The sequence below is a fragment of the Rugamonas aquatica genome, from assembly GCF_009380215.1.
GTDB lineage: Bacteria > Pseudomonadota > Gammaproteobacteria > Burkholderiales > Burkholderiaceae_D > Rugamonas > Rugamonas aquatica_B.
In genome coordinates, this window is record NZ_WHUG01000010.1 from 173,015 (window position 1) to 228,757 (window position 55,743).

At 64.9% G+C, this 55,743-nt stretch carries 50 protein-coding genes (1 of these 50 running past the window's edge); 21 read left to right on the forward strand and 29 right to left on the reverse strand.

Annotation, left to right across the window (positions count from 1 at the left end; genetic code table 11):
* Positions 1-3: 3 nt before the first annotated feature.
* A complete protein-coding gene (locus GEV02_RS22580; protein WP_152840204.1) occupies positions 4-579 on the forward strand; it encodes an NnrU family protein in 576 nt (191 codons plus the stop codon).
* Between the two features lie 4 nt (positions 580-583).
* Here GEV02_RS22580 and GEV02_RS22585 read toward each other — a convergent pair whose 3' ends face one another.
* Positions 584-991, reverse strand: coding sequence for a hypothetical protein (locus GEV02_RS22585; protein WP_152840205.1), 408 nt, complete (start codon positions 989-991; stop codon positions 584-586).
* A 97-nt stretch (positions 992-1,088) separates the two neighbouring features.
* Here GEV02_RS22585 and GEV02_RS22590 point away from each other — a divergent pair, with 97 nt between their 5' ends.
* Positions 1,089-2,624, forward strand: coding sequence for a class I SAM-dependent methyltransferase (locus GEV02_RS22590; protein ID WP_152840206.1), 1,536 nt, complete (start codon positions 1,089-1,091; stop codon positions 2,622-2,624).
* Here the strand turns inward: GEV02_RS22590 and GEV02_RS22595 are convergent.
* From GEV02_RS22595 to GEV02_RS22620, 6 genes are all read right to left on the reverse strand, one after another.
* Entirely contained in the window at positions 2,601-3,647 is a 1,047-nt protein-coding gene (locus tag GEV02_RS22595) for a GGDEF domain-containing protein (protein WP_152840207.1), read from the reverse strand. The two genes, GEV02_RS22590 and GEV02_RS22595, sit on opposite strands and share 24 nt — an antisense overlap.
* A gap of 11 nt (positions 3,648-3,658) precedes the next feature.
* Positions 3,659-6,751, reverse strand: a complete 3,093-nt coding sequence (locus GEV02_RS22600) for an efflux RND transporter permease subunit (RefSeq protein WP_152840208.1) — start codon at positions 6,749-6,751, stop codon at positions 3,659-3,661.
* Between the two features lie 13 nt (positions 6,752-6,764).
* Positions 6,765-7,910: an efflux RND transporter periplasmic adaptor subunit gene (locus GEV02_RS22605; protein WP_152840209.1), complete on the reverse strand. Its 1,146-nt coding sequence runs from the start codon at positions 7,908-7,910 to the stop codon at positions 6,765-6,767.
* 42 nt (positions 7,911-7,952) lie between these two features.
* Complete coding sequence (locus tag GEV02_RS22610) at positions 7,953-9,515, reverse strand: efflux transporter outer membrane subunit (protein ID WP_152840210.1); 1,563 nt, start codon at positions 9,513-9,515, stop codon at positions 7,953-7,955.
* 159 nt (positions 9,516-9,674) lie between these two features.
* Entirely contained in the window at positions 9,675-10,283 is a 609-nt protein-coding gene (locus tag GEV02_RS22615) for an EF-hand domain-containing protein (protein ID WP_152840211.1), read from the reverse strand.
* A 169-nt stretch (positions 10,284-10,452) separates the two neighbouring features.
* Complete coding sequence (locus GEV02_RS22620; protein ID WP_235922885.1) at positions 10,453-12,024, reverse strand: S53 family peptidase; 1,572 nt, start codon at positions 12,022-12,024, stop codon at positions 10,453-10,455.
* 139 nt (positions 12,025-12,163) lie between these two features.
* Here GEV02_RS22620 and GEV02_RS22625 point away from each other — a divergent pair, with 139 nt between their 5' ends.
* The 5 genes from GEV02_RS22625 (at position 12,164) to GEV02_RS22645 (ending at position 16,953) form a co-directional block, all read left to right on the forward strand.
* The gene (locus tag GEV02_RS22625; RefSeq protein ID WP_152840213.1) at positions 12,164-12,724 is read left to right on the forward strand and encodes a helix-turn-helix domain-containing protein; all 561 of its coding nucleotides are present in this window, start codon (positions 12,164-12,166) and stop codon (positions 12,722-12,724) included.
* Positions 12,712-13,230 (forward strand): GNAT family N-acetyltransferase, encoded by a 519-nt coding sequence (locus tag GEV02_RS22630; RefSeq protein ID WP_152840214.1) that lies wholly within the window; start codon positions 12,712-12,714, stop codon positions 13,228-13,230. Before GEV02_RS22625 ends, GEV02_RS22630 begins: the two co-directional genes overlap by 13 nt.
* Positions 13,231-13,480: 250 nt before the next feature.
* Positions 13,481-14,359, forward strand: a complete 879-nt coding sequence (locus tag GEV02_RS22635) for an acyltransferase family protein (protein WP_152840215.1) — start codon at positions 13,481-13,483, stop codon at positions 14,357-14,359.
* 115 nt (positions 14,360-14,474) lie between these two features.
* Positions 14,475-16,145, forward strand: coding sequence for an alkaline phosphatase family protein (locus GEV02_RS22640; protein ID WP_152840216.1), 1,671 nt, complete (start codon positions 14,475-14,477; stop codon positions 16,143-16,145).
* 91 nt (positions 16,146-16,236) lie between these two features.
* Complete coding sequence (locus tag GEV02_RS22645) at positions 16,237-16,953, forward strand: PEP-CTERM sorting domain-containing protein (protein ID WP_235922886.1); 717 nt, start codon at positions 16,237-16,239, stop codon at positions 16,951-16,953.
* A gap of 24 nt (positions 16,954-16,977) precedes the next feature.
* Here the strand turns inward: GEV02_RS22645 and GEV02_RS33720 are convergent, their stop codons facing one another.
* Entirely contained in the window at positions 16,978-17,604 is a 627-nt protein-coding gene (locus GEV02_RS33720; protein WP_174999283.1) for a response regulator, read from the reverse strand.
* Between GEV02_RS33720 and GEV02_RS22655 the strand changes: the two genes are divergently transcribed.
* The 4 genes from GEV02_RS22655 to GEV02_RS22670 all read left to right on the forward strand — a co-directional run bounded on the left by GEV02_RS22655 (position 17,540) and on the right by GEV02_RS22670 (position 24,048).
* The gene (locus tag GEV02_RS22655) at positions 17,540-19,060 is read left to right on the forward strand and encodes a carboxylesterase/lipase family protein (protein WP_152840219.1); all 1,521 of its coding nucleotides are present in this window, start codon (positions 17,540-17,542) and stop codon (positions 19,058-19,060) included. The genes GEV02_RS33720 and GEV02_RS22655 overlap by 65 nt on opposite strands.
* Before the next feature lie 113 nt (positions 19,061-19,173).
* Complete coding sequence (locus GEV02_RS22660) at positions 19,174-21,543, forward strand: M1 family metallopeptidase (RefSeq protein WP_152840220.1); 2,370 nt, start codon at positions 19,174-19,176, stop codon at positions 21,541-21,543.
* 77 nt (positions 21,544-21,620) lie between these two features.
* Positions 21,621-22,034, forward strand: coding sequence for a DUF6702 family protein (locus GEV02_RS22665; RefSeq protein WP_235922887.1), 414 nt, complete (start codon positions 21,621-21,623; stop codon positions 22,032-22,034).
* Positions 21,976-24,048, forward strand: coding sequence for a TonB-dependent receptor (locus tag GEV02_RS22670; RefSeq protein WP_152840222.1), 2,073 nt, complete (start codon positions 21,976-21,978; stop codon positions 24,046-24,048). Before GEV02_RS22665 ends, GEV02_RS22670 begins: the two co-directional genes overlap by 59 nt.
* Here the strand turns inward: GEV02_RS22670 and GEV02_RS22675 are convergent.
* The 4 genes from GEV02_RS22675 to GEV02_RS22690 all read right to left on the reverse strand — a co-directional run bounded on the left by GEV02_RS22675 (position 24,045) and on the right by GEV02_RS22690 (position 29,961).
* A complete protein-coding gene (locus tag GEV02_RS22675) occupies positions 24,045-25,760 on the reverse strand; it encodes a methyl-accepting chemotaxis protein (RefSeq protein WP_174999285.1) in 1,716 nt (571 codons plus the stop codon). The two genes, GEV02_RS22670 and GEV02_RS22675, sit on opposite strands and share 4 nt — an antisense overlap.
* Positions 25,761-25,900: 140 nt before the next feature.
* Positions 25,901-26,689, reverse strand: a complete 789-nt coding sequence (locus GEV02_RS22680; RefSeq protein ID WP_152840224.1) for a phosphate/phosphite/phosphonate ABC transporter substrate-binding protein — start codon at positions 26,687-26,689, stop codon at positions 25,901-25,903.
* The gene (locus tag GEV02_RS22685) at positions 26,686-27,663 is read right to left on the reverse strand and encodes a fatty acid desaturase (protein ID WP_152840225.1); all 978 of its coding nucleotides are present in this window, start codon (positions 27,661-27,663) and stop codon (positions 26,686-26,688) included. The genes GEV02_RS22680 and GEV02_RS22685 overlap by 4 nt, the downstream gene beginning before the upstream one ends.
* Before the next feature lie 9 nt (positions 27,664-27,672).
* Positions 27,673-29,961, reverse strand: coding sequence for a TonB-dependent receptor (locus tag GEV02_RS22690; RefSeq protein ID WP_152840226.1), 2,289 nt, complete (start codon positions 29,959-29,961; stop codon positions 27,673-27,675).
* A 174-nt stretch (positions 29,962-30,135) separates the two neighbouring features.
* On the opposite strand from GEV02_RS22690, the gene GEV02_RS22695 reads away from it, so the two are divergent.
* Entirely contained in the window at positions 30,136-30,333 is a 198-nt protein-coding gene (locus GEV02_RS22695; RefSeq protein ID WP_152840227.1) for a hypothetical protein, read from the forward strand.
* Here GEV02_RS22695 and GEV02_RS22700 read toward each other — a convergent pair.
* Positions 30,330-31,028: a Crp/Fnr family transcriptional regulator gene (locus tag GEV02_RS22700; RefSeq protein ID WP_235922888.1), complete on the reverse strand. Its 699-nt coding sequence runs from the start codon at positions 31,026-31,028 to the stop codon at positions 30,330-30,332. The genes GEV02_RS22695 and GEV02_RS22700 overlap by 4 nt on opposite strands.
* 195 nt (positions 31,029-31,223) lie before the next feature.
* A complete protein-coding gene (locus tag GEV02_RS22705) occupies positions 31,224-31,466 on the reverse strand; it encodes a hypothetical protein (protein ID WP_152840229.1) in 243 nt (80 codons plus the stop codon).
* Between the two features lie 176 nt (positions 31,467-31,642).
* Between GEV02_RS22705 and GEV02_RS22710 the strand changes: the two genes are divergently transcribed.
* Positions 31,643-31,825: a DUF3606 domain-containing protein gene (locus GEV02_RS22710; protein WP_152840230.1), complete on the forward strand. Its 183-nt coding sequence runs from the start codon at positions 31,643-31,645 to the stop codon at positions 31,823-31,825.
* 31 nt (positions 31,826-31,856) lie between these two features.
* Here the strand turns inward: GEV02_RS22710 and GEV02_RS22715 are convergent, their stop codons facing one another.
* Both GEV02_RS22715 and GEV02_RS22720 read right to left on the reverse strand, forming a co-directional pair.
* Positions 31,857-32,543: a hydrolase gene (locus GEV02_RS22715; protein ID WP_152840231.1), complete on the reverse strand. Its 687-nt coding sequence runs from the start codon at positions 32,541-32,543 to the stop codon at positions 31,857-31,859.
* Positions 32,544-32,653: 110 nt separating this feature from the next.
* On the reverse strand, positions 32,654-33,652 hold the full coding sequence (locus GEV02_RS22720) for an alpha/beta hydrolase (protein ID WP_235922896.1): 999 nt from the start codon (positions 33,650-33,652) through the stop codon (positions 32,654-32,656).
* 123 nt (positions 33,653-33,775) lie between these two features.
* On the opposite strand from GEV02_RS22720, the gene GEV02_RS22725 reads away from it, so the two are divergent.
* The 5 genes from GEV02_RS22725 (at position 33,776) to GEV02_RS22745 (ending at position 40,906) form a co-directional block, all read left to right on the forward strand.
* The gene (locus tag GEV02_RS22725; RefSeq protein WP_152840232.1) at positions 33,776-35,491 is read left to right on the forward strand and encodes a thiamine pyrophosphate-dependent enzyme; all 1,716 of its coding nucleotides are present in this window, start codon (positions 33,776-33,778) and stop codon (positions 35,489-35,491) included.
* Positions 35,492-35,608: 117 nt separating this feature from the next.
* The gene (locus GEV02_RS22730) at positions 35,609-36,709 is read left to right on the forward strand and encodes a catalase family protein (RefSeq protein WP_152840233.1); all 1,101 of its coding nucleotides are present in this window, start codon (positions 35,609-35,611) and stop codon (positions 36,707-36,709) included.
* Positions 36,710-36,718: 9 nt separating this feature from the next.
* On the forward strand, positions 36,719-37,297 hold the full coding sequence (locus tag GEV02_RS22735) for a hypothetical protein (protein ID WP_008449821.1): 579 nt from the start codon (positions 36,719-36,721) through the stop codon (positions 37,295-37,297).
* A gap of 6 nt (positions 37,298-37,303) precedes the next feature.
* On the forward strand, positions 37,304-38,686 hold the full coding sequence (locus tag GEV02_RS22740; protein WP_152840234.1) for a Dyp-type peroxidase: 1,383 nt from the start codon (positions 37,304-37,306) through the stop codon (positions 38,684-38,686).
* A 57-nt stretch (positions 38,687-38,743) separates the two neighbouring features.
* Complete coding sequence (locus GEV02_RS22745) at positions 38,744-40,906, forward strand: hybrid sensor histidine kinase/response regulator (RefSeq protein ID WP_235922889.1); 2,163 nt, start codon at positions 38,744-38,746, stop codon at positions 40,904-40,906.
* Here the strand turns inward: GEV02_RS22745 and GEV02_RS22750 are convergent.
* From GEV02_RS22750 to GEV02_RS22780, 7 genes are all read right to left on the reverse strand, one after another.
* Positions 40,892-41,272: a GFA family protein gene (locus tag GEV02_RS22750; RefSeq protein WP_152840236.1), complete on the reverse strand. Its 381-nt coding sequence runs from the start codon at positions 41,270-41,272 to the stop codon at positions 40,892-40,894. The two genes, GEV02_RS22745 and GEV02_RS22750, sit on opposite strands and share 15 nt — an antisense overlap.
* Positions 41,273-41,327: 55 nt before the next feature.
* Positions 41,328-41,678 (reverse strand): hypothetical protein, encoded by a 351-nt coding sequence (locus GEV02_RS22755; RefSeq protein ID WP_152840237.1) that lies wholly within the window; start codon positions 41,676-41,678, stop codon positions 41,328-41,330.
* A 121-nt stretch (positions 41,679-41,799) separates the two neighbouring features.
* The gene (locus GEV02_RS22760) at positions 41,800-43,137 is read right to left on the reverse strand and encodes an acyl-CoA thioester hydrolase/BAAT C-terminal domain-containing protein (RefSeq protein WP_152840238.1); all 1,338 of its coding nucleotides are present in this window, start codon (positions 43,135-43,137) and stop codon (positions 41,800-41,802) included.
* A gap of 15 nt (positions 43,138-43,152) precedes the next feature.
* On the reverse strand, positions 43,153-43,563 hold the full coding sequence (locus tag GEV02_RS22765; RefSeq protein WP_152840239.1) for a hypothetical protein: 411 nt from the start codon (positions 43,561-43,563) through the stop codon (positions 43,153-43,155).
* Complete coding sequence (locus GEV02_RS22770) at positions 43,560-44,039, reverse strand: RNA polymerase sigma factor (RefSeq protein ID WP_152840240.1); 480 nt, start codon at positions 44,037-44,039, stop codon at positions 43,560-43,562. Before GEV02_RS22770 ends, GEV02_RS22765 begins: the two co-directional genes overlap by 4 nt.
* Before the next feature lie 87 nt (positions 44,040-44,126).
* Complete coding sequence (locus GEV02_RS22775; protein ID WP_174999287.1) at positions 44,127-45,539, reverse strand: ATP-binding protein; 1,413 nt, start codon at positions 45,537-45,539, stop codon at positions 44,127-44,129.
* Positions 45,526-46,215: a response regulator transcription factor gene (locus GEV02_RS22780; protein WP_152840241.1), complete on the reverse strand. Its 690-nt coding sequence runs from the start codon at positions 46,213-46,215 to the stop codon at positions 45,526-45,528. Before GEV02_RS22780 ends, GEV02_RS22775 begins: the two co-directional genes overlap by 14 nt.
* A 160-nt stretch (positions 46,216-46,375) precedes the next feature.
* Between GEV02_RS22780 and GEV02_RS22785 the strand changes: the two genes are divergently transcribed.
* Genes GEV02_RS22785 through GEV02_RS22795 form a run of 3 tightly spaced genes read left to right on the forward strand, consistent with a single transcriptional unit; the run spans position 46,376 to position 51,894 of the window.
* Positions 46,376-47,494 (forward strand): efflux RND transporter periplasmic adaptor subunit, encoded by a 1,119-nt coding sequence (locus tag GEV02_RS22785; RefSeq protein ID WP_152840242.1) that lies wholly within the window; start codon positions 46,376-46,378, stop codon positions 47,492-47,494.
* Positions 47,487-50,606 (forward strand): efflux RND transporter permease subunit, encoded by a 3,120-nt coding sequence (locus GEV02_RS22790; RefSeq protein ID WP_152840243.1) that lies wholly within the window; start codon positions 47,487-47,489, stop codon positions 50,604-50,606. Before GEV02_RS22785 ends, GEV02_RS22790 begins: the two co-directional genes overlap by 8 nt.
* Positions 50,596-51,894, forward strand: a complete 1,299-nt coding sequence (locus GEV02_RS22795) for a TolC family protein (protein ID WP_152840244.1) — start codon at positions 50,596-50,598, stop codon at positions 51,892-51,894. Before GEV02_RS22790 ends, GEV02_RS22795 begins: the two co-directional genes overlap by 11 nt.
* 7 nt (positions 51,895-51,901) lie before the next feature.
* Here GEV02_RS22795 and GEV02_RS22800 read toward each other — a convergent pair whose 3' ends face one another.
* The 6 genes from GEV02_RS22800 to GEV02_RS22825 all read right to left on the reverse strand — a co-directional run.
* Complete coding sequence (locus GEV02_RS22800) at positions 51,902-52,780, reverse strand: alpha/beta hydrolase (protein ID WP_152840245.1); 879 nt, start codon at positions 52,778-52,780, stop codon at positions 51,902-51,904.
* Positions 52,781-52,918: 138 nt separating this feature from the next.
* A complete protein-coding gene (locus tag GEV02_RS22805; protein WP_152803611.1) occupies positions 52,919-53,194 on the reverse strand; it encodes a hypothetical protein in 276 nt (91 codons plus the stop codon).
* A 141-nt stretch (positions 53,195-53,335) separates the two neighbouring features.
* On the reverse strand, positions 53,336-53,518 hold the full coding sequence (locus GEV02_RS22810) for a hypothetical protein (protein ID WP_174999289.1): 183 nt from the start codon (positions 53,516-53,518) through the stop codon (positions 53,336-53,338).
* Positions 53,519-54,031: 513 nt separating this feature from the next.
* Complete coding sequence (locus GEV02_RS22815; RefSeq protein WP_152840246.1) at positions 54,032-54,406, reverse strand: YajD family HNH nuclease; 375 nt, start codon at positions 54,404-54,406, stop codon at positions 54,032-54,034.
* 734 nt (positions 54,407-55,140) lie between these two features.
* On the reverse strand, positions 55,141-55,350 hold the full coding sequence (locus GEV02_RS22820) for a DUF4287 domain-containing protein (protein WP_152840247.1): 210 nt from the start codon (positions 55,348-55,350) through the stop codon (positions 55,141-55,143).
* Between the two features lie 29 nt (positions 55,351-55,379).
* Positions 55,380-55,743, reverse strand: partial view of a nuclear transport factor 2 family protein gene (locus GEV02_RS22825; RefSeq protein WP_152840248.1) — the 3' portion only. It continues 53 nt past the right edge of the window; the window shows 364 of its 417 coding nt (coding positions 54-417); its start codon lies beyond the right edge, outside the window — the gene reads right to left on this strand; its stop codon occupies positions 55,380-55,382.

The window sequence follows — 55,743 nt, forward strand, 5'->3', positions numbered from 1 at the left end:
ACGATGACCGTACTGATACTGGGCTTGCTGGTTTTTCTCGGACTGCATTCGGTGCGTATTTTCGCCGACGACTGGCGCACCGCGATGCGCGCCCGCCTGGGCGAGAATGGCTGGAAGGGACTCTACTCGCTGGTATCGCTGGCCGGGTTCGGCCTGGTCATCTGGGGCTACAGCCTGGCGCGGCAGCAGCCGGTGGTCGTGTGGTCGCCGCCGGCCTTCATGGCGCACATCGCCGCGCCGCTGATGGTGCTGGCCTTCATCCTGCTGGTGGCGGCCTATGTGCCGGGCAACGGCATCAAGGCGCGCCTGCATCATCCGATGACGCTGGCCGTCAAAGTCTGGGCGCTGGCCCACCTGCTGGCCAATGGCACGCTGCATGACATCATCCTGTTCGGCAGCGTCCTGGTGTGGTCGGTGCTGCTGTTCCGCGCGGCGCGCAAGCGCGATGCGGCCGCCGGCGCCGTCTACCCGCCCGGCAAAGTGGTGGCGACGGCAATCACGGTGGTGGTGGGCTTCGGCGTCTCGGTGCTGTTCGCCCACTGGCTGCACCTGATGCTGATCGGCGTGAAGCCGTTCTAGACGCTCAGTGGCATTTGCCGCGGATGATGGCGGAGATCACCCACGGCAGCGAATACGGCCCCACCACGGCGATGGGGCCGATGTAGGCCGGTTGCAGCTTGAGCGCGTCCTCGTGCAGGCAATCGGGCACCTTGGCCTGTTCGAAGGCGGCGCTCATCTTGTCGTGCACGGTGGGCGACGTGGTGCCGAAGGCGCCAGCGGTGCGGCTGGCGGGGTCGACCGGATGCGGATCTTCGATGACGACGGCCCGCACCGCCTGGCGTATCAACTCGTCGGACAGCGGCGGCGGTTGACTGAGATCGCGCACTACCGGCTCCGGCTGTTGCGACAATGGCGGCGTTGCCTGCTGCGGCAGGGCCGACGCGGCCAAAGACACCAGGGCCAACCAGGCGGCGACGATAATTTTCCTCATCCAATCTCCATTTTCTGCACACGATACGCTTCTACGTTCCCATCATAACAAAAATGCATTAACATCAGTAGCCTCCCACCTCAGCGAAGGACGGACTATGACGGACTGGACCAGCGGTTACGTTGCGGATATCGGTTATACCTACGGCTATTATGACTGGGTCAATCCGCTGCGGGTGAAACTGGCGCTGCTGAAGGCGGGGCTGGTGCTGCCGAACACGGCGACCGCCTGCGAACTCGGCTTCGGCCAGGGAGTCAGCGTCAACATCCATGGCGCCAGCTCCCCCATCCGCTGGTACGGCACCGATTTCAATCCCGCCCAGGCCAGCTATGCGCAGGAACTGGCCGCCTGCGTGGAAGATGGTCCGCGACTGTACGATCAGTCCTTTGCCGAATTCTGCGGCCGCGACGATTTGCCGGACTTCGACTTCATCGCCCTGCACGGCATCTGGAGCTGGATCTCGGACGAGAACCGCGCTGTCATCGTCGACTTCGTGCGACGCAAGCTGAAGACCGGCGGCGTGCTCTACATCAGCTACAACACCCAGCCGGGCTTCGCGTCCATGGTCCCGGTGCGCAACCTGATGACCCAGCATGCATCCGTCATGGCGCCGGCTGGCGCGGGCGCCGTGGCCAAGGTCGATGGCGCCATCGCGTTCACCAACAGGCTGATGGCCACCAATCCCCTGTTCGCGCGCCTCAATCCGCAGATCGCGGAACGCCTGAAAAAAATGGAAAGCCATGACCGGCACTACCTGGCCCACGAATATTTCAACCGCGACTGGCTGCCGATGTCCTTCGCCGACATGGCCGGCTGGCTGTCGGAGGCCAAGCTCGACTTCGCCTGCTCGGCCGCGTACAGCGAACTCGTGCCGGCGCTGCAGATCACCCCGGAACAGCACGCGTTCATCAGCGAGATCCCCGATGAAGTGCTGCGCGAAAGCGTGTTCGATTTCATGATCTGCCAGCAGTTCCGCCGCGACTACTGGGTCAAGGGCAAGCGCCGCCTGCAAGCGATCGAATACGCCGAACAGCTGCGCGCCCATCGCGTCATCCTGTGCGAACGCGCCGATGCGATCAAGCTCACCGCGACCGGTGCACTGGGCGAAGGCACGCTCAACGCAAGCATCTACCCGCCCCTCATCAATCTGCTGAGCGACCATGCGGTACGCAGCATCGGCGACATCGAGGCGGCGCTGCGCGGCCAGGGCATCACGCTGGCGCAGATACACGAAGCTTGCCTGCTGCTGGCGGACAAGGGCGCGCTGGCCAACGCCCAGGATCCATCGGTCGCCGCGGCGCGCCGCCCGCAGACCGAGCTGTTGAACCAGCGGCTGCGGCGGCAGGCGCGCGGCGACGGCGAGGTCAGCGGGCTGGCCAGCCCCGTGACCGGCGCCGGCGTGGCCGTCAACCGCTTCCAGCAATTGTTTATCAGCGCCATGGCTGAGGGCAGGCAGCAACCGTCGGAATGGGCCTACCATGCCTGGCAAGTGCTCAAGGCATCGCAGCAAACCATCACCAAGCAAGGCGTCACGCTGGTCGGCGACGAGGAAAACCTCGCGGAATTGAGCAGCCAGGCCAGCGAGTTCCGCGACCAGCGGCTGCCGCTGCTACGCGCCCTGGGCGTAGTCTGACGGCGCCACCGCGTCGGCCACGCGGACGGCGTTGCGGCCGCCCTGCTTGGCCGCGTACAGCATTTTGTCGGCCTGCATCAGCCAGTCGGCCGGCGCGGTGCTCTTGTCCATCGCCGCCACGCCTATCGATATGGTCAGCGGATGGCCTTCGATCAGGCAGCTCGCGGCCACCGCCGCCCGCAGGTTTTCCGCCAGCCGGCTGGCGGCCGGCAGCGCCGCGCCGTTGGCGATGATGGCGAACTCCTCGCCGCCGTAGCGGAACAGGCGGTCGGTCGCGCGCGTGTGCAAGCGCATCACGTCGCACAGCCGCACCAGCGCCCGGTCGCCGGCCGCATGGCCGTACTGGTCGTTGACCAGCTTGAAATGGTCCAGGTCCAGCAGCAACAGGCAGGACGCCAGGTGCGGACGGCGCTCGTCGGCGTGGTCGGCCAGCTTGCGGTCCAATGAGCGGCGGTTGCCGACGCCGGTCAGGAAGTCCAGCTCGACCTCGGTGTGCAGCGCCTTGTTCTGCTCGCCCGTGCGGTGCGAGAAGATGTAGGCGAACAGATTGACCAGGCCGACGGTGACGACGATGGTCATCAGGTTGAGCCCTTCCAGCTGCGGCGCCAGGATTACTACCAGCCCCAGCAGCGAGCCGCTGTTGATCGCCACCGCCACGGCGGGCCGCAGCACGAAGTAACAGGCGATCATGGTCGGGTACACCCAGTAGACCAGCGACACGCCACGCAGATACACCGTCACCAGCATGCCGGCCGAATACACCAGCGTGACGCAGAAGCTGGCCACGCGGTGGCGGCCGGTGCGCCACACGTGGACGATCACCGCCAGCATGGCCAGCACCAGCGCTATGTCGACCGCGGCCGACAGCCAGTTGCGCTGCACCAGGCGATAGATGCCGAACGGCAGGATGCTGGGGATACTCAGCGTACAGAGCAGCATCAGGATCACTTCTTCGATGCTGCGCTTGCGCTTGCCGGCCAACCAGCCGAAGCGGCCGCCCCCTTCCTTTTCTACGTCGGACATCTTGAATCGCTTTACGTAGCTTGGCCGGCGCCGTGGGCCGGTGTTGCGCCGCCGTGCTGGGCGGCCAGTTGCGCGGCCTGCGGGTCGACCTTGTGCTGGCCCGACAGGAACATATACATGGCCGGCACCACGAACAGCGTGAACAGCGTGCCGATCGACAGGCCGGTGAAGATCACCAGGCCCATCGCGTGGCGGCCGGCCGCGCCCGCGCCGGAGGCCACCACCAGCGGCACCACGCCGAACACCATCGCGGCGGTCGTCATCAGGATAGGACGCAGGCGGGTGGCGGCCGCTTCCTCGATCGCCTCGCGCTTGCTCTTGCCGGCGGCGCGCAGGTGGTTGGCCACTTCGACGATCAGGATGCCGTGCTTGGAGATCAGCCCCATCAGCGTCACCAGCCCGACCTGGGTGTAGATGTTGATCGAGGCGTAGCCGAGGAAGATGAAGGTCATCGCGCCGAACAGCGCCATCGGCACCGAGAACAGGATCACGATGGGATCGCGGAAGCTCTCGAACTGCGCCGCCAGCGCCAGGAACACGATGATGACGGCGAAGGCCATCGTCACCACGAAGCCGCCCGATTCGCTCATGAACTGGCGCGAGCCGCCCGAGTAGTCGACCGTGTAGCCCGACGGCACCACTTCCTTGACGGTGTTGCGCAGGTATTCCAGGATCTCGCCCTGCGAGGCGCCGGTGACGCCGGCAATCGTGGCCGAGTTCAGCTGCTGGAAGCGGGTCACGGATTCAGGCTGCACGCTGTACTTGATGCTGGCCACGGTGCTGGCCGGGATCATGGCGCCGCTCGGGGTCTTGATGTAGAAGTCCAGCACGTCGGCCGGGTTCAGGCGGTCGACCTGCTGCACCTGCGGGATCACCTTGTACGAGCGGCCCGAGATCGAGAAGTAGTTGACGTAGCCGCCGCCCAGCGCCGCGCCCATGGCGTTGCCGAAATCCTGCTGCGTCAGGCCCAGCGTGGCCAGCTTGTCGCGGTCCACTTCGACGCGCGCCTGCGGCGAATCGATCTTCAGGTCGACGTCGGCGAAGTAGAATTTATTGTCCTTGCGCGCCTTGTCCAGCACCGCCTGCGCCACCGTGTTCAGGTTCTCGAACGGTTCGGTGGTGGTGATGACGAACTGCACCGGCAAGCCCGAGCTGCCCGGCAGCGCCGGGAACTGGAACGCCGCCACGCGGCCGCCGGCCACGTTGTTCCATTTCTGCTGCAAGTCTTGCTGGATCTCGTGCGCCGAGCGCGAGCGCTTCTCCCAGGACTTGAACAGCACGCCGCCGATGCCGGCGTTGGTGGTCGGCACGCCGGTGATCTGGAACATTTGCTCGTACTCGGGCAGCGAGTGCGAGATGTCGAAGATCTGCTTGGCGTAGGCCTGCATCTGGTCCGAGGTGGCGGTCGGCGCGCCGACCACCTGCGACAGCACGATGCCCTGGTCCTCTTCCGGCGCCAGTTCCGACTGCGACATCTTGAACATCAGGCCCAGCAGCACGCTGAGGATCAGGCCCATGACGATCAGCACCGGCCAGGTGTTGAGCAGGCTGTGCAGCAAACGCAAATAGCCGTTGTGGACTTTCTCGAACACCTTGTCGATGGCCTTGACGAAACGCCCCTCGTCCTGCTTGGGGTCGAAGAAGTGGCCGCACATCATCGGCGACAAGGTCAGCGCGACGATGCCCGACACCGCCACCGCGCCGGCCAGCGTGAAGGCGAACTCGGTGAACAGCGCGCCGGTCAGGCCGCCCTGGAAGCCGATCGGCACGTACACGGCGATCAGCACCACCGTCATCGCCAGGATCGGCGAGCCGAGCTCGCGCGCGGCGATGATGGCGGCGTCGAACGGCTTGATGCCCTCCTTCATGTGGCGGTCGACGTTCTCCACCACGATGATGGCGTCGTCCACCACCAGGCCGATCGCCAGCACGATGGCCAGCAGGGTCAGCAGGTTGATCGAATAGCCCAGCATCAGCATCACGAAGAAGGTGCCGACCAGCGACAGCGGCATGGCGATCACCGGCACGATCACCGCGCGGAAGCTGCCCAGGAACAGGTAGATGACGATGGTGACGATGATCAGCGCTTCGACCAGCGTCTTGACCACCTCGTCGATGGAGGTGTTGATGAACTCGGTCGAGTCGTAGACGATCTCGCCGGTCAGGCCGTTCGGCAACTGCTCCTTGATCGGCGGGAAGGCTTCGCGCACGCGCTTGGCCACGTCCAGGATGTTGGCTTCCGGCGCCACCTTGATACCGATGAACACCGAACGCACGCCGCTGAAGGCGACGTTGAAGTCATAGTTTTCCGAACCCAGCGTGACGGTGGCGATATCCTCCAGGTGGACGATGGCGCCGCCGGACTGCTTGACGGCCAGCGCCTTGAACTCGTCCACCGTGTGCAGGTCGGTGCCGGCGGTCAGCGGCACGGTCACCATCTGGCCCTTGGAGGCGCCCAGGCCGGTCAGGTAGTTGTTCTGCGCCAGCGCGGCGCTGACCTCGGTGGCGGTGACGCCGTGGGCCGCCATCTTGCCGGCGTCCAGCCAGGCGCGCAAGGCAAACTGGCGCGCGCCCAGCAGCTCGGCGGTCTGCACGCCCTGGATCGAATCGAGTTTCGGCTTGACCACGCGCGCCAGGAAGTCGGTGACGTTGTTGGTCGGCAGCGTGTTGCTGTAGAAGCCCATGTACATGGCGTCGGTGGTCTGGCCGGTCTGCACCGTCAGCACCGGCTGCTGCGCCTGCTGCGGCAGCTGATTGCGCACCGAGTTGACCTGGGTGGTGATCTCGGTCAGCGCGCGGTTGGAATCGTAGTTCAGCCGCAGCGTGGCGGTGATGACGGACACGCCGCTGTTGGACGAGGACGACAGGTAGTCGATGCCCTGCGCCTGCGCGATGGCGCCTTCCAGCGGCTGCGTGATGAAGCCGGCCACGGTGGCGGCGTCGGCGCCGTAGTAGGTGGTGGAAATGGTCACCACCGCGTTCTGCGTCTTCGGATACTGGTTGATCGGCAGGCTGAACAGCGAGCGCAGGCCCAGCACCACGATCAGCAGGCTGACCACGCTGGCCAGGACCGGCCGCTTGATGAAGATGTCGGTGAAATTCATGGCGCGGCTTCCCTTAGTGTTCCTGCGGCGTCGGATTCGGGTTGTTGGCCGGCTGCACCTTGTTGTCGATCACGGCCGGCGTGCCATTCTTCAGTTTCAGCTGGCCACTGGTGACGACGGTCTGGCCGGCCTTCAGGCCGGTCAGGATGGCGACCTGGTCGCCGCGCGTCGGGCCGGTGGTGACGAACACCTGCTGCGCCACCAGGTGGGCGTTGCCCTTGTCATCCTTGAGCGGATCCTTGGCGTCGGCCGGCGGCGGCGCCAGCACGAACACGGTCGAGCCGTACGGGTTGTAGGTGATGGCGGTCTGCGGCAGGGTCAGGTATTTCTTCTGCTCGCCCTGGTCCAGGCTGACGTTGGCGAACATGCCGGGCAGCAGCTGGCGTTTGCCGTTCGGCACGGTGGCCTCGACCTGCACATTGCGGGTGGCGGCATCGATTTTCGGGCTGATCGACGTCACCTTGCCGGGGAAGGCCAGGCCGGGATAGGCGTCGGCGGTCAGGTTCAGCTTCTGGCCGATCGACAGGCCGGCCAGCTGTTTCTGCGGCACGAAGAAATCGACATAAACAGTATCGATGGTTTGCAGCGTCACCAGCTTGTCGCCCGGGTTCAGGTACTGGCCGGGATTGACGGCGGTGATGCCCAGCTTGCCGGCGAACGGCGCGCGTATGGTTTTCTTGTCGACCACGGCCTGCTGCTGCGCGACCAGCGCCTTGCGGCTTTTCAGGTCGGCGTCGTCGTTGTCGAGCTGGGCCTGGCTGATGGCCTGGGCCGCGAACTGCAGCTTGTCGCGCTTGAGCACGGAGGCCGACAGATCGGCGGCGGCCTGCAACGCGCGCAGCTGGGCGATGTCGGAATCGGCGTTCATCTCGAACAGCACCTGGCCGGCCTTGACCTCGTCGCCCGACTTGAAGTGCACCTGGCGCACCAGGCCGGCGATCTCGGTGGTGACATCGACGCCGCGCACCGGCACCAGCGTGCCGACCGAGGTCAGCTGCGGCTGCCATTGCGATTCCTCGGCCTTGATCGCGGTGACGGTTTGCGCGCCCGGCTTGGGCGAGCTGGCGATCAGCTTTTTAATCTGCAGATACTTGCCGAACGCCAGCACGGCGATCAGTAAAAGGACGCCGCCTATCATGATGAACATACGCTTGGTCATGAATCGATCTCCTGCTTTTTAGTGTTGTTTGATGTGTGCTGCTTACTTGGCGCTGCCGTAGGGTGCGGCCGCCGAGACCGCCGTGGCCGCCGGCACGCCGCCGCTGCGGTTCCACCAGCCGCCGCCCAGCGCCTGGAACAGCGCCGCCGTGTCGGCATAGCGCGCCGCCTGCGCCTGCACCAGCGCCACGTGGGCCTGCTGGTAGCTGCGCTGCGCATCCAGCAACACCAGGTAGCTGATCCCGCCCAGCTTGTACTGCTGCGTGGCCAGCGCCAGCGATTCGGCCGCCAGCGATTCGGCCTCGGCCTGCGCCTTCAGCGCGGCGGCGTCGGCGTCCAGCGCGCGCAGGCTGTCGGCGACGTTCTGGAAGGCCGTCAGCACGGTGCTGCGGTACTGGGCCGCCGCCACGTCGTAGGCCGCTTCCGCCGCGCGCCGCCTGGCGCTCAGCGCGCCGCCATTGAAGATGGGCGCGGTCAGGCCGGCGGCCAGGTTCCAGGCCGTGGTCTCGGCGTCGAACAGCTTGCTGAAGGTTTGCGACGACGAGCCGTAGCTGCCGCTCAGCGTGAACTGCGGATACTGGGCCGCCGTCGCCACGCCGATCGCCGCGCTGGCCGCGTGCAGCAGTTCCTCGCTGGCGCGGATGTCGGGCCGCTGGCGCACCAGCGCCGACGGCAGCGACACCGGCAGCGAATCAGGCAGCGTCAGCGACTCCAGCGCGAACTCGGGCATGCCCGCCTCGCCCGGCAGCTTGCCGGCCAACACCGACAACTGGTGGCGGCTCTGCGCCAGCGCCTTTTCCAGCGGCGGCAAGGTGGCGGCGATCTGCGCCACCTGGTTGCGCTGGGTCAGCAGCGTGTTGCGCGGCACGGCGCCGAAGTCGAACTGCTTCTGGATCACGCCCATCTGCTTGTTCAGCGCGTCCAGCACTTCCTGCGTGGCCTTCAGTTGCGCGCGCAGCGAGGCTTCGCGGATCGCCGTCGTCACCACGTTGGCGCTCAGCGCCAGATAGGTGGCTTCGACCTGGAAGCGCTGGTAGTCGACCTGGGCGCGCGCGCCTTCCAGCGTGCGCCGGGTGGAGCCGAACACGTCCGGCGTGTAAGCCACGTTGACCGAGGCGTTGTACAGGTTGAAGACGCCGCCCTTGTTGTCGCCGGCGGCCGCCGTTTTCTGTCGCGCCACGCCCAGCTGGCCGTTGACCGAGGGGTAGACCAGACTGCCGGCCTCGGCGTTGTAGCTTTCCTGGGCCTGGCGCAACGCCGCTTCGGCCGCCGCCATGCTGGGGTTCTGTTCCAGCGCGCCGCGTATCAGCTGGTCCAGCGCGGGCGAGCGGAACACCGCCCACCACTGCGCGGGGATGTCCTGCCCCATCGCGAACTGCTGGGCGCCGCCGGCCGCGCCGGGTGCCGACGCGGTCTTGGCCGCCAGCGGCGTGGGGGTGTAGCTGTCGCCCGCCGCCGCTGGCGCGGCCGGGGTTTTGAAGTCGGGGCCAAGGGCGCAGCCGCCCAATCCTGCCGCGACCAGCGCTGCCGCTCCGGCCCGCAGCACGTGCCGGTGGAACTGCTTGAAGTTCTGTTCTCTCACAAAAAACTCCCGCTTAAGGTTCATGCCATACCGAAAGGTTAACTGAACTGCACTTTTGCCTGACATATTCGCATTTTTTACGGGCTGAGTGTGTTTTTTGTATCGATACGAAAGCGACAGGCATAAAAAAACGGGCGACGCCGCAAAGGCGTAGCCCGTTTCAGGGTATCTGTTGTGTGCCGATCAGGCGGCTTCGGCGGTGGCTACCACGCCGTAGGCGCGGTTGGCTTCGGTCAGCGAAAAGGCCGATGGACCGTTGACCACGGAATCAGCCGCGCGCTCGCTGCTGCGGTAGGTGATCGGCATCTGGTAGCGGCGCAGTTCTTCCGGGCTGATCTTGCCGTCCTTGTTGGTGTCGGCGGCCATGTCGACCTTGCCGCTGGCCAGCAAGCCGTTTTCATCGACGCCAGGCAGAGGATCGGGCGACACCAGGCTGTTGCTGTCGTCGCTGTGGCTGTCGAGGCCGAACTTGGCCTTGAAGAACTCGGTTTCAGGACGTTGCACCAGGCGCTTCAAGCCTTCGTCGAATTGTTTCAGCGCCATCTTGAGGCTGTCGTCATCCGACTCGGCCACGGCTTTGACGACGGCGCTGGCCTTGTCGACAGGAGCGGCGGTCAGCCCGTTTTGCACCGGCGCGTTGAAGCCGGGCAGCGACAGGTAGGCTGCGACCGACGCGCTCAAATCCGCGTTGGTGTCGGCGACAGCGGAGGCGACTTTCTTGGGCTCGAACGCCTTCTCCGCAGCAACCGCTGCGGTCAGATTCGAACCACCAATATTGTTCACCATAATCATAATCGACTCCTGTTTGACGACGCCCCGGGACGGTCGAACAAAAAAAACTTCTACCCCATCATTCTATCAAGGTTTTAGCAACAATCACCATTTTTAGCGGCATCCAAGGCTAAAAAGTGTCTTTTTCCCATGCGAAACTTGCAGTGAGGAATCGTTTTAATAAACAAAATTAATCGCTTAACGCCTGCAATAGTTTTTCTCCATGGGGACAGCCCCAACCCGTGCAGGTATCCCAACCGTGCGTCGCTTGCTGGGTGCCATTGTTGCCGTCCGTGATATCGCGCGTGACGCCCCTGCCCTGCAGCGATCCGTACAGCAGCGGGTTCAAAAAACCGACCGGACGGCCCAGCCGCTGGTTGACCAGCGCCAGCAAGCCGGCCCACAGCGGCGCCACCGCGCTGGTGCCGCCGAACACCAGGTTCTGGCCGTCGACCCTGACCTTGTAGCCGCTGGCCGGATCGGCGTCGCCCGCCACGTCCGGCACGCCGCGCGCGGCCGGGCCATTGCCGTTCGCCACGCCCTGCTGATAATCGGGCCGTCCGAAGAAGCTGCTGTAGCCGCCGCCGGTTGCGCTGTTGGGGCCGCTGTTCCAGACGGTCTCGATGGCGCCGCCGCCATCCTGCATCATCACGCGCGTGCCGCCGCAGGCCAGCGCGTGCGGCGCCGACGAGGGGAAGTCGACGTGTTCGCCGCCGTCGGCCACGCCGTCGGTGGAGCCGTTGTCGCCGGCCGCGCACAGGATCGTCACCCCCATCGCGGCGGCGTCGGCGAAGGCTTGCTCAAAGGCGGTCATGGCCTGCCCGGTCCAGGCCGATTCCGGCGCGCCCCAGCTGATCGAAATCACCGACGGCTGGTGGACGCCGTCATGCACGGCGGCCGTGATGGCGTCGAGAAAGCCGCGCTCGGTGTTGGGCGCGTAGTACACGGCGATCAGCGCGCCCGGCGCCACCGCGCCCGCCACTTCGATGTCGAGCATCACTTCGCCATCGGCGCTGTTGGCGGTGCTGGGACGGTTCTTGGCGTGGTCGATGCAGATCGATTTGACGCGCGGCACCGGCAAGCCCAGCTCGTCGAAATAAATCTTCAGGTCGCGCGGCCGGCTGCCGCCGCCCAGTTCGATGATGCCGATGCACTGGCCGCTGCCGTCCAATCCTTGCGGGAAGTTGTACAAGCGCGCCAGCTGCGGCGGCGTGAAGGCGATGTTGGCCGCGGCCGCAGAAGCGAAGCCGTCGGCCTGCAGGCGCTGGAACTTGGGCGTGGCCACCGGCCGGTCGTCCAGCCCGAACACGCCCTCGACCACGCCGGCCAGCTGGCTCGGCACGCTGAGCTCGCCTACCCGGCCGCGATAGCTGCCATCCGGATACTCGTACTCTTCCAGCTGCACGCCGAAGGCATCGTTCATCTGCGCGGCCGTGCCGGCCAGCACCACGCGGCGCTGGGCCGCGTTGCTGCTGATGACCGCCATGCCGTGCTGCGCCGCGAAGTCCGTCACGGTGGCGATGTCGGCGTCGCTGGCACCGTGCGCCTGGGCGAACTGGGCGCGACTCAGGTAGCGGCGCTCGACCGGCTGGGCGTCGGCGCTGGCGGCCTGCAAGTCCTGCTGCGCGTGGTCGGGCGCGGCGCGCAGCCGCACGGTGATTTCTATGGTCTGCTCGTCCGCCACCGGACCCAGCGCGACAGCACCCTGCAGCGCCAGTTGGCCGCTGCCGGGAATGATATGGGGATTGGAAGTGCCTGCCATGATGGTCTCCTTTCGCATGGATTGCCCTCAAAAGATACTGGCCGCAATGGCTGCGGGATTGATACAGCGCAGAAGTGGCGCCGATAAGACGCCCATTGCGCGCTTGCCGAAATCCCAAATAAGAGATACATTCTCACTTATGAGAAACGACATAGAATCCCGCCTGGCCCACCGTCTGGCCGCGCTGCGCGAAGAGCGCGGCCTGTCGCTGGACGAGCTGGCTGCCGCCAGCGGCATCAGCCGCGCCACGCTGTCGCGCATAGAGCGCGCGGAAACCAGCCCCACCGCCGCCCTGCTGGGCAAGCTGTGCGCCGTGTTCGGCTTGCCGATGTCGCGCCTGGTCGCCGAGGCCGAAGCCCAGCCCGGCGAGCTGCTGCGCGCCGCCGACCAGCCGCTGTGGCAGGATCCCGACACCGGCTTCCGCCGCCGCATGGTGTCGCCGCCGGCGCGCGGCTACGCGGTCGAGCTGGTCGAAGGCTGGCTGCCGCCCGGCGCCCGCATCGACTACGAGCAAGCCCCGGTGGCCGGCATGGAACAGCATCTGTGGCTGCTCGAAGGCGCGCTGGACTACACGCTCGACGGCGCCACCCACCGGTTGCAGGCGGGCGACTGCCTGCGCTTCCACCTGTTCGGCGCCACGCGCTTTGTCTGTCCCGGGCCCACGCCGGCCCGCTACCTGATCGCCATATGCCCACCATAAAACAACTCGATGCCGACGGCCTGCGCCGGCACGCGCCCGAACTGGCGCAAGTGCTGCGCGATTGCGTGCTGCATGGCGCCAGCGTCGGCTTCCTGCTGCCCTGCCCGCTGGAGGAAGCGCAGAACTTCTGGCTGTCGCTGGCGCCGCAGATCGCCAGCGGCGAGCGGCGGCTGTTTGTCGCCCACGGCGCGGACGGCGCGTTGTGCGGCACCGTGCAACTGGTGTTGGGCGGCATGCCCAACGGCCGCCACCGGGCGGAGATTTCCAAGATGCTGGTCCATTCCGGCGCGCGCCGGCAAGGCATCGCCCAGGCGCTGATGGAACACGCGCTGGCCGTGGCGCGGACGCTGGGCCGCACGCTGCTGGTGCTCGACACCTGCACCGGCTTCCCGGCCCAGGCCATGTATGAAAAGCTGGGCTTCGCCGTCACCGGCGTGGTGCCCGGCTACGCCGCCCTGCCCGACGGTACGCTCGGCCCAACCACCTTCATGCACCTGCCATTGTGACCGTCGCCCCCTCCGATATGGCCGCGCACGATTGAGGCCTGAGGGCGGCCGCTGGACCTTACATGATATGATAATCATATCGAGAATCGTGCAGCTTTCTATTGCTCAGCTCGTGTCCAGGCTCTAAGTCACCTGATTCGCCACCATCCCGTAGTCCTCGGTTGACTCTTGCTTTTTACCATACGCCCAACAGACGTCCGATCGCTGCTGGGTGCTTTCTGCTGACCAAAGAATTTATTTAATTTCAACGATGAAGAGAAGACAAGAAATCGAACTATTGCGTGTACTGAGCGCCTTCGGCATCGTCTGGTATCACACGGCGACTGTCGGCCGCGATATCGCCTACTCCGGCTTGATCGCCTTCCTGATTATTTCGATGTACTTCTCCGCCCGTGCCGGCGGCAGCTCCAAGACCATGCTGGAACGGGCCCGCACGCTGCTGGTTCCCTGGGGTATCTGGTTTCTCTTCTATGGGTTCCTGAATCTCTTGAACCACCGCCCCTATCTGCAGCTCGATCACGGCATCGTCGCCGGCCTTTTGGCCGGCACCAGCATCCACCTGTGGTATCTGCCGTTTATTTTCCTTGTCATCATCTTCTTCGACCGCGTCAAGGAACATATCAATGAGCAAACCCTGTCCTATGTCTGCATCTTCCTGGCTGCCGCCATCCTGGTCCTGCACCGGTTCTGGCGCGACCAGTCGCTGGCGTTCAATTATCCCTATGCCCAGTATGCACATGCCCTCGACGGCGTGCTGATAGGCGTGTTCTTTGCCAACTGCAGCGCCCTGCCGCGCGCCTTGCGCGCCGCCTTCATCTCCATTGTGCTCGCGGCCATCTTTATTTTCGCTTTACCGGTACCGGGCGTCGGCATTCCTTACCTGATCGGCATCGCGGTGGCGGCCGTCACCTTGCTGCCCAAGTGGGAGCTGGATTTCGACTTCGACATCAACTGGATCTCCGAATGCACGCTGGGTATTTACCTGTCCCATATCTTCTGGCTCAAGGCGATCAAGAAGATGGCCGATATCAACGACCTGGTGCTGCCTTTCCTGGTGTTTGCGGTTTCGGCGCTGACCGTATGGGCCTTTAAAAAGACTGCGCCCAACCTGGCCAAATACGCGGTATAAACTCCTGCCGCCCCATCATTTTTGTCATCGAGTCGTCACAAGGACGGAGTAGGATGTCGCGGGCGCATGGTAGGCTATGCGCCCACGATCCTTTCCAACCTGACGACGACCCAACATGACAAAGAAACTGTCCCTGCCCGCACTTGTAATCGCGACTTCCTGCTTAGCCCTGGGCGCGTATGCCGCCGCTCCTGCCGCCAGCGCGGCCGCCGCGGCCCAGCCCAAGCTGGTGGTGGTGCTGGTGGTGGACGGCCTGCCGAACGAACAGGTGCTGCGCTACCGCGAGCAGTTCGGCCAGGGCGGCCTGCGCCGCATGCTGGACCAGGGTGCGTCGTTCAGCAACGCGCATCAGGCGCACGGCATCACCGTCACCGCCATCGGCCACAGCGCCGTGCTGACCGGCGCCTACCCGTATGTGCACGGCGTGATCGGCAATAACTGGATCGACCCGGTCACGAAGAAATCGGTGTACTGCACCGAAGACACCAACTACACCTACATCGGCGAAGAAACCAAGTCCAGCGACGGCACCGCGCCGACCCGCCTGAAGGTCGACACGCTGGGCGACCAGCTGCGCTACGCCACCGGCAGCCGCAGCAAGGTCGTCACCGTGTCCGGCAAGGACCGCGGCGCGATTCTGCTGGCCGGCAAAACCGGCACCGCCTACATGTACATGGATAAGAGCGGCAACTTCGCCAGCAGCACCTTCTACATGAAGGCCCATCCGGGCTGGGTCCAGCAATACCAGGCCGGCAAGCCGCAGGACCGCTACTACGGCAAGTCGTGGACGGCGCTGCTGCCGGAAGCGGCCTACGCCGGCGACGCCGATCCCGACCTGAACCAGGTCAAGCCGGGCACCCACAACCGCCTGCCCTACGCCTACTACAGCGAGAGCGGAGAGATCGACGCCGGCTACTACAACAGCCTGAAGACCGGCCCCTTCCTCGACCAGCTGACGCTGGACTTCGCGCGCGCCGCAGTGGAAGGCGAAAACCTGGGCCGCAATCCGGCCGGCGTGCCGGACCTGCTGGGCGTGAGCCTGTCGGCGCACGACTACGTCAACCACGCCTTCGGCCCGGAAAGCAAGCTGTCGCACGACCACCTGCAACGCCTGGACCGCATGCTGGCCGACTTCTTCACCTACCTCGACAAAAAAGTCGGCATGGACAATGTGCTGGTGGTGCTGACCGCCGACCACGGCTTCCCGAACACGCCGGAATTCGCCAAGACCCAGCACGCCGACGCCCAGCGCATCGACGGCGACAAGCTGATGGCCGCGCTGGACAAGCACCTGTCGGAAAAATTCGGCGGCGCCAAGCTGCTCAGCGCCTGGTCGCTGCCCAACATCCACCTCGACTACGCGCAGATCGACAAGAGCGGCCTGAAACGCGAGGAAGTGGAAAGCGCGGCCGCCCGCTACCTGCTGGCGCAGAACGGCATCGTCGAAGCCTACACCCGCACCCAGCTGGAAAGCGGCGCCGCCAACACCACCCGCATCGCCACGCTGATGCGCCGCGCCTGGAATCGCGAAGCCTCGGGCGACCTGATGGTCGTCACCAAGCCTTACTGGTACTTCGGCACCGGCACCAGCGGCACCTCGCACGGCTCGCCGTACGCCTACGACACCAATGTGCCGCTGATGATCATGGGCAAACGCTGGATCAAGCCGGGCGCCTACGGCCAGTATGCGGAAGTGGTCGACATCGCGCCGACCCTGGCCCATCTGCTGCAAGTGCGCCCGCCGGCCGGAGCCGAAGGCCGGGTACTGACGGAAACGCTACGTTAACCGATTGTTATTTACATATTTGAAATAATTAATTGGCAATACTGCGAAATGATGATATTTTTTCATCTCTTACAACCGAGATGGGGAAATGATGAAAAAGATCGCATTCGCAGTACTCGCTTTGATTGCCGGCGTTACCAACGCCGCTGAGTTGTATAACAATGGCCCGGTGGTCGACGCCACCGGGGTCTCCGTGATCGGACCGGACGCCACCACCTTCGGCTTCGGTGCGCAAAGCGGTTCGGGTAATTTCGTCGCCGACGACTTCAATGTCACTGCCGGCAAAAGCTGGAACGTCTCCAGCCTGAGCTTCTTCGGTTACCAGACCGGCGCTGGCGCGTTCAGCTTCACTTCAGCCACCTGGAGCATCGTCTCGGGTGCAGATGTCAATTCGGGCACCGTGGTTGCCTCCGGCACCACCGGCGTCACCAATGGCGGCCTGGCCGGCTATCGCGTCACCGACACCACGCTGAACAACACGCAGCGCGGCATCTACAAAGTCAATGCCGACATCGCCGACATCACGCTGGGCTCCGGCCACTACTGGCTGACCTGGGGCCTGGCAGGCACCGGTCAGTCCGGTCCTTGGCAGCCGCCTACGTCCGATGCCCGCGAAGGCAACGCTGCGCAAGCAACGGGCGGCGGCGCCTTCGCCACCCTGCAAGAAACCGGCAGCGGCCTGACGGTGGAACTGCCGTTCGCCGTCAATGGCACCGTCTCCGCAGTACCGGAACCTGAAACCTACGCCATGATGCTCGGTGGCCTGGGCCTGATCGGTATGGCGCGCCGCCGCGCACGCCGCGGCTGATTTACACCGCGCTGTATTCCTGCATTAAGCCAGGCTGCTCAAATACTGATTCAAGTGATCGAAATTGAGCGGCTTGGAAAAATGCTGGCTGAACCCAGCTGCAACGGCTTTGCGGGCGGAGTCCTGGTCCGCAGAGCCGGTCAGCGCAATGATCGGCAACTGCTTGGCGCCCGGCATACGCCGGATCGCGCGCACCGCGCCAAAACCATCCATCCACGGCATGCCCAGATCCATGATGATCGCCCGCGGCAGCGCCTCGCGTACCGCATCGCAGGCTTCGTAACCGTTGTGCGCGGCCGCCGTGTCATAGCCGTGGCACTGCAACAGCGCCGACAGCGATTCCACCACGTCCAGATTATCGTCCACCACCAGAACCTGTTGAGCTTGTTTTGCGCTTGCCATGGTATGCACCTTGTTGTGTGAGTCGGTTTGTAAGTCGATGACCCATGCTATCCATGCTTGAATGCAATGTATGTTCGCCAGCGTACCTTGCACGCTCAGATCGCATGCCGGCGCAAGACAGCCTTGTTGGTGGAAGTGCTTCCAGCTATAGTGGGCCTCGACATTTAACTTCCATGACGACGACATGAATAAATACGGTTTGCTGCTGGCGGTTTCCAGTGCGGTCGCCTCGCCCTGCTTCGCGGCCACGCCGCGCGCCATCACCGCTGCCGGCGTGGTCGAGGGCACCTTGGAATCTTCCGGCATCAAATCGTATAAAGGGATTCCGTTCGCGGCGCCGCCCGTCGGCGATCTGCGTTGGAAGGCGCCGCAGCCGGTGCAGAAGTGGCGCGGCGTGCGCAAGGCCGATCGCTTCGGCCCGCGCGCCATGCAGCTGCCGCTGTTCGACGATATGGTGTTCCGCTCCGACGGCGTCAGCGAAGACTGCCTGTACCTCAACGTCTGGACGCCTGCCCGATCGGCCAGGGACAGGCTGCCGGTGCTGGTCTACTTCTACGGCGGCGGCTTTGCGGCGGGCGACGGTTCCGAACCGCGCTACGACGGCGCAAGCATGGCGGCCAAAGGCATCGTCACGCTGACTGTCAACTACCGCCTGAATATCTTCGGCTTCCTCGCCCACCCCGAACTGAGCGCCGAATCGCCGCACAAGGCCTCCGGCAACTACGGCCTGATGGACCAGGCGGCGGCGCTGCAATGGGTGCAGAAAAATATCGCAGCCTTCGGCGGCGATCCAAAGCGCGTAACCATCGCCGGCGAATCGGCCGGCTCGTGGTCGGTCAGCGCGCAGATGATGACGCCTTTGTCCAAAGGCCTGATCGCCGGCGCCATCGGCGAAAGCGGCTCGCTGCTCGGCCTCAACACGCCGCAGCCGCTGGCGCTCGCGGAACAGAACGGCGCCGCCTTCGCCAAGGAAATCGGCGCCCCAACACTGGCCGCGCTGCGCGCCCTGCCCGCGCAACAGCTGCTCGACACCCTCAAGCGCCCGGACGCGCCATGGTTTGCCGCGATCGAGGACGGCTACGTGCTGCCCCGCAGTCCGCTCGCCATCTACGCCGCCGGCCAGCAGGCCAAGGTGCCGCTGCTGGCCGGATGGAATGCGCAGGAAGGCCACTACTCGCAAGTCCTGCGCGACAACGCGCCGACGCCGGAAAACTTCAGCAAGGTGCTGCACGAGATGTACGGCGCGCGCGGAGACGCCGCACTGCAAGCCTACAGCGGCGACGTGAAGCAAGCCGCGACCGACCTGGCCGGCGATCTGTTCATCGCCCACGGCACCTGGAAGTGGCTGGACACGCACGCGCGCACCAGCGGCCAGCCGGTCTACCGCTACTACTATGCGCGCCCGCGTCCGGGCCAGGAAGGCGCCAGCCACTCGGCCGAAATCGAATACGCGCTGGGCAATCTCGATACGAATAAAGTCTTTGCATGGAGCGCCGGCGACCATGCGCTATCGGCACAGATGCAAGCCTACTTCGCCAACTTCATCAAGACCGGAAACCCCAACGGCGCCGGCCTGCCCGATTGGCCGCGCGCCAGCAGCGGCAAGGGTTCCCGCCTGATGCGGCTGGACGTTCCATCGGCCGCGATCAGCGCCACCGACGACGCCCGCCACGCCTTCCAGGACCAACAGAGGAAAACCAACTAAGCAAGAATGAAAACTGCCACTTAGTTTGTATTTTATTGTATCCCTTGGTAATTCTTTGAAAAGTTGCTATACACTAGCTTCTTTTATTCGGGCATTCACCAGGAATACAAACTATGCGCAAGACAATTGGCTTTGTGGCTCTTTGCTTCACCGTATCCGCGTACGCAGCGGAGCCTTTCGACGACAAGTTCCGCCAGCTGGACGAAGTTCTCCCCACCGCCAATTCCTACCGCACCGCCTCCGGCGCGCCCGGCGCCGCCTACTGGCAGCAGCGCGCCGACTACACGATCCGCGCCACGCTCGATGAAGCCAAACGCGCCATCACCGGCAGCGAGCAAATCAACTACCACAACAACTCGCCCGATACGCTGAGCTACCTGTGGGTGCAGCTCGACCAGAACATCTACAAAAAAGATTCCGACGCCCGCATGATGCTGACGCAGCCTTCGCGCGAAGCATGGGCCAAGCCGCGCACGCCGGAAGACGGCTACAAGTTCGAAGGCATGCGCAGCATCCTGGCCGGCCGCGAATTCGACGGCGGCTACAAGATCAAGACCGTGTCGGCCGGCGGCCAGCCGCTGAAGTACACCATCAACCGCACCATGATGCGCATCGACCTGCCGGCGCCGCTGAAGCCGGGCCAGAGCTTCGCCTTCAATATCGACTGGTCCTACAACATCAACGAACAGCAGGTGCTGGGAGGCCGCGCCGGCTACGAGCACTTCGAAGACGACAAGAACGACCTGTTCGAAATCGCCCAGTGGTATCCGCGCATGGCCGCCTACTACGACGTGATGGGCTGGCAGCACAAGCAGTTCCTGGGTTCCGGCGAATTCACGCTGGAATTCGGCGACTACGACGTGCAGCTGACAGTTCCCGCCGACCACGTGGTCGCCTCCACCGGCGAACTGCAAAACGCCAACGACGTGTTGACCGCAACGCAGCGCGACCGCCTGGCCAAGGCGCGCACCGCGACCGCGCCGGTGGTCATCGTGACGCAGGAAGAAGCCGAGAAGGCCGAGAAATCCGTCAGCACCGCATCCAAGACCTGGCACTTCAAGGCCGCCAACGTGCGCGACTTCGCCTGGGCCTCCAGCCGCAAGTTCATCTGGGATGCGCAAGGCTTCAAGAAGGATTCCACCAACGTGATGGCGATGTCCTACTATCCGAAGGAAGGCAATCCGCTGTGGGGCAAGTACAGCACCCAGGCCATCATCCACACCATCGACCAGTACAACAAGTACAGCTTCGACTATCCATATCCAACCGCGATCTCGGTCAACGGCCCGGTCGGCGGCATGGAGTATCCGATGATCTCCTTCAACGGCCCGCGCCCGGCCAAGGACAAGAAGACCGGCGCCCTCACCTGGTCGCAGCAGACCAAGTATGGCCTGATCGGCGTCATCATCCACGAGGTGGGCCACAACTACTACCCGATGATTATCAACTCGGACGAGCGCCAGTGGACCTGGATGGATGAAGGCCTGAACACCTTCGTGCAGTACCTGGCCGAGCAGGCATGGGAAGACAACTACCCGTCGCGCCGCGGCGAGGCGCGCAACATCGTCGACTACATGCGCAGCCAGAACCAGGTGCCCATCATGACCAACTCGGAGTCGCTGCTCCAGTTCGGGAACAACGCCTACGCCAAGCCGGCCACCGGCTTGAACATCCTGCGCGAGACCATCCTGGGCCGCGACCTGTTCGACTACGCGTTCAAGGAATACGCGCGCCGCTGGAAGTTCAAGCGCCCTACCCCGGCCGACTTCTTCCGCACCATGGAAGACGCATCCGGCACCGACCTTGACTGGTTCTGGCGCGGCTGGTTCTACACCACCGACGCGGTGGACATCAGCATCGACGGCATCAGCGAATACGGCGTGAGCACCAAGGATCCTGAAAAAGAAAAGGCCTGGAAAAAAGCGCAGAAGGATGCGGAGCCGATTTCGATCTCCGAGCAGCGCAACAAGGCACTGCCGAAGCGCCTGAGCGAGCATCCGGAGCTGAAGGACTTCTACAACGAGCATGACGAGTTCACCGTCACCAACAAGGACCGCAACACCTACGCCGAAGCGATCGAGAAGCTGGAGCCGTGGGAGAAGAAGCTGCTGGACCAGGGCAAGCACCTGTACCTGGTGGACTTCTCCAACGTCGGCGGCATGGTGATGCCGCTGATCCTGGAAGTGGAACTCAAGAGCGGCAAGAAGTACATCGAGCGCATTCCTGCCGAAGTATGGCGCTACTCGCCGAAGAAGATCACCAAGTTGATCGTCACCGACGAGCCGATGGTCAGCCTGACCCAGGACCCGTACTGGGAAACCGCCGACATCGACACCAGCAACAACGCCTGGCCGCGCAAGGTGACGCAGTCGCGCATGGAGCTGTTCAAGACCGAGCGTGACCGCAACAACCTGATGCGCGACTACAATACCCCGCTCAAGGGCAAGGGCGACAAATCGTCGAAGGACTCGTCGTCGGAATGATGCCGCGCGCTTTACGCCTGACCGTAGCTGCCGTGCTGGCGTTTGCCGGCGCAGCGGCTCATGCCCATAATTTTCACATGGGCATAGCCGACATCAGCTACAACGACCGCACCGGCAATACCGAGATCGTGCACACCTACACCGCGCACGATGTCGCCACGCTGCTGGCGAATCTCTACGGCCGCAATCTCGACCTGGGCCAGGCGGACAGCGAAGCGCCGCTGCGCCGCTACGTGGAAAAACAGTTCTACCTCGAAGGTCCGGACCGCAAGCGCCTGCCGCTGAACTGGGTGGGCGTGAAGGCCGATGCCGACAGCATCGTCATCTTCCAGGAGATCGAGGGCCGGAAACTGGCGCCCGCGACTCGCATACACAATGCGCTGCTGATAGACTTCCTGCCATCTCAAAAGAACACAGTCAACCTGCAAACCGATGGCCCCGTCCAGACTCTCATCTTCGATCAAAGCAGCATCGATCAAACCACCCGTTAAATTTTTCCTGCTGTTCGCGCTAGGTTCGGCGCAGGCCGACGACCAGATCCTGCAAAGAGTCTTCGTCGACGGCTCGCGCACCAGCCAGCTCGGCGTGGCCGATGCGGCCAGCGCCGGCAGCGTCACGCAGCAGGAGCTGGCGGCGCGCACCGTCTACCGTCCCGGCGAAATCCTCGAAGCCGTGCCAGGCCTGATCGTCAGCCAGCATAGCGGCGAGGGCAAGGCCAACCAGTTCTACCTGCGCGGCTTCAACCTCGATCACGGCACCGACCTGCGCACCACGGTCGACGACATGCCGGTCAACCAGCGCAGCCACGCGCACGGCCAGGGCTGGACCGATCTGAATTTCCTGATCCCGGAACTGGCGGTGCGGCTCGACTACAAGAAAGGCCCCTACTCCGCCGAGGAAGGCGATTTCGCTTCGGCCGGCACGGCGTCCGTGATGTACGCCAACCGGCTGCTGCGCGGCACGGCCACCGCATCGGCGGGCCAGCACGGCTACGCCCGCGCGCTGCTGGCGGACTCGCTCGACGCGGGCAACGGCACCCTGCTGTACGCGCTGGAAGCGCTGCACAACGACGGCTCGTACACGCGCCCCGACGACTATCAAAAACTGAACGCGGTGCTGCGCTACAGCGAGGGCTATGCCAACAATGGCTACAACGTCAGCGTGATGGCCTACCGCGCCGACTGGAACTCGACCGACCAGATTCCGCTGCGCGCCGTGCAGGACGGCGGCATCGGCCGCAACGACGCCATCGACACCACCGACGGCGGCAAGGCGCACCGCTACAGCCTTTCCGGCGCATGGCGCCGCACCAGCGACGACAGCGCGTCCAAGGTCAACGCCTACCTGATCGCCAACCAGCTGGACCTGTACTCCAACTTCACCTACTTTATGGACGACCCGCTGCACGGCGACCAGTTCGCGCAGCCGGACAAGCGCGTCACCAGCGGCCTGAATGCGAGCCACAGCTGGCACCAGCACACGGACGGCGGCAACAGCGCCACCACCATCGGCATCCAGCTGCAAAACGATAATATCTTTAACGGCCTGCTGAACACGCAGGCGCGCAAGACGCTGTCAGTCACGCGGCAGGATCACATCGTCGAATCCAGCGCCGCGCTCTACGTCGAGAACAACACGCGCTGGAACGCCGCCTTGCGCACGGTGGCGGGCGTACGTCTGGACAGCTACCGCTTCGACGTGCGCAGCAGCCTGGCCGCCAATTCGGGCAAGGCCAGCGACCATCTGGCGAGTCCCAGCCTGAGCGTGATCTACGGTCCGTGGCAGACGGCTGAACTGTACGCCAACATCGGCAACGGCTTCCACAGCAACGACGCGCGCGGCGCCACCATCCAGATCGATCCTAAAACTGGCGAAGCGGCTGGCAAGGTATCGCCGCTGGTGCGCTCACGCGGCATGGAGCTTGGGGCGCGCAGCAGCTGGTTGCCCGGCTTGCAGTCGTCGCTGTCGCTGTACCGGCTGGATTTCGATTCGGAGCTGAGCTTCGCCGGCGACGCCGGCACCACCGAGGCGGGACGGCCCAGCCGCCGCTATGGCGTGGAGTTCTCCAACTACTACAAGCCTTTGAAGTGGTTGTCCGTCGACCTGGACCTGGCCTACGCGCGCGCGCGTTCACGCGACGACGCCCCCGAAGGCAACTACATCCCCGGCGCCATCGAAGGCACGGGCCAGCTGGCGCTGACGGTGGACGACGGCGGGCCATATTCAGGATCGCTGAAGCTGCGCTACTTCGGCCCGCGCCCGCTCATCGAGAACAACAGCGTGCGCTCGAAGCAAAGCCTGACGCTGAATGGACGAGTGGGATGGAAAATCAGGAAGGGGTTGACGCTGGAACTTGAAGCCTTCAACCTGACCAATCGCCGCGATTCGGCGATCGATTACTACTATCCGTCGCAACTGAGAGGGGAAGCGGAGCCGGTCAACGACATCCACTTCCACCCCATCGAATCGCGCTCGCTACGGGCGACGCTGGTCAAGAACTTTTAAAACTCTTCCCACTCGCCGCTGCTGTCGCCGGCGCTGGTCTTCAGTTTCTTCGGCGCGGCGGCGGGGGCTGCTTTGGCGGCCACCTTGGGACGCGGCGTCTTCGGCACAGCAGCGACGGCGACGACCGCGCGCGCTGCCGGGCGTACCGGCGCCTTATGCGCCACATGCGACGCATTGATCTTGAACGCGCTGACCACTTGCTCCAGCTTGTCCGCCTGATCGCGCAAGGTCTGCGCGGCGGCGGCGGTCTGCTCCACCAGCGCGGAGTTCTGCTGCGTGGTCTCATCCATCTGCGTCACCGCCTGGTGCACCTGGGCGATGCCGTCGTTCTGCTCCTGCGTGGCCGCGCTGATCTCGCCGACGATGTCGGTCACCTGCTTGATGCTGGCGACGACTTCCTGCATCGTCGTACCGGCCTGCTCCACCAGCTTGGTGCCGGAACCGACCTTCTCCACCGAATCATCGATCAGCGCCTTGATCTCCTTGGCCGCAGCCGCCGAACGTTGCGCCAGATTGCGCACCTCGGTCGCCACCACCGCGAAGCCACGGCCCTGCTCACCCGCACGCGCCGCTTCCACCGCGGCATTCAGCGCCAGGATGTTGGTCTGGAAGGCGATGCCGTCGATGACCGAAATAATGTCGACGATCTTGCGCGACGATTCGTTGATCGAGCCCATGGTGACAACCACCTGCTCCACCACGGTGCCGCCCTGCGCCGCCACGTCCGACGCCGAACGCGCCAGCTGATTGGCCTGGCGCGCATTATCGGCATTCTGGCCGACGGTGGAGGTCAGCTGCTCCATGCTGGCGGCGGTCTGCTCCAGCGCCGCCGCTTGCGACGAGGTGCGCTGCGACAGGTCGCCCGTGCCGCCGGCGATTTCCTGCGACGCGGTGCCGACGGCCAGCGTCGATGCGCGCACGGTGTCGATCACGCCGGCGATCTGCTCCAGCAGCTTGTTGAAGGCCACGGCCGTGTGGCCGATTTCGTCCATGCGTTCGATCTTGATCTGGTGCGTCAGGTCCAGCGACTGGCTGACGTCTTCCAGCGTGCCGCGGATCGACGCCAGGCTGCCCTTGATGATGACGTACAGCTGCCAGGCCAGCGCGCCAGTCACCAGCAGGCCAAGCACCACCACGCTCACCATCAGGCGGAAGGCGAATTTGTAGGCGGCGTCGCTCTCTTCGCGCACGTCGCTGATCAGCTTATTGTTGTAGGCGATGTGGTCGTCGAAGCCTTTCTTGACCGCGCCTGCGGACAGCGCCAGCGGCGTGCCGGCCAGCAGCGTGGCGCGCACCGCGTCCATGTCGCCGGCGTGGGCGCCGGCCAGGAACGGCACCAGCGCCTGGCGGTAGGCGGCCATGTTGGCCTTGTCCGCTTCCAGCATCTTGCGGTCGGTGTCGTCGAAGATGTGTTCTTTTTCGTAGGTCGCGATCACCTCGTCGAACTTGGCGTGGGCGTCGTTGTAGGCTTTGTCCAGCGCCGTCTTGTCGGCCAGGTTGGAGAACACCGACAGGCGATAGCCGGCCAGGCGGCTGTCGGCCAGGTAGCCCTTGGCCATATTCAGGCCGGCGATGCTGGGGATTAAACGGTTTTGCACAACGTCGAGGCGCTGCTGCGCTCGGGAGAGTTGGGTCAGGCCGGTGATGCCGACGAATATCAGCGCAAGTAACGCCAATGACAGAGTCAAGATCAAGCGCTTTGTAATAGTCATGGTGACTTTTTCCATAGTAGTGGTGGAGGAGCCGGTCGTCTCTGCGACCATAAACCAGTATAACGGAACAGTGTTACCGCAAAATAACCCCAGGACAAATTACAGCGCGCCGCAACCAAAAACGCAACGCAAGCTTGACGCTAAGTCAACACCGGATAGCCGGCCGCCCTGGCCTCGGCTTCCAGCAGCAGCACGCGCTCGTAGTCGGCATCGGCGCGGTGCTCGAAGCGATCGATATGCAAGGCACTCATCAGCTGCCGCACGGCTGGCGATGGCGCCAGCAAGGCGCTGCGCAACTGCGCCGCCAGTTCATCCGGCACGGCGCGGCCGGCGATCAGCGGCAGTCCCGGCGACGGCGCCGAGTACTGCAGGACGGACAGGCCGCGCAGACTGTCCGGCTGCTCCAGCGCAAGGTAGCCGAAGGTCGCGCTGTCGATGGCGGCGATGGCGGCCGCGCCCTCGCGCACCAGGCGCAGGCTGGCCGCGTGACTGCCGGACCATTTGATCGAGGCGAAGAAGCGGCCGTCGCGCGTGTGCGGCGCGACCGCGTGGCGCAGCGCGTTCATGCCGCTGTGCGAGTGTCGCTCATTGACGGCGGCGACGCGTCCGCGCGCATCGGCCAGGCTGCGGATGCCGCCGCCCTCGCGCACCACGATGGCGCTGCGGTAGTCGCTGCCTTCGCAGCCGCGAAAATCGAAGCACGGTGTGGCCAGCAGCGCGACCTCGCCGCGCAATTGCGTCATGTAGGGATAGCCGCAGGTCTGGCTGATCAGCAGCTCGGGGCTGCGCCAGAACGACGGCAGGTCATGCGGCCGCACCAGTTCCGCGTGCACGCCTGCCTCGCAGGCCAGCGCCAGCAACAGGGCCTCGTAGGCGCCTTCGATGCGCGGCGAGACGTTATACATCGGCAGGGCGATTTTCCAGGTCATGATGTGGGCATGTCGGGGTGGACCGGCGCGTCAACGGGACGCACGCCAAAGCGGCGCATCAGTTCTCCGTAACCGTGCAGATGGAAGCCGCCGCTGCGGGCATTGTACGCCGCGCGCCGGGCGCGGTACACGCGCGGCAGCAGATACCACGGCAGCGACGGCAGGTCGTGGTGCACCAGATGCAGGTTGTTATTCAAGAACAGCAACCGGAAGAACAGGCCCGCTTCATTGAGCACGATGCGCTGCTTGTGCTCCGCCGCGGGCCGGTGCTCGTAGTAGGAGCGCACCATCGTCAGCGACTGCGCCGGATACGATATCGCCAGCACGTAGTACAGCGGCGACATGCCGAACGCCGCATGCACCCACCACAGCAACCCGCCCAGCATGGCGAAGTGGATCAACCACATCGGCACATTGCTCCAGTCGCCGCGCAACGGCTGGCGCACCGCCTCGCTCCACGCCGAGGCGACGGCGATGGCGGGACCCACCAGCAGCCGTCCCCAGAAGGTCTTGTTGAACCAGTACAGCAGCCGCACCGGGCGGCTCATGCCGGCCCATACCTCGGGCGATACGTAGTAGCTCTCGGTGTCGAGCGCCGGCATGGTCAGATGGAAGTCGATGTGGTGCCGCAGATGGCTGTCGCGGTACAGGCGATAGGGATACCAGACCGCCAGCGGCGCGTAGCCGAACAGGCGGTTGACCCACACCCAGCGCGTCGGATGGCCGTGTATCAGCTCGTGCTGAAGCGACATATACCAGGCGCACCACCAGATCATCATCAGCGTGGCGGGCACGTTGCCGATCTGGCGCCAGTGCGCCAGCGTGACTAACCAGCCGCCGTAGATCGCGGCGATCAGCAGCCAGGTTGGCCACTCCCCCAGCCACAGCAAGCGTCCGCGCTCGGCGGCGACTTCAGCCCGCTGTGGCGCGTCGACATATTCGGAACGCTGCTGCTTCAGGCTGGGGGAATCCATGGCGGGCCGTTAGAAGCGCGCCCTGGCGCGCAAGCCTATGGTACGCGGACGCACCATGAACAAGGTATCTCCCGGCTGGATGGCGATGGTGTTCGGCGTCACGTCGCTGATCTTGGCGCCGTTGGTCAGATTGGTGCCGAACAGGCCGAACTCGTAGGCGCCGGTCTTGTAGGTGATGGTGGCGTTGAGCGTGTTCGACGACGGTATCTGCGCGTAGCTGCCCTGCGCCGCCGCGAAGTTGGTGTAGGCGTCGCTGTGGTAGGCGTAGCTGGCGGCGATGCCCACTTCATCATTACCGCGCACCGGCAGCGTGTAGCTGGCCGTGGCGGTGGCCGACAGACGCGGCGCGTACGGCGCGCGGCTGCCTTCCGGGATGTTCTGCGCGGCGATGCCGGTGACGACGGTGCGCGTGGCATAGGCGTGGTTATAGGCTGCGCTCAAACCCAGCGACGCGTGGCGGGTCAGCTTGAAGGCGGTTTCCAGCTCCAGGCCTTCGCTGCGGATCTTGCCGGCGTTCTGCGTGAAGTAGTAGGTGCACGGCAGCTTGTTAAACACCTGCACGTCCTTCCATTCGATCACGTAGGCGCTGGCGTTGAGGGTCATGCGCTGGTCCAGCAGCGTGTTCTTCGAACCGACTTCGTAGTTCCACAGGCTGTCCGGCGCGAACGTGGCGGGCGCGTTCACGCCGCAGAAATTGAAGGGCACCGGCTGGTTGTTACCGCCGTAGCGGAAGCCCTTGCCCACCGATGCGTACAGCGTATGGTCCGCATCGACATGGTAGGCGGCGGCGAAGCGCGGATTGGCGCCCTGCGAAGTCGCGCTGCTGTTGCTCACTTCCGGCTGACCCACCGGCGCCGACGGCGTGGCGCCGACCAGGTTGCCGAACAAGCCGGTGAAGCGCAGGTCGAAGTCCTGCGTGCCACGGAACAGGCGCACGCCGGCCGTCAGGTCCAGCTTGTCCCAGACGGTGTAAGTGCCCTCGGCGAACAGCGCCACCTGGCGCGACTTGGTGTTCTGCGTGCCGGAGAAGAAATCGTTGGGGTTGAAGGCCAGGTCGTTGGTCTGCGAGTTATAGCCCGGGAAGTTGTGCGTAGCCGCGAAGCGTTCATCGAAGCCGACGGTCGGTTCGTCCTGGCGCGTGTTGCGCTTGCCGGTTTCGAAGAAGGCGCCGGCGGTCCACTTCAGCGGGCCGCTTCCCTTGGAGTTGAGGCGGAACTCCTGCGCGAAATCGGTGACGCGGTTGCCGATCGTGTAGGCGGCCTGCATCAGCGGCGCCTTGCCGCCGAAGATGAAGGCGGTGGCCGGATACTGGGCCGAGGTCACGTACAGCGTGTCGCGGTGCAGATAGGAGGTCGACGACACCAATTGCGCGCTACCCAGGTCGTAGCTCACGCCCAGGTTGTACAGTTGCAGATTGTCGTTGCTGGTCTGCGGCAGCAGCGCGTAGGTGGTGAACGGCGCCAGTCCCGCGTAGGCGTCGTTGACGCCGCCCTTGATGTTGGAGGCGGTGATGCTGGCGTCGACCAGCAGGTCCGGCGAGGCGCGCAGGCGCAATGCGGCGCGCGCCTGGTTGGTGGAGACATCGTTGGTGGTCTTGCCGAAGGTACTGCTGCCGGCCAACTGGTTGCGGATGTAGCCGGAGTCGTTGCCGGTGTAGCCGGTCAGGCGCAGGCCCAGCACATCGGCCTTCAGCGGCAGGTTGACCATGCCGCGCAGATTGCGGTTGGTGCCGCCGAAGCCGGAGGTGTTCGAACCCACCGCCTCCACCGTGCCGAACAAATCGGCCAGGTCGGGCTTCTGCGTGATCTGGCGCACCGCGCCGGCCATCGCGCCTGCGCCGAACAGCGTGCCCTGCGGCCCTTGCAGCACTTCCACGCGCTCCAGGTCCAGCACCTTCAGGTCGGGATTGGAGGATTTCAGCGTCACCGGCATGTCGTCGATGTAGACCGCCACCAACGACGCATCCTGCACTTCGGACGGCACGATGCCGCGCACGACCAGGCCGCGCATGGTGATGTTGTTGACGCCCGGCGCCTGCTGCTGCACCGACATCGCCGGCACCAGGTTGGCGATATCGCTCAAATTGCCCTGCCCGTAGCGGGTCAGGCTTTCCGGCTTCAATACGGTGATCGCCGCCGGCACCTGCTGCACATCCACCGCGCTGGCCGAGCGGGTGGCGGTGACCTCGACGCGGTCTATTTTTTCCGTGCCCACTTCCGTCTCGGCCGCCTGCGCGGCGGCCATCGCGCCGGCCGACAGCAGCGCCAGCGCGCGATATGCCTTCACTTGCTTACCCATCTGTACCCTTAATCATGTCTCTCAGGGGCGGAGTATAGCGAGTGGCGGCGATCTTGAACACGAAGATAATCGCGTTTGTTTATCTGCCGGCCGTTGGATGGACGCTTGGGCTGAAAATCGGCGTAGGTGGGATAGCGTACAGCCGCGCCAATGGCGGCGGGCCACAATGGGGACATGGATACCTCGCACACCCACCGCAAACCGCCGCCCGCAGCCTACGCGCTGCACCGCCAGATGAAGGCGGTGCAGCGCTGCATGTCAGCGGAAACGGTGGAGGAATCGGTGCGGGCGACGCGCTGGGCCAGCGCCTGGTACAGGCTGGTGCAGCGCAAGCTGGAGCAGCTCCAGCACGCGCCCCGTTACTTGCATTAGGCGGGGACGTAGCAACCGCCGGCGCGGCGCTCCATGGCGCTGCGGTCAAGCACGACCACCGTGCCGCGGCGGTATTCGATCATGCCCTCTTCCTGCAGCTTGCCGGCGCAGCAGGTGATGCTTTCGCGGCGCACGCCCAGCATGTTGGCGATCATTTCCTGCGTCACTTTCAATTCGTTCGACAGCGAGCGGTCCAGGCGTTCCAGCAGCCAGCGGCACAGGCGCTGCTCGATGCTGCCGTGGCGCACGCCGGCCACCGTCTGCGCCAGCTGGGCGAACAGCGCGCTGGTGTGGCGCATCAGCTGGCGGGCCAGCGCGCCGCCGCCGGTGAAGGCCGAGCGCAGCACGGCAGCCTTGATGCGGTAGCCGTAGCCGGCGCAGTGCACGACGGCCGAGCAGTTGGCGCGTTCGGTCTCGTACATCGAGACGCCGACCACGCCTTCGCGGCCCACCACGCCGATCTCGGCGGCGCCGCCGTCTTCAGTCACGTATTGCAGCGACACGATGGCGTTGGTGGGGAAGTAGGCGTATTCCATCTTGTCGCCGAAGTCGAACAGGTGCTTGCCGGCGACCAGCGGCACCAGTTCCAGATGCTCGAACAAGGCGATCAGCTCTTCGCGCGACAGTGCGCGCAGCAGTTCGTTCTGCTGGGCGCCGGTCAGGCTGATGGCGGGAGCGGATGCCTCTGCCTGCATGGAGCGCACTACGTCTTGGGCAACGGCATTATGTGTGGCTTGGTACATGGCGGACCTCTTGTTGTTCGTTGGTAGGTCTTGCGACCTGATGAACAACACTATATCCCCGCTATGTACGGCCGATTATAGGAGCATGGACGCGCTACATGTAGGCAGTTGACAGAGGCCGATGTGGTCCCAGTCCTACGGCGACGCTTACACCTTGAATTTGAAACGCGAAGCTTCCTCGACCAGCCGCTCGTCGCGGCTGCGCAGGCGGCCGGGATTGCGGCGGTGCTCGGGCTCGGATACCACGCGCTGGATCACGTTCTCCGGCACGCCCCGCTGGCTGAGGTAGGTGGCGGCGCTGTCCGCACCTTTTCTATCAGCAACTTCAATACCGGCTTCGACGACTTCGGCGCCAACATAGTCTGGGCGGAAGGTATGGGTGGTGGACATCGGGGGCCTCCAGGGCGGTGAATGGTTGTGGAACACCATCATGCGATTGTATAGCAGGCTGCGCCGTGCGCCAGCACACCATCTGACGGAAGCGGCCGCTGTGTGTGGTGGCGTACGGCGCACTATGGCGAACGCGGCGACGATGATGACTCCCTGGCACTATTGTTCATACCATCATGCAAGTTCATCTCCCCGTGGGACCGGCGCCATGGCGCCAGCTACGCACCATCAACCCCCGCCAAGTGTCGGAAATCCAGTACTGGGCGGCGGAATTCGATGTTACCCCGGCCACGCTGGTCGGCGTGGTGCGCGAAGTCGGACGCAATCTGGACGAAATCAGGAAGCGCTTGTCCGCCTGACTTCGCCCGGAATGGAGGCGGCTCCTGGCGCTTACTTGGCGGGCACGGCGGCCAGCGTTTCGTGGCTGCTGGCGGTGCGCTGTGGCGCCTTGTGCACCATGGTGTAGGCGTAGTCGACGCCCATGCCGTAGGCGCCCGAGTGTTCGCGGACGATGGCCATGACGGCGTCGTAGCTGTCGCGGCGCGCCCAGTCGCGCTGCCATTCCAGCATGACTTGCTGCCACGTCACCGGCACCACGCCGGCCTGGATCATGCGCTGCATCGCGTAGTCGTGCGCTTCCTTCGAGGTGCCGCCGGAGGCGTCGGCCACCATGTAGATTTCGTAGTCGCCCTCGGCCATCGCGCACAGGGCGAAGCTGTTGTTGCACACCTCGGTCCACAGGCCCGAGACGATCACTTTCTTCTTGCCGTTGGCCTTCAGCGCGTCGCGCACTTTCTGGTCGTCCCAGGAATTCATCGACGAACGCTCCAGGATGGGCTTGCCTGGGAAGACGTCCAGCAGTTCGGGATAGGTATGGCCGGAGAAGGCTTCGGTCTCGACGGTGGTGATGGTGGTCGGGATGTTGAACACCTTGGCGGCCTTGGCCAGCGCTACGGTGTTGTTCTTCAACGCCTGGCGGTCCATCGACTGCACGCCGAACGCCATCTGCGGCTGCTGGTCGATGAAGATCAGCTGGCAGTTCGTAGGCGTCAGTACTTCAAGTTTGGGATTGGTCATGATAGCTTCCATTGTGATGAGGTGGATACGCGCCCGCTGCATCCAGCGCGGCTGCGTTCATCTTAGGTCGCTGACCAGTGGAAAACCACTGGCTAAATGGAGAGGCCGGACTACCCTTTTCCCGGCATCTGCCGGTTCAGGAAGGCGACGACGGCATCCACGGCCGGTTGCAGCCACGGATCGAACAGCCAGAACGAGTGCGGCGTGTCGGGCAAGACCAGCGTGCTGCTGGCCACGCCTGCTTGCGCCATGCGCGCCGCCATTTCCTCGCGGCCGGCGGAAAAGCGCGCCTGGGCGCTGGCAATGAACAGCATCGGCGGCATGCCCGGCCGCACGTAGCGGATCGGCGAGGCCTCGGCCCACAGCGCGCTCTTCTCGGCGTAGCGGCCGCCGAACCAGGCGCCGGCCGCGGACGGCTGTTTGCGGGGATCGTCTTCATACTTCAGCGCGGCCTCGGTGGTGAACTCCGACAGGCCGTCGATGTTGACGACGGCTTGCACCGCGCTCGATACAGCACTGTCGGCGGCGCCGGGATCGAAGCGGTCCAGGTGGCCGGTGACGCCGGCCAGGCTGGCGATCTGGCCGCCGGCCGATCCACCCGCCAGCGCGATGCGCCGCGGATCGAGCCGGTACTGGCCGGCATGGCCACGCACCCAGCGCACGGCGGCCCGCACGTCGTGGATCGCCGCCGGATATGGCGCCTCGCCGGACAGCCGGTAGCTGACCGTGACCGCCGCATAGCCGCGCTGCGCCAGCCGCACCGCCATCGGCGCGAACTCGGCGCGGAAGCCCGCCCGCCAGCCGCCGCCATGCACCAGCACCACCACCGGCATGCCAACGTCGGCGCGCGCGGCCAGCGGCAGATAGAGGTCCAGCTTCAGGCAGCGATCGCCGTACTGCGCATACACCTGGTCGCCAAGGCGGTTGACATCCACCGGCAGCGCCGCGCTGGCGATGCGTATCGAAGGATAGTCGCGCAGCAGCTTCTCATAGGTATGCTGGGCGTCGTAGGTATTGGCCGGATCCGGCGGCGGCTCCACGCACGGCGCGGCAAACGCCGCCGTGTGCAGGCACACCAGGGCAAGACTGAAAATATAGCGCAAGGGCATCATCCGTCGAGTATGCCACAAGCCCGAACTGCGGCCACTGCAATAGCTGTGTGCGTGAGCGAACATACATTCGCGCCGCCAGCGCCCACGCTAGCTCCGCAACCATCACACAGAAAGCAGATCATGGCAAAAACAGTCGCGGAAGTCGTTATCGAAACCCTGCAACAGGCGGGTGCCAAACATTGCTGGGGCGTGCCCGGCGATACGCTCAACCACGTCACCGACGCCATCCGCCGCAGCGAGATCGAATGGGTCCACGTGCGGCACGAGGAAGTGGGCGGCTTCGCGGCCGGCGCCGAAGCCTTCGTCAGCCAACGCCTGACGCTGTGCGCCGGCTCCTGCGGCCCCGGCAGCCTGCACTTCGTCAACGGCCTGTTCGAGGCGCACCGCAACCGCTCGCCGGTGGTGCTGATCGCCAGCCAGATCACCCGCGACGAACTGGGCTTCGATTTCCCGCAGGAAGTCGACTACAAGCCGATCTTCGACCAGTGCAGCGTGTTCTGCCAGGAGATCCGCACCGCCGCCCAGGCGCGCCGCGTGACCGCGATGGCGGCCCAGGCCGCGCTGACCAAGGGCGGCGTGGCGGTCATCATCCTGCCGGTCGATGTATCCAGGGAAAACGCCGCCGACGAGCCGCCGTTCGCCGTCCACCTGCCGCGCCCGCAGACCCGGCCGTCCGACGAGGAGCTGGCGCGCATCGCCGAGGTGCTCAACGGCGGCAAGAAGATCGCCGTCTACGCCGGCTCCGGCTGCCAGGGCGCGCATGCGCCGCTGATGGCGCTGGCCGCACGCCTGAAGGCGCCGATCGCCCACACTTCGCGCGCCAAGGACTTCGTCGAATACGACAACCCCTACAACGTCGGCATGACCGGCATCTTCGGCATCGACTCCGGCTACCACGCGGTGGCCGAGTGCGACACGCTGCTGCTGCTCGGCTGCGATTTCGCCTGGCGCCAGTTCTACCCTGCCCATGCGCGCATCATCCAGATCGACATCGACCCGACCCATCTGGGCCGCCGCCATCCGGTCGAGATCGGCGCGGTGGGCGACATCGGCCACACGCTGGCCGCGCTGCTGCCGCTGCTGCAGCAGCACGACGACGGCGCCTTCCTCGACCATTGCGTCGAGCGCCACCAGAAAGCCGTCGCGCACCTGAACGAACGCGCCACGCCCGGCGCCGACGACACCATCCGCCCGCAATACCTGACGGCGATGATCGACAAGCACGCCGACGACGACGCCATCTTCACCGCCGACGGCGGTTCGCCGATGGTGTGGGTGCTGCGCCATACGCACGCCAACGGCCGCCGCCGCACGCTGGTCAGCCTGACCCACGGCACCATGGCCAACGCCATGCCGCAGGCGCTGGGCGCCAAGAAAGCCTTCCCGCAGCGCCAGGTGATTTCGCTGTCGGGCGACGGCGGGCTGGCGATGCTGATGGGCGACCTGATTACGGCGGTGCAGGAAAACATCGCGATCAAGATCGCCGTCTACAACAACGGCTCGCTGGGCTTCGTCGAACTGGAACAGAAGGTCGAGGGCTTGCTCGACGCCTACACCGACCTGAAGAATCCGGACTTCGGCCGCGTGGCCGAGGCCATCGGCATCTACGGCCAGCACGTGGAATCGGCGGCGGCGCTGGAGGACGCGGTGCGCGCCTGGCTGGCCCATCCCGGCCCCGCGCTGCTGGACGTGAAGACCGACCGCTTCGAGCTGGTGATGCCGCCGGTGATCGAGGCGTCGCAAGTGTTGGGCACGGCGCTGTACTCGGCCAAGGCAGTGTTGAGCGGCCGCGCCGGCGACGTCGTCGACCTTATAAAGGACAACTTCGTCAAGTAAGGCGGCCGCGCTGTGTGAGCTGGCTAACACGCAACGACTGTTTAGAAGCCGGCCCCTAACGAACGGCCTCATGCGCTCTATAGACTGCCTTCATCTTATGGCAACTGAAGGAGTCACATGACAGCTATCGAGCAAGCCGTCCGTTACCATGACGGCGTAGAACAGAAGCAGGAAAACGAAGACGCGATGATCGACCAGATCGTCGCGTCGATGGGCCGGGTCAACCGCAGCGTCTGCGACAAGCACCGCCACGGCATGCGCGACGCCCACGCCAAAAGCCACGGCATCCTCAAAGGCACGCTGCAAGTCTACGGCGACCTGCCGGAGCAGCTGCGCCAGGGCGTGTTCGCCCATCCCGCCAGCTACCCCGCCGTCATGCGCCTGTCGACCGCGCCGGGCGATATCCACAGCGACAAGATCCCCGCGCCGCGCGGCATCGCCATCAAGCTGCTGGACGTGCCCGGCCCGCAGCTGGGCGCCGACCGCCAGCAGGCCCGCACCCAGGACTTTTTGCTGGTCAACCATCCGGTGATCGCCTTCGGCCATGCGGCGGCTTATCTGAAAACCCAGCAGCTGCTGGAAAAGCACGCCGACGATCCCGACCTCGCGCGCCAGGCCACCGCCGCGCTGGCCCACGGCGGCAGCAAGCTGCTGCATGCGGTCGGCATCGCCAACCCGATACTCGACACGCTGGGCGCGCCCAACAGCCACATCCTCGGCGTAACCTTCTACAGCATGGCGGCGCTGCGCTACGGCGACTACATCGCCAAGATCTGCCTGGCGCCGCTGTCGGACGAGGTGCGCGCGCTGACCGGCGCCGCCTTGCGCTCCGGCGCCGGCGATTCCGAGCTGCGCGACCTGGTGGTGGACTTCTTCCGCACCCACGGCGCCGAGTACGAGTTGCGCGTGCAGCTGTGCACCAGCCTGGAGCGCATGCCGGTCGAGGACGCATCGATCCCGTGGCCGGAAGACGAATCGCCATACCTGCCCGTGGCCAAACTGACGATACCGCCGCAAGAGGCCTACAGCCCCGCGCGCCGCGTGTTTGCCGACGACGTGCTGTCCTTCAATCCATGGCACTGCATCAAAGCGCACCGGCCGCTGGGCTCGATCATGCGCGCCCGCATCCGCGCCTACGAGGCGTCGTCGGCCTTCCGCCACACGATGAACCAGCAGCCCCGCATTGAAATCACCCACATCGACGACGTACCCAATTAAGGAGCCCTTATGAGTCAAGACAACGATATCCAGCGCAAGGTCCAGGAAGTCCTCGGCGACGCGCCGCAACTGATGAAACTGGCGCTGGAGAACATGCTGCGCGAACACGATCCGGACACCGAGCCCAGCTCCGGCAGCGCCGGCCGCATCGGCAGCCAGTCGGGCCGCGTGTCCGAGCTGACGGCGATGGCGACGCTCAAACCGGGCGGCGCCGACCGCCTGCGCCGCATCTTCAAGCTGGTCAAGGGCAACTTCGCCGGCGCGCAAAAAGTGGCGACGCTGCACGACATGCGCTTCGTCTTCTTCGACAACGACAGCAAGATCCTGTTCGCCACCACCTACGACGGCGACTGGGACACCTACATCGAAGACTTCGCCACCAAGATCCCCGACCTGATGGACCTGATCTTCACCTCGGTCGAAGGCTGGCCCGGCATCAAGGATCCCGGCGTCAAGGACTTCATCGCCAGCCACCAGATCACCGCCGACGGCTGGTACGTGGCGCATCCGAACCTGACCGTGGTCGAGACCAGACGCCTGCTGAAGACCGACCACGCGCTGCAGCAATTCCTCGACCAGATCGCGTGAGGGCCCATGAGCATCTTCGATAAAATCAAGGCCGCCGTCACCCCGGCGCCGGCGCTGGAACTGCATGACATCCAGGCCACGCTGCTGTTCGACCGTCCCGATCCCTACTTCGGCACCCACGTGCTGCTGCGCATCGACACGCCGGAAGGCGGCCGCACCCTGCTGTCGCGGCTGGCGCCTCACGTGCGCTCGGCCGCCGACGCGCGCGGCAACGACGCCGCCTGGATCGCCGTCGCCCTGAGCCACGGCGCGCTGGTGGCGCTGGAAGTGCCGGCGGCGTCGCTGGAGAGTTTTCCCGACACTTTCCGCGAAGGCATGGCGGCGCGCGCCGACCGCCTGATGGACACCGGCGCCAACGCGCCCGAGCACTGGGAAGCGCCGTACGGCAGCGGCCAGGTGCACGTCACCGTCAGCATCTTCGCGCCGGACGAAGCCTCGTGGCGGCAGGCGATGGACACCGCGCGCAGCCAGTTCGACGCCCTGCAGGGCGTCACGCTGCTGGGCAGCCACGACTTCGGCGCCCAGCCGGACAGCCGCAATCCCTTCGGCTACCGCGACAACATCAGCAACCCGGCCATCGAAGGCAGCCCGATGCCGGCCGCGCCCAGTCCGGACCCGGCGATCAAGGCCGGCGAGTTCATCCTCGGTTATCCGGGCGAATCGGGCGTGCCGCTGGCGATGCCCTCGCCGCCCGAACTGGGCCGCAACGGCAGCTTCGTGGTGCTGCGCAAGTACCGCGCGGACGCCGCCGCCTTCAACCGCTTCCTGCGCGACAACGCGGAGACGCCGCAACAGCAGGAGCTGCTGGCGGCCAAGCTGGTGGGACGCTGGCGCAGCGGCGCGCCGCTGACGCTGGCGCCGGAACGCGACGATCCGGCGCTGGGCGCCGACCGCCAGCGCAACAACGATTTCGGCTATGGCGACGACCAGGCCGGTCTGCAGGCGCCGCCCGGCTGCCACATACGCCGCATGAACCCGCGCGACAGCAAGCTGGCCGTGCTGACCGACGTCAATCTGCACCGCATCGCCCGCCGCAGCACCACCTTCGGTCCCCCATGGCGCGCCGATCTGCTGGAGGACGACGGCGCCGAGCGCGGCCTGTTCTTCATCGGCCTCAGCGCGCGGGCCCACGCCACCACCGAGTTCATGCAGCAGGAATGGATTAATCACGGCAACTTCGTCGACCTCGGCAAGGAGCGCGATCCCATCGTCGGCACGCAGCCGGAGGACAGCACCTATACCATCCCGCAATGCCCGGTGCGGCGCCGCATCCACGGCATCCACAGCTTCTGCACGCTGCGCGGCGGCGAATACCTGTTCATGCCCAGCCTGTCGGCGTTGCACTGGCTGTCGCAGCCGAATCCGCACAAGCAGGCGATCTTCAGGTAAATTGGCTGTCTCGTCCATTCACTGTCGCTCACCATGCTTGCCGGCCCCCGCTCCACGTTGTCACTGCGCTCCCTGCTGATCATGCTGACGGCGATCGGCTTGCTGCCGCTGGCGCTGCTGGGGGCGTGGAGCATCCACACCGCCGGCGAGTTCCAGCAGCGCGAACAGGAACGGCTGATGCTGGACCTGGCGCGTGCGCTGTCGAGCGCGGCAGACGCCGAGCTGGACAGCGCGGTCGCCGTGCTGACCGGACTGGGCCGTTCGCCAGCCTTGCAGACCGGCGACCTGCACGCGTTCTACAATACCGCCAGCGCGCTGGCCAAGACCCAGTCCGAGTGGCTGGGCGTGATACTCACCGACGACAGCGGCAAAGTCTTGTTCCGCACCATGGATGCCTGGGGCGCGCCGGCCGCGCCGCTGGCTGATCCCGACAGCCTGCAACAGGTGCTGGCCACGCGCCAGCCGGTGGTTGGCCGCGTGGCGCGCGGGCCGCTGGGGCGGGCCGCGTTCCCGGTGCGCGTGCCCGCCATCGACCAGGACGGCGACCTGTACACCTTGACGGCGGTGATACGGCCGGACCGCATGCTGCGCGTGATCGCGCGCCAGCAGGTGCCGGACGGCGCGGTGATCTCGATCCGCGATGGCACGCGGCTGGCGGTCGCCCGCTCCAAAGACCAGGCCGGCACGGTCGGCGGCGCGCCCAGCCCGTCGATGACGGCGCTGATGGGCACGGGCCCGGAGGGCTTCGGCCAGACCCGCACCATCGAAGGCGAGGAAGTCGCCACCGCCTACACCACCTTGTCGCGCTACGGCTGGTCGGTGGCGGTGGGCCGCCCCACGGCGCAGCTGCGCGCCGCCGCGCGCGAGCGCCTGAGCGTGTATGGCGCCGGCATCGCCGTCTCGCTGCTGGTGTGCATCGGGCTGGCGTCGCGGCTGTCGACCCGGCTGGTGGCCACCATCAAGGCCCTGCAGCAAGGCGCCGCCGCGCTCGGTTCCGGCGTTCCCGTGGTTCTGGCGCCGTCCGGCATCACGGAAATCGCGCTGATCGGCCAGGCGCTGCAGCATGCCGATCAGCAGCGCACGGCGCAGGAACGCGAACGCAAGCAACTGCTCGATTCGCTGAACCTGGCGCTGACCGAAGCGCGCGAAGCCGGCCGCGCCAAGGACGAGTTTCTGGCCGTGCTGGGCCATGAGCTGCGCAATCCGCTCAGCCCCATCGTCACCTCGCTCGATTTGCAGGACCGCCGCAACGACCCGGCCAGCCAGAAGGAACGCGGCGTCATGCGGCGCCAGGTCAACCACCTGCGCCGGCTGGTGGACGACCTGCTCGACGTCTCGCGCATCACCTCGGGAAAACTGCAGATCGACGCCCACCCGGTGAACCTGGCCGATGTGGTGCGCCACGCGGTCGCCGCGCTGCCCGGCCACCAGATACAGCTGTCGGCGCCGGAGGCGGTATGGGTGATGGGCGACGACAGCCGGCTCACGCAGGTGCTCAACAACCTGCTGTCGAACGCCGCCCGCTTCGGCAGCACCGCCACCAAGATCGAGCTGAGCAGCGACGGCGTGCACGCAAGGCTGCTGGTCAGCGACAACGGCATCGGCATGAGCGGCGAACTGCTGGCGCGCGTGTTCGAACCGTTCCAGCAGGCGCCGCAATCGCTGGCGCGGCATACGGGCGGACTGGGCCTGGGTCTGGCCATCGTCCGCAAGATCGTCGAACTGCACGGCGGCACGGTGCACGCGCGCAGCGGCGGCGCCGACGCCGGCAGCCAGTTCGAAGTCGTGCTGCCCATGTGCGCACAGCCATGCGCGCAAACGGCGCCGATGTCCACGGCCGACGGCAACGGCCTGCGCGTGCTGCTGGTGGACGACAACGCCGATGCCGCCGTCGCCGGCGCGGCCTTGCTGGAGGCGCTGGGCCACACGGCGCAAGTCGCGCACAACGCCGCCGAAGCGCTGGCGGCGGTGCGGCAGCGCTTGCCCGAAGTGGCGATACTGGACATCGGCCTGCCGGACATGGACGGCTACGCGCTGGCCTCGGCGATCCGGCAACTGGCGGATGGCGCGCCCATGCGGCTGGTGGCGCTGACGGGTTACGGACAAAAAGAAGATATCGAGCGCGCCCTCAACAGCGGCTTCGATTTGCACCTGACCAAGCCGGCCACCATCGCCGACCTGCAGCGCGCAACGGCGCAACCTGAATCAGCGAACGGGTAGCCACCTGGGTTTGGTGTCGGTATGCAGTTCGCGCTGCACCGGGCCGTCGTATTCCGGCTCCAGCGTGCCCAGCGTGATGGCGATGCGATCCGGCGCCTCGGTGCTGCGCCAGAACAGTGTCGAGCCGCAGACCTTGCAGAAGCCGCGCCGGCCGTGTTCGGACGAGGCGTATTCCGTCACCAGCTCGGCGCCGCGCTCGACGACGTAGCCGGCGCGGGCGACGTTCGCATACGTGCCGCTGGCGGCGCCGTGCTGCTTCTGGCACATGGTGCAGTAGCAGTGGCTGGCATGGCTGGCCGGTCCCTGCACCCGGTAGGCTATGCCGCCGCACAGGCAGCTGCCGCGCAGAACATCGGTTTGATTCATGGCGTCGCTCCGTCGTCATCGATGCCTGCATGATGCGCGGAGTCGGCCTGCGGCGTCAATCCTGCGTCGATCCCGCGTCCTCGGCCAGCGGTTCGCGCGGCTTGCGGCGGCGCTCGGGGAACAGGAAACCCACCGTCTCGCCCACCGCCGAACAGGCGGCGATCAATTTAAGCGTCGGCATCAACTCGGCAAACGCCACGTTCGAGGCCTCGGCCAGCGTCTTTTCCGTGGTCGGCAATTCGGTGGTGAACAGGCCGTCCAGCGACAGGAAGCGTACCGCACGAATCTGCAATTCGCGCGCGATGGTTTCCTGGCTGGCGCTGGCGACGATCACGCTGCCGTCTATGCTGAGCGTCATCGTCACCACATCGTGCTGGCGCGAGAACGCGACTTCTGCCGTCTGCATACCGACTATCCTTCAAAAAAAAACTGCCTCAGACTAGAGGCAGTAAAGGTAAGACCACATAGAAGAGAGAGAAAGACTTCAGGGATGCATATTGCCAGCTAGAAATTACCGGCGTATGACATCAGAGCGAACGCTTGAAGAAAGCCAGCGTCTGGCGCCAGGTATCGGCCTGCGCCCGGGCGTTCGCCTCCGGCGTGCCGCCGGTCTTGAACGCGCCGACATCGTATTGCGTGGTCGGATTCCAGCCGCTGCCGTTGAGCATATGGCCGGCGTCGGTGTAGACCAGGGCGACGGTGTCGCGTCCGGCGGCGGCGCGGCGCTCGGCGATGTTCTGCGCCATCATGCCCGACGCCCACATCTGATCCTCGATGCCGCCGGCCACCAGCATCGCGCCCTTGAAGTCCTCGACCCGGATGCGCGCCGCCACGGCCGCTTCGGGATGCGCGGCGCGGCCCTTGTCCTGCGGACGGCGGTAGCGCACATCGGCGCCGGTCTGGAAGCCGGCCATCTCCTGCAGGAAGTCCTGGTTGGGCACGAAGGGCAAGGCCTGGCCGCGCCACGAGAACGACGAGCGGCGGCTGTCGGGCGGATTGACATCCGGTCCCCAGCCCTGCCACACCACATCGGTGGCGGCGATGGCGGCCACCGCGCTAATCCACGGCATCTTGCTGGCGGCGATCAGCGCGAATTCAGCTCCCTTGGAATAGCCGAGCAAGCCGATATGCGCGGCATCGACATCACTGCGCGCGGCCAGCCAAGCGCGGGCCTGCTCCAGCCGGTCGACCGGGATGTCGACGAAGCTGCGCGGCAGCATGGGCAGTTCGCGTTCGGTGCTGTTCCAGGCGGCCGGCGAATAGTAGGGCAAGCCCAGCACCGCGTAGCCGTGCGCCGCCAGCATGGGCGCCAGCTCGCGCACCGCGGAGCTGCCGCCGTCGGAGCCGCTCAGCACGATGACGACCGGGCGCTTTCCGCTTCCCGGCAGGGCTGCGAACACTGCGCCGGGGAAGGCGTCGACAGCTTCCACCTTAACGTCCGGCAGCGTGTTGACGAACTGCATGCGGGCATGCGCCACTTCCTTGCCATCGATGCGCGCCGACAGCTGCACCACGCCGGGCACCATGCCCGCCGCCGGCGCGTCCTTGGACGGCGTCATCGACCAGAACAGTCCCCGCACGTCGGCCTTGCGATAGCTGCCGCTGCGGGGCGCGCTCTGGGCCAGGTCGAGCGTGCCTTCCGCATCGCTGCGGTAGGCCGCCTCAGCGCGGTACAGCACCGGCTGTGCGGCGCTCTTCATCAACCGTTCGGCGACGATCTGCACGTCGGCCTTGGGCGGCAAGCCGCTCAGCGTGATGGCGACAGGGTCGCCGGTCAGGACCGGGCCGGCCGGTGCAATCGTCAGGGTTTGGGCGTGACTAACCAGGCCGGTCCACAGAGTGGCCAGCAGGATGATGCGTTTCATATTGTTCTCCGGTTGTTAGAGTTTGTTGGTGCGACGTATGGTGATGAACAAGGCGATCCACGCCACCAGGGCAAGGCCGGCATACAAGGCTGCCGAACCCGGTGCATCACGCCACATGAAGTAGACCAGGCGGCCATGGGCGTAAATGAAGGTGCAGGGCATGAGGCTGAAGAAGATGCCCAGGCCGATCAGGGTGCCGCGCAGCGCCACTTGCGAACGGACCCGCTTGATGGTGCGCACGCCGTCCGTCGGCGCCGCGTTGCCGGGCACTTTGGGAGACGCCGCCATGGCCTCGCGCATGGTGGCGGCGAACTCGGGATGGGCGGCCAGATAGGCTTCAACGGTGGCCCGCGTGGCCTCGCTGGCATCGCCGGAATAGTACAGCGGCAGTAGATCGACAATGATGTCTTCATGAAGATCGGTCATGATGCTTCCTTCATAATCTGGGTTAGTTTGAGTCGCGCCCGGAACACTTTGACCTTGGCCGAAGACAGCGAGATGCCCAGCGCGCGGGCGATGTCTTCGTAAGGCACTTCGTCCTCCGCCCGCATCAGCACGGCGGCGCGGTCGATTTCAGGCAATTGCTGCAAGGCCGCCAGCGTATGCTGCAGTTCCCGCGCCGCCATCAGCGACTGCTCGGGTCCCGGCGCCATGTCGCGGTAGACATCCTCCAGCTCGGTATGCCGCTGATGGCGATACCATTCCTTCAGATACAGCCGCCGCGCTATGGTGCACAGATAGCCTTGCACGGTTTCCATGCCGATCGGGCTGGACGACATCATCGCCCGCACAAAGGTTTCAGCGACCAGGTCGTTGGCCAGGTGCTTGTCGCCGCACAGCCCCAGAGAGAAGCGGTAGACGACGGTTGCGTGCTGCTGATAAAGAGCCTGGATCGCTTGCATGGATGGGTTTGCGTGTTTGCCTATGTAGAATATCTTTGGCGACGCAAGAAGTTACAGGCGATGTGAGAAATAATTTCCATGCAAGGGTCAGGGGCGCGCAGCGGCGGGCAAATGCACCGTGAAGGCTGCGCCGCCGGCCGGCAAATTGGCGGCTTCGATGCGGCCGCCATGGCCCTGGACGATGGTCTGCGTCAGCGCCAATCCGAGGCCGACGCCGGCCACCGCGCCGGAACGCGCCGAGGCGCCACGGTAGAAACGCTCGAACAGATGCGGCAGGTCGTCGACGCTGATGCCAGGGCCGCTGTCGGTGATGCGCAGGCAGGCGCAATCGCCATCGCGCCGGATATCGATGCCGACGGCGCCGCCGGCCGGCGTGAACTTGATGGCGTTTTCCAGCAGGTTGACCACGATCAGCGTGGCCGCGCCGTCGCCGATGGCCGCGAACACGGGCGCCGCGCCCGACTGCAACGACAGTCCCACGCCGCGCTGCTGCGCCATCGCCCGCGCCCGCTCGATGGCGGCGGCGGCGATGTCGTCCAGCGCGGTGCTGGCCATGCCGTCGCGGTCCTGGCCGGCGTCGTAGCGGGCCAGCGCCAGCAGTTCTTCCACCAGCAAGGTCAGGCGCTCCACCTCCTCCATGCAGGAGCGCAGCGTATCGACGTATTCGGCCGTATCACGCGGGCGGCGCAGCGTGATCTCGATTTCGGCCCGCAGGCGCGACAGCGGCGAGCGCAGTTCGTGCGAGGCGTCCGACGTGAAGCGGCGCTGCATCTGGAAGCTCTGGTCGATGCGGCCCAGCATGTCGTTGAGCGTGTCGACCAGGCGGCCGATTTCGTCGCGGGTGCCGGGATGGGGCAGGCGCTTGTCGAGATCGGCCTCGCCGATGCGCTGCGCCTGGCGCACGATGTCGTCGATGGCGCGGAACACCCAGCGCGTGATCGACGCGCTGGCCACGATCAGCGCCACCAGCAGCACCAGCGCCATGCCGAGGAACATGCGGCTGGCCGAGGCGATCACGTGGCGCACGTCGTCCAGCGAGCCGGCCACCTGCACCGCGTAGCGCAGCGGCTTGCCCGGCACCGGCAGCGAGACGATACGCACCGGCTCCTCGGCGAAATGGTCGAGCGTCTGGAACACCGTGTCGCCGGCGGCCATGTGCGCCATCAGCGCCGGCGGCGCCGGCAGGCTGGCCGCGCCCAGGTTGGCGCTGCGCGCCAGCACCTTGCCTTGCGCGTCGACGATCTGCACCCAGCGGTCCAGCCGCGCCAGCGACGGCCGCGCCGAGCCTTGTTCGGCGTCGTGCACCTGGGCTGGCTGGTCGGGCGCGGCGTGCAGCATCGCCGATTCGGTTTCCGCCAGCGCCAGCAAGGCGCCGTCCAGTTGTTCGTTGACCGCGTCCGACAGGCTGAGGTAGCCCGCGATCGCCGCCACCGCCAGCACCGAGACGATGACGGCGGTCTGCACCAGCGCCAGCCGGCGCCGGAAATTAAGCGTCATCATCGGCGGCCTCCGCCAGGCGGAAACCCTGGCCGCGCACGGTGTGGATCAGGCGCGGCATGCCCACGGGATCGAGCTTGCGGCGCAGGTTGCGCATGTGGGCGTCCATCAGGTTGTCGATCGCGATCAGGTCGGCGGTCCAGATGCGTTCGGCCAGCTGCTGGCGGCTGACCACGTGGCCGGCCTGGCGCATCAGCAGTTCGAGAATGGCGTATTCCTTGGGCGTCAGGTCCAGCACCTGCCCTGCCCGTTTGACGACGTGGCTTTGCGGCTCCAGCGTCAGGTCGGCCACTTTCAGCTGCGGCGGTTGCGTCAGCGTGGAGCGGCGCAGCAGTGCGCGGATGCGGGCCAGCAGCTCGTCGAAGGCGAAGGGCTTGGTCAGGTAATCGTCGGCGCCGGTGTCGAGGCCGGCGATGCGGTCGCCCAGGCCGTCGCGCGCGGTCAGCATCAGGATGGGCGTGGTCAGGCCGCGTGCGCGCAGCTCGCCGCATAGCGTGATGCCATCCTTGGCCGGCAGCATCCAGTCCAGCACGATCAGATCGTAGTTGCCGGTCAGCGCGGCCGGTTCGCCGTCTTCCGCGCTGTGCACGGCGTCGACGGCAAAGTCTTCCTCCTGCAAGCCGCGCTTGAGCAGGCGGGCCGCCTTCTGGTCATCTTCGATCAGCAATATCTTGGTCATGCCTGCATTTTAACGCTGCCCGGCCGTCATGGATGTTTCCTGAAGGAAGATTCAGGATCGCCCGGCTTGCTTCTCTGTACACTTCGGCCCATTCCTCTTACCCATGGACGACACAGGCGCATTCCGGCGTCGTGGACTCCTTTCGCCTTCAGGAAACGCCATGATGAACATCGACCCACGTTTGCAGCGGCCCTTGCTGCTCTCCCTGCTGTGCGCAGCGCTGAGCGGCTGCGGCCATCCTTCCGAAACCGGCACCGCGCCGGCCAGCGCCGTGGTGCGCAAGGGCGCGGCCCTGAGCGTGCCGGCCGCCTCGCCGCTGCGGCAATCGCTACAACTTGCCACCGTCGAAGAGCACGATGTGGCGCGCACCATCCCGGTGCCGGCCGTGGTGGAAGCCGATCCCGCGCATCTGGTGCGCGTGGTGCCGCCGGTGTCCGGCCGCATCGGCCAGCTGCTCAAGCATCTGGGCGACACGGTCAAGGCCGGCGACGCGCTGTTCACCATGGATTCGGCCGACGTGGCGGCGGCTTACAGCGATAACGGCAAGGCCCAGGCCGGCCTGACGCTGGCCCGCCATAACCTGGAACGCCAGAAGGAATTGCGCGCCGCCGACATTTCGGCCCGCAAGGATCTGGAGCAGGCCGAGAGCGACTACGCCCAGGCCCTCAGCGAAAGCGAACGCAGCAAGGCGCGCCTTTCGCAACTGGGCGCCGGCGCGGGCAACGGCCGCCTGTACACGCTGCGTTCCCCGCTGTCCGGTCATGTGATCGAACTGAACGGCGGCCAGGGCGGCTTCTGGAACGACACCAACGCCCCGGTGATGGTGGTGGCCGACCTGTCGACCGTGTGGCTGAGCGCCAGCGTGCAGGAAAAAGACCTGTCCGCAGTCTTTGCCGGCCAGACCGCCGACATCGAACTGAACGCCTATCCCGGCGAGCACATTGCAGGCAAGGTCGGCTACGTCAGCGAAGTGCTGGACGCGGACACCCGCACCGTCAAGGTCCGCGTGGCGGTGGACAACCGCAACGGCCGCCTGAAACCGGGCATGTTCGCCCGCGTCACCTTCAGCGCCGCGCCGCACCGTGGCGTGGTCGTGCCCGCGTCCGCGCTGGTGCAGAACGGCACGCAGACCCAGGTCTACGTCGAGACCGCCGCATGGACCTTCGAAGCCCGCACCGTCACCACCGGCATCCACAGCGGCGACCAGGTGGAAATCGCCACCGGCCTGAAAGCCGGCGCCCGCATCGTCGCCAAGGAAGGAGTACTGCTCAATGATTGATCGCCTGATTGCCATGTGCTTCCAGCGGCGCGGCATCGCGTGGCTGGTGTTCCTGCTGGTCGCGCTGTACGGCGTGTTTTGCTGGAACCAGCTGCCGCTTGAAGCTTATCCCGATATCGCCGACACCAGCTCACAGGTGGTCACGCAAGTGCCCGGCCTGGCTGCGGAGGAAGTCGAAGCCCAGATCACCATCCCGCTCGAACGCGAGATCATGGGCACGCCCGGCATGCATGTGATGCGCTCGAAGAGCACCTTCGGCCTGTCGCTGATTACCGTGGTGTTCCGCGACGGCGTGGAAGACTACTGGTCGCGCCAGCGCCTGCAAGAGCGCATCGCCGGCGTGGCCCTGCCCTACGGCGCCCAGCCCGGCCTCGATCCGCTGACCTCGCCCATCGGCGAGATCTACCGCTATACGCTGGAATCGAAGACCCGCTCGCTGCGCGAACTGTCCGAACTGCAGTTCTGGAAAGTGATCCCGCGCCTGAAGCAGGTGGCCGGCATCGCCGACGTCGGCAATTTCGGCGGCCTGACCACGCAATTCCTGCTGGAGTTCGATCCGGCCAAGCTGAGCAAGTACAAGCTGTCGCTCAAGCAGATCACCGACGCCATCGGCGCCAACAACGCCAGCGCCGGCGGCAGCATCCTCACGCGTGGCCAGCAGGGCTTCGTGGTGCGCGGCGTCGGCCTGATACGCGACCTGGACGACCTGGGCAACGTGGTCGTCACGCAAAAGGACGGCGTGCCGGTGCTGGTCAAGGATCTGGGCGAAGTGCGCCTGGGCAGCAAGGAGCGCCACGGCATCCTCGGCAAGGACAACAACCCGGACACCATCGAAGGCATCGTGCTGCTGCTCAAGGGCGAGAATCCGTCGCAGGTGCTGAAAGGCGTGCATGAGGCCGTGCAAGAGCTGAACGAGCACGTGCTGCCCAAGGATGTCAAGATCGTCCCGTATCTGGACCGCACCGGCCTGGTCGACGCCACGCTGCACACCATCGGCAAGACGCTGGTCGAAGGCATGCTGCTGGTGACGCTGGTGCTGCTGCTGTTCCTGGGCAGCCCGCGCGCGGCGGCCATCGTCGCCGTGACCATCCCGATGGCGCTGCTGACGGCCTTCATTTTCATGCACCATTTCCATATTCCGGCCAACCTGCTGTCGCTGGGGGCGATCGACTTCGGCATCGTGGTGGACGGCGCCATCGTGGTGATGGAAAACATCCTGCGCAAATACGAGGAAAACCACGGCGCCCCGCTGCGCGCCCGCGATGTGATGCAGGCCACGCTGCAAGTGAGCAAGCCCATCTTCTTCGGCATGATCGTCATCATCACCGCCTACCTGCCGCTGTTCACCTTCCAGCGCATCGAGTACAAGCTGTTCTCGCCAATGGCGTTCGCGATCGGCTTCGCGCTGTTCGGCGCGCTGGTGGTGTCGCTGACCTTGATACCGGGACTGGCCTACCAGGCTTACCGCAAGCCGCGCAAGGTGTTCAACAATCCGGTGCTGGTCAAGGCCAAGGAACTGTACGAGCCGCTGCTGGCGTCCGTGGTGGGCAAGTCGCGTGTGACGCTGGCGGCGTTTGCGCTGGCCTTCGCCGCCGTGTGCGCGCTGGGCGCCACCATCGGCCGCGACTTCCTGCCGTATCTGGACGAAGGCTCGATCTGGCTGCAAGTGACGCTGCCTCCGGGCATCTCGCTGGAAAAGGCCGCGCAAATGTCGGACGGCCTGCGCAGCGCGGCGCTGGAGTTCAAGGAAGTGGCGACCATCGTCACGCAGCTGGGCCGCAATGACGAAGGCACCGATCCGTGGACGCCGTCGCACATCGAAGTCAGCGTGACCTTGCATCCCTACGATACGTGGACATCCGGCCTGAGCAAGCAGGAGCTGATCGAGAAGATGGGCCAGCGCTTCGCCAAGCTGCCCGGCACGCGGGTCGGCTTCACGCAGCCGATGATCGACGGCGTGCTCGACAAGCTGGCCGGCGCCCACAGCGATCTGGTGGTGAAAATCTACGGCAGCGACTTCAAGGAAACCCGCCGCATTGCCGCCGCCGTCGAGCGCACGCTGTCGGCCGTGCCCGGCGCGGAAAGCGTCATCATCGACCAGGAGCCGCCGCTGCCGCAGGTGCGCATCGAGGTCGACCGCGCTGCCGCCGCCCGCTACGGCATCAACGCCGCCGATGTGGCCGACCTGATCGGCACCGGCATCGGCGGCAAGCCGGTGTCGCAAGTGTTCATCGACGACCGCCAGTACGACATCGGCGTGCGCTTCAACGATGCATCGCGCAGCAATCCCGACACCATCGGCGACCTGCTGCTGACCTCGGCCACGGGGGCGCGCATTCCGCTGGCCCAGGTGGCGACGATACGGCTGGACGATGGCGAAAGCACCATTACCCGCGAAATGGGCAAGCGCCACCTGACCGTGCGGCTGGACCTGCGCGGCCGCGACCTGGCCTCCTTCCTCGACGACGCCAAGGCGCAGATCGAGAACAAGGTGCAGTACGACCACAGCCGCATCCAGCTGGCCTGGGGCGGACAGTTCGAGAACCAGCAGCGGGCGCAGGCGCGTCTGGCGCTGATTATGCCGATGGTGGTGGCGCTGATGTTCGTGCTGCTGTTCGCGCAGTTCAAGAACCTGCGCCAGCCGGCCATGATCCTGGCGGCCGTGCCGCTGGGCGCGCTCGGCGGCCTGGTCGCCCTGCATCTGCGCGGCATGACGCTCAATGTGTCGAGCGCGGTTGGCTTCATCGCGCTGTTCGGCGTGGCGGTGATGGACGGCATCCTGATGGTCTCCAACCTGAACCAGTTGCGTGCCGAAGGCAAGCTGTCGCTGAAGGACGCGATACTGAAAGGCGCGTACAGCCGCTTCCGTCCGGTGCTGATGACGGCCAGCGTGGCCGCGCTGGGCCTGCTGCCGGCCGCGCTGGCGCATGGCCTGGGCAGCGACGTGCAGCGTCCGCTGGCGACCGTGGTGGTGGGCGGCCTGATCACGGCCACCGGCCTGACCTTGGTGTGGTTGCCGGCGCTGTACTACCTGGTCGAACGCCATATCGAAAACAAACCCAAGCCGGCCGACGATGGTCCGGCCCAAGTGGAGCATGCCCATGACATTTAAACTCAACCCTCTGCGCGCGCTGGTATCGCTGGCCTTGTGCGCCGCCCCGCCCGCCACCGCGCAGGTAACGTTCCGCGACTATGCGTCCGCCGTGGCGAAATACAGCCTGGACTTGCAGATGCAGCGCGAGAATGTGAGCAGCGCGCAGGCTGGCGTATCGATCGCCGGTGTGCGGCCCGATCCGGTGCTGACGGCGGGCATCGACTCGAAGGAACTGTCCGCCGCCAACAAGCCGAACGCGTCCACCGCGCTGACGATGGGCGTGGCGCTGACCATCGAGACGGCCGGCAAGCGGGCGCAGCGCATCCGCGTGGCGCAGTCTACGGTCAAGCTCGGCGAGGCGACGCTGGAAGGCGGACGCCGCCAGCTGTATGCCGACGCGGCGGCGGCCTATGCCGAATCCTGCCGCGCCCGCAACGCGCTGGAGCGCCAGGAGGCGACGCTGCGGGCACTGGGCGAGATCGTCAACGCCAACAATGTGCGGCGCAAGGTCGGCGATATCGGCGGGCTGGAGCTGGCACAGTCGCAGGTCGAGCACGACCGCTTCGAGGCCGATGTGGTGACGGCGCGGGCGCAGGTGCAGACTTCGGCTGAATCGCTGTCGATACCGCTGGGCCGGCGTTTTAGCGAAGTGTTCGGCAATGCGGCGCTGGCTTGCGATGCGCCGGCCGTCAAGGGCTTGGACGATGTGGAGCAGCTGGTGCGGCAGGCGCAGGATGAGCGCGACGACATCCGCATCGCCCATGCGGCGCTGGATGCAGCGCGCTCGTCGGCCGATCTGGCGCAGGCCAACCGCTGGGTCGATCCGGTGGTCAATGTCAGTTTGAAGAACACGCCAGCAGTGCGGCCGGTGCTGGATGCTGGCGGCGCCGTGAGCAACTCGCCGACACAGCGTTCGCTGAGCCTGGGCTTGACGGTTTCCGTGCCGATTCCGCTGTCGCGCACGCAGCGCGGCGAAGTGTTGCAGGCGCAATCGGCTGTGACGCAGGCGACGTTGGCTCTTCGTTCGGCCGAGCTGAAGGCGCAGACCGATGTGCGGCGGGTTTATGCGCAGTTCCGCGCAGCGCAGGCCAACGAGCAGCGCTATCGGGAATCGGTGCTGGTGCATGCGGACAAGGTGGCCGAAGGCATGCGCCTGTCGTATAAAAAAGGCGCGGCGTCGTTGCTGGAACTGTTGTCGGCGCAGCGCTCGGCCGATGAGGTTTATCTCGCCTGGTTGCAGGCGACGGCGGATCTGGCGACGGCCACGGTGCAGTTGCAACTCGCGACCGGCGCCAGTCCGGATTGAGGATGCCTTAGTTGGCTGCTGGCTTAGGTTTGAGCATCATGCGGAAGGCTTGCAGTGCTGCGGGCTGGTAGATGGTCGCGTGCGTTTCGGCGGGCATTTGCTGGTAGTGCCATTGCAGGCCGCCCGGCGCGCGAGTGGTCAGCAGGGCCGACAGCTGTTCCGCGCCCTTGACGATGCCTGCGTTGCTGCTGCTGGCGAAGTACAGGGTTTGCGGGCGGCTTGGGCGCTTGTCCAGCAGTTGCTGGGCTTCGGCGAGCAGCTTGCTGTCGTTCCACCACAGGCTGGGGTCGGCGGCGACGTAGTGGTCGAACAGTTGCGGTTCGCGCAGGAAGGTTTCGACCACGAACAGGCCTGCCAGCGATTCGCCGATCAAGGCGGTTTCGCCGGTGGTGCGGTAGCGCTGCTTCACTTCCGGCATCAGCTCTTCCTTGATGAAGCGGCGGAATTGCGCCGAGCCGCCAACCACGGGGGCGATCTTCTTGTCTTCGGCGTTGTCGGTGGGGCCGGTCATGTCGCGGCGGCGCTGGGTGTTTTCTATGCCGACCAGCATGAACGGGCGCATGGTGCCGTTATCGACCGACACTTGCAGCAGGCCGGCGATATGGAGGAAATCTTCGCGCAGGCCGCCGTCGGGCATGTAGAGCACAGGCAGCGGCGCGTCGGCCGGCAAGCCGTAGCCGCGCGACATGTAGACGTTGATGTGCCGCGTTTCCGCCAGCACTTTCGATTCAATGTTGAAGCTTTCGCCGATCACCAGCGGCGTGGCGGCTGAGATGGCCGAAGTAGAAGGCGCGGCGTGCAGCGGGCCGGCGATACAAGCGCCCAGCAGCGCAGCCGCCAGGCAAAAACTTCCGTGGAACTTATTGAACATAACGATATGCTTCATTTCCGCCCTTCGCGTTGTTGTCGAATGAGCGGGAGTCTGGCGTAAAAAGGTGGTGCTGGTCAAGCCATCTCAAATGTGACCTGACACAGGGCATCCGAAGACCGGCAGCTTCCGCAGCCGATGGCGGTCAGGCCCGTTTCATCCATGATAATCAATATCACTGCAGGTTGGGTCAATATCCTTAACATGATCGACAGGCGGAGATTGAAAAAGTGCCACTTGTTCACGGGCCAAGTACCAGCTCAGATAAGCTCCGAATATTGGTACGAGCAGGATAAGAACTGCTTGCCCCCATCGTTGCGCAGGCTCGTAAAACGGCGAGGCGAATACCTTCCAAATAGCGAAAGCGTCAAGACAAAGCGTTACCACAGAAAACGCCAAGAGAATCCAGCCTGTTGAAGTAAGTACGATCATCTGATTTCTGAACAGCAGCTCTTGGCCGATTTCAGTCTGACCGATCGACTCTATTTGGAGTGGCCCACGTCGAAGCTAGTCGGTCACCATCGTTCCCTGGCAGGACGCTATCGATTGCCACCACTTTTCGGAGCGCAGTCTCTATGTCAAATTTTCTGCATCGATTAATGCTGCCGCTTCATTATGCAAAGCATACGCTACGTGAGCCGCTAAACGCACGTCATGGGGCGCATCATTTTCACTTCCCATATAGGGACTCAACAGCAAACGTATCTCGTAAAGAGCATTGGCAATCAACCTGGCTTCCGTGTTATCTATACTCATCTATCTGCTTCAAAAATTCAGTGGCTGGTACTGGCCGAAATGCGTCAGAGCTACAATAACATGAGTCAATCAAAGTAAGTGTGAGGATTCATTTTCTGAGGTGAAAACCAAATAAGGCCATAGTCGTCTTTTAATATACGGGTCTGTTCGTCCCAAACGGCGTGGCACATCCCCCTTCGCTGTCCCTGTCGTTGAGATATCAAAGCCACTGCTCTAGCGTGAGCCGTAGAAACGATATCTCTAGTATCTTCCGCAACTTCTATCGGGTCCAACAATCTGTTGAGCTCACCAGCAGGGCGAAGAGTCGCCTCAACTACACGTAAAAAGAGAGTAGGTTCCATATTTTTGAGCAGTGTCCTCGCATCTAGCAAAGGACAACCGGTTCTCTTGTGGTACCGGAAGAGTTCTTCTTTCGAAAGTTGGTTCATCAAGGGTTTCCGTAATCGAGATGGTTTTGCAAAGGGCCGTTTCTGGCCGATTGCGCCTATCACGCCGTGGGCACCACCCCTGAATTTATTCTTTCTTTTTCATCAGACCGGCCAATGAAGCGAACGGATTATGCGTTGCCGGCGCGACCTCGGCCGATTTCAGACTAAGTCCCCGGTCGGCCTCAAGATAACGCGAGTGTTCGTTATCGTGGCAGTAAAGGCACAGCAATTCCCAGTTGCTGCCATCAGGCGGATTGTTGTCATGATTGTGGTCACGATGGTGCACAGTAAGTTGCGACACATTGGCATGCGTGAATTCGCGCATGCAGCGCCCACACACCCACGGATACATTTTCAGTGAGCGCTCGCGATAGCCCAGCTCGCGCTGGTCGGCCGCACGTCGTGCGTCGGCCACAATTTTGTCCAGCCGCGCGGCGTCCGGCTTTTTCCCAACGGTCATGCTTATTTCCTTCCCTTGCTGTTACATGTTGGCCGGCAGCGCCCGCAGTCGGCCGGCTCGGCCGCTAGCGCCCACAGCCGGTTTCGGCTATTGAGCAGTTGTACCATTCAACCAGCCTTCTACACTACGGCTTCTGCCAAGGCCAACGGAGTCAAACTCAGCAAAGCCAGGTTTGAAAACTTGTTCTGGCGAGCGGCAGCTGCTGGCCGTATATCATCGACAGGATTGATTATTTGCACGGAAAAAACCGCTCCAAAAATTGCTGAGCCTGTTCTCTCGTCGGCACGTCATCTATCAAGATCGGGTTCGCCTTATATGAATCACCGTCGAGCGCACGTGCGATGGCCTGCACTTGTTCCTTAGGCGTCCCAGACAAGCAAAATTTGGCCGGCGACAAAGCTAGAGAGTGTCCATAGATTACGCCTTCCATGACACCCACCATCTCGGCCCAGGCTCCCATTTCACGTCGCCCTCGCTCGTACTCGGACGTGCACGATAGCTCGCTTGCCCAAACCGGCAGGGCTATAAGTAAACTCATCAGAGCCGCATATGGACCTATTTTCACGTCGGATTATCCCTTCCAATGGAACGGTTTTGTTGTCCTATTTTTGTCTGGCTGCTGCAGGCCGAGTCCAGCAGGTGTGTTTGACGTCTAATTTTACACAATGCCCATCTCATCCGGCCACGATTCGAAACCTAGATTAAGGCTCCCTCCCGGCCGACAGCGATCAAATCTAGCTCTGAGCACGATAATACGCGACCAACGCATTTGCATGCCCGTGACCAAGTTGATGGCCTTCTTTAAGCGTCGCTACGATTTCCATATGCTTCTTATCTTTCAAAGAGCCTACGATGTCTAACCAGTAATTTATCGGTTTTCCATAGGTCTTCTCAATAGACGGAAAGTAAGATGCTGGGCCTTTTACTTTTTCCTCTGTTTTCATATGTGCTCCTTGATAGCTGCAATATTGAATTAAGCGGCAAGGAACTGTGCAGAGTCCGCAACCTGCCACACGCCTTTCACCCGTCCCTGCTCATCCACACCCCAAACATGCGAGAAGCGCACCAGCACCGGCGGGCTACCTTCGGTTTTGGTGACGCGGTAGTGGCCCAGCGCCACGACCGTATCGCCGCCATCGACAAAATTGTCCGGAAAAGCGCCAAACGTATGAACGTGCGCGAGCAGTTTTGGATAGAACCCGCCAAACACCTCGGCGAGGCCGCGATAGATTGCGCCCTCCGGAAAACCTGGCGACACATCCCACACCGGCTCATCAACCAGGATCTCCCGTATCGACTGCTGGTCCTTCGATTTCAGCGCCCGATAAAGCGCTCTC

What these genes read in the sequence shown, in the direction of transcription:
- GEV02_RS22600 (WP_152840208.1), bottom strand. Translation starts at nt 6,751, where the DNA reads ATGAATTTCACCGACATCTTCATCAAGCGGCCGGTCCTGGCCAGCGTG.
- GEV02_RS22725 (WP_152840232.1), top strand. Translation starts at nt 33,776, where the DNA reads ATGGCAAAAACAGTCGCGGAAGTCGTTATCGAAACCCTGCAACAGGCG.
- GEV02_RS22785 (WP_152840242.1), top strand. Translation starts at nt 46,376, where the DNA reads ATGATGAACATCGACCCACGTTTGCAGCGGCCCTTGCTGCTCTCCCTG.
- GEV02_RS22820 (WP_152840247.1), bottom strand. Translation starts at nt 55,350, where the DNA reads ATGAAAACAGAGGAAAAAGTAAAAGGCCCAGCATCTTACTTTCCGTCT.
- GEV02_RS22670 (WP_152840222.1), top strand. Translation starts at nt 21,976, where the DNA reads ATGGCCCCGTCCAGACTCTCATCTTCGATCAAAGCAGCATCGATCAAA.
- GEV02_RS22740 (WP_152840234.1), top strand. Translation starts at nt 37,304, where the DNA reads ATGAGCATCTTCGATAAAATCAAGGCCGCCGTCACCCCGGCGCCGGCG.
- GEV02_RS22580 (WP_152840204.1), top strand. Translation starts at nt 4, where the DNA reads ATGACCGTACTGATACTGGGCTTGCTGGTTTTTCTCGGACTGCATTCG.
- GEV02_RS22720 (WP_235922896.1), bottom strand. Translation starts at nt 33,652, where the DNA reads ATGCCCTTGCGCTATATTTTCAGTCTTGCCCTGGTGTGCCTGCACACG.
- GEV02_RS22755 (WP_152840237.1), bottom strand. Translation starts at nt 41,678, where the DNA reads ATGCAGACGGCAGAAGTCGCGTTCTCGCGCCAGCACGATGTGGTGACG.
- GEV02_RS22790 (WP_152840243.1), top strand. Translation starts at nt 47,487, where the DNA reads ATGATTGATCGCCTGATTGCCATGTGCTTCCAGCGGCGCGGCATCGCG.
- GEV02_RS22765 (WP_152840239.1), bottom strand. Translation starts at nt 43,563, where the DNA reads ATGACCGATCTTCATGAAGACATCATTGTCGATCTACTGCCGCTGTAC.
- GEV02_RS22680 (WP_152840224.1), bottom strand. Translation starts at nt 26,689, where the DNA reads ATGACCTGGAAAATCGCCCTGCCGATGTATAACGTCTCGCCGCGCATC.
- GEV02_RS22775 (WP_174999287.1), bottom strand. Translation starts at nt 45,539, where the DNA reads ATGATGACGCTTAATTTCCGGCGCCGGCTGGCGCTGGTGCAGACCGCC.
- GEV02_RS22645 (WP_235922886.1), top strand. Translation starts at nt 16,237, where the DNA reads ATGAAAAAGATCGCATTCGCAGTACTCGCTTTGATTGCCGGCGTTACC.
- GEV02_RS22630 (WP_152840214.1), top strand. Translation starts at nt 12,712, where the DNA reads ATGCCCACCATAAAACAACTCGATGCCGACGGCCTGCGCCGGCACGCG.
- GEV02_RS22590 (WP_152840206.1), top strand. Translation starts at nt 1,089, where the DNA reads ATGACGGACTGGACCAGCGGTTACGTTGCGGATATCGGTTATACCTAC.
- GEV02_RS22730 (WP_152840233.1), top strand. Translation starts at nt 35,609, where the DNA reads ATGACAGCTATCGAGCAAGCCGTCCGTTACCATGACGGCGTAGAACAG.
- GEV02_RS22715 (WP_152840231.1), bottom strand. Translation starts at nt 32,543, where the DNA reads ATGACCAATCCCAAACTTGAAGTACTGACGCCTACGAACTGCCAGCTG.
- GEV02_RS22605 (WP_152840209.1), bottom strand. Translation starts at nt 7,910, where the DNA reads ATGACCAAGCGTATGTTCATCATGATAGGCGGCGTCCTTTTACTGATC.
- GEV02_RS22625 (WP_152840213.1), top strand. Translation starts at nt 12,164, where the DNA reads ATGAGAAACGACATAGAATCCCGCCTGGCCCACCGTCTGGCCGCGCTG.
- GEV02_RS22615 (WP_152840211.1), bottom strand. Translation starts at nt 10,283, where the DNA reads ATGATTATGGTGAACAATATTGGTGGTTCGAATCTGACCGCAGCGGTT.
- GEV02_RS22800 (WP_152840245.1), bottom strand. Translation starts at nt 52,780, where the DNA reads ATGAAGCATATCGTTATGTTCAATAAGTTCCACGGAAGTTTTTGCCTG.
- GEV02_RS22685 (WP_152840225.1), bottom strand. Translation starts at nt 27,663, where the DNA reads ATGGATTCCCCCAGCCTGAAGCAGCAGCGTTCCGAATATGTCGACGCG.
- GEV02_RS22760 (WP_152840238.1), bottom strand. Translation starts at nt 43,137, where the DNA reads ATGAAACGCATCATCCTGCTGGCCACTCTGTGGACCGGCCTGGTTAGT.
- GEV02_RS22620 (WP_235922885.1), bottom strand. Translation starts at nt 12,024, where the DNA reads ATGGCAGGCACTTCCAATCCCCATATCATTCCCGGCAGCGGCCAACTG.
- GEV02_RS22805 (WP_152803611.1), bottom strand. Translation starts at nt 53,194, where the DNA reads ATGATCGTACTTACTTCAACAGGCTGGATTCTCTTGGCGTTTTCTGTG.
- GEV02_RS22780 (WP_152840241.1), bottom strand. Translation starts at nt 46,215, where the DNA reads ATGACCAAGATATTGCTGATCGAAGATGACCAGAAGGCGGCCCGCCTG.
- GEV02_RS22700 (WP_235922888.1), bottom strand. Translation starts at nt 31,028, where the DNA reads ATGCAGGCAGAGGCATCCGCTCCCGCCATCAGCCTGACCGGCGCCCAG.
- GEV02_RS22690 (WP_152840226.1), bottom strand. Translation starts at nt 29,961, where the DNA reads ATGGGTAAGCAAGTGAAGGCATATCGCGCGCTGGCGCTGCTGTCGGCC.
- GEV02_RS22655 (WP_152840219.1), top strand. Translation starts at nt 17,540, where the DNA reads ATGAATAAATACGGTTTGCTGCTGGCGGTTTCCAGTGCGGTCGCCTCG.
- GEV02_RS22635 (WP_152840215.1), top strand. Translation starts at nt 13,481, where the DNA reads ATGAAGAGAAGACAAGAAATCGAACTATTGCGTGTACTGAGCGCCTTC.
- GEV02_RS22705 (WP_152840229.1), bottom strand. Translation starts at nt 31,466, where the DNA reads ATGTCCACCACCCATACCTTCCGCCCAGACTATGTTGGCGCCGAAGTC.
- GEV02_RS22735 (WP_008449821.1), top strand. Translation starts at nt 36,719, where the DNA reads ATGAGTCAAGACAACGATATCCAGCGCAAGGTCCAGGAAGTCCTCGGC.
- GEV02_RS22665 (WP_235922887.1), top strand. Translation starts at nt 21,621, where the DNA reads ATGGGCATAGCCGACATCAGCTACAACGACCGCACCGGCAATACCGAG.
- GEV02_RS22695 (WP_152840227.1), top strand. Translation starts at nt 30,136, where the DNA reads ATGGATACCTCGCACACCCACCGCAAACCGCCGCCCGCAGCCTACGCG.
- GEV02_RS22675 (WP_174999285.1), bottom strand. Translation starts at nt 25,760, where the DNA reads ATGACTATTACAAAGCGCTTGATCTTGACTCTGTCATTGGCGTTACTT.
- GEV02_RS22640 (WP_152840216.1), top strand. Translation starts at nt 14,475, where the DNA reads ATGACAAAGAAACTGTCCCTGCCCGCACTTGTAATCGCGACTTCCTGC.
- GEV02_RS22710 (WP_152840230.1), top strand. Translation starts at nt 31,643, where the DNA reads ATGCAAGTTCATCTCCCCGTGGGACCGGCGCCATGGCGCCAGCTACGC.
- GEV02_RS22815 (WP_152840246.1), bottom strand. Translation starts at nt 54,406, where the DNA reads ATGACCGTTGGGAAAAAGCCGGACGCCGCGCGGCTGGACAAAATTGTG.
- GEV02_RS22595 (WP_152840207.1), bottom strand. Translation starts at nt 3,647, where the DNA reads ATGTCCGACGTAGAAAAGGAAGGGGGCGGCCGCTTCGGCTGGTTGGCC.
- GEV02_RS22795 (WP_152840244.1), top strand. Translation starts at nt 50,596, where the DNA reads ATGACATTTAAACTCAACCCTCTGCGCGCGCTGGTATCGCTGGCCTTG.
- GEV02_RS22610 (WP_152840210.1), bottom strand. Translation starts at nt 9,515, where the DNA reads ATGAACCTTAAGCGGGAGTTTTTTGTGAGAGAACAGAACTTCAAGCAG.
- GEV02_RS22750 (WP_152840236.1), bottom strand. Translation starts at nt 41,272, where the DNA reads ATGAATCAAACCGATGTTCTGCGCGGCAGCTGCCTGTGCGGCGGCATA.
- GEV02_RS22810 (WP_174999289.1), bottom strand. Translation starts at nt 53,518, where the DNA reads ATGAGTATAGATAACACGGAAGCCAGGTTGATTGCCAATGCTCTTTAC.
- GEV02_RS22660 (WP_152840220.1), top strand. Translation starts at nt 19,174, where the DNA reads ATGCGCAAGACAATTGGCTTTGTGGCTCTTTGCTTCACCGTATCCGCG.
- GEV02_RS22585 (WP_152840205.1), bottom strand. Translation starts at nt 991, where the DNA reads ATGAGGAAAATTATCGTCGCCGCCTGGTTGGCCCTGGTGTCTTTGGCC.
- GEV02_RS22770 (WP_152840240.1), bottom strand. Translation starts at nt 44,039, where the DNA reads ATGCAAGCGATCCAGGCTCTTTATCAGCAGCACGCAACCGTCGTCTAC.